The sequence below is a fragment of the Paenibacillus oceani genome (genome assembly GCF_014705615.1).
Taxonomy (GTDB): Bacteria; Bacillota; Bacilli; order Paenibacillales; family NBRC-103111; genus Paenibacillus_AB; species Paenibacillus_AB oceani.
The window spans coordinates 1-50,550 of record NZ_JACXJA010000018.1 but is presented as its reverse complement, the minus strand read 5'-3'; the positions used below and the strand labels follow the sequence as shown (position 1 = coordinate 50,550).

The following is a 50,550-nucleotide window of genomic DNA, read 5'->3' as shown; positions in this document are numbered from 1 at the left end:
TGTGGCGGTAGCGTGTGGCGGTAGCGTGTGGCGGTAGCGTGTGGCGGTAGCGTGTGGCGGTAGCGTGTGGCGGTAGCGTGTGGCGGTAGCCAATAAGAGCGGTTTGCCGCTCTTATTTGGCTACCTTTGACCCATTGCTGCAACATAAGAGTGGTTTGCGGCTCTTATTTCAGCCATTTTGCTAGAAATTTAGGGATCCGGGGAAAATAAGAGCTGCAAACAGCTCTTATTTCCGATTCAAACCGGTTTTTCGTCAAAATAAGAGCTTCAGATCGCTCTTATGTGTTAGAGCTTGGCTGCGGTTGCACGCTAGTAACCGAGAAGACAGCCGGCCGACCGAATCTAGGGGCCGCAATCAAAAAAGAAGGAGGCCTCAGGCCCCCCTCTTACTCGCTATTTCACTTTATGAAGGTTTTGCTCCGCTTATTGCGACAAACGAAGCGCCAGCTCGTACAGCTCTCGGTTGATTTCTTTTTTGGAATGAACGACTTTGTCGATATCGGTCGTGACGAGCTCGCCTTTGATGACGCCGCACGCCTTGCCGGAATCGCCGGAGATCAGCTGACGCACCGCAAAGTCGCCGAGACGGCTAGCCAGGATGCGGTCATTGTGTGTCGGCGTACCGCCGCGCTGAATATGGCCAAGCACTGTTACGCGTGCGTCGATCCCGTTCGATTCCTTGATGCGGTCGGCCACGCTTTGTGCGTTGCCCGCTCCTTCGGCAATCACGATAATGCTGTGGCGTTTGCCGACCTGGAAGTTGGCTTCCATCCGCTTCGCCACCTCGTCCAGATCGAACGGCACTTCCGGTACGAGAATCGTTTCGGCGCCGCTGGCAAGTCCTGCATACAGGGCAATGTCTCCGCAGTGACGGCCCATCACCTCTACGACGGAGGAACGCTCATGCGAGCTCATCGTATCGCGCAGCTTGTTGATCGCATCGACGACGATGCTGACAGCCGTATCGAAGCCGATCGTCACGTCCGTGAACGGAATATCGTTGTCGATCGTGCCCGGCAGCCCCATCGTACGGATTCCCAGCTTGCTCAGTTTATTTGCGCCTTGATACGAACCTTCGCCACCGATAACGACGAGGCCGTCGATCCCATGCTTGCGCAAATTGTCCGCTCCGAGCTGCTGGCCTTCCGGGGTCAAAAACTCCTTGCAGCGGGCCGTCTGCAAAATCGTTCCGCCACGCTGTATAATATCGCCGACGCTCCGCAAATCCATCGGACGAATATCTTCGTTAATAAGCCCGTAGTACCCGCGCTGAACACCGTACACTTCCAGACCGTGGTAGATCGCGCTCCGCACCACCGCGCGAACGGCTGCGTTCATCCCTTGCGAGTCGCCGCCGCTTGTCAATACGGCAATTTTCTTAACTGTCATACATCATGTTCCCCTTTCGATTAGTCCCATGTAGTCGGTCATAGGTCCGGCTGCGTCAGACGGACGCCTTGCGGATCCATACGCTGTTGGCCCAGAAGAAGACGCGCATAAGCGGACTGCCTTTCATAAGCTGGCGCGATATGGCCCGCACTTGCTTTTGCTCCCTTACTTTCGGATCGGATAAATAGAGGGCCAGCAGCCCTTCGATAATCATCCGGTGAAACTGCGGATGGTCCAGACCGACGATGTCCTTCCGGGCCCGTTCCGCGATGACTGCGATTTGCCGGGCGGTCGTTTCTCCGTTCTCGTAATAAAAACAGAAATTCAAATCCCCGCCCGCCAAATCTTCATCCTGGTCGATCAAATAATCGAGTAAAATGTGCAGCCCGCATACATGCGGAAAGTAAGCTTTGTGAATCGCCTCCGCACGTTCGGCGGTGAGCCTCTCGCCGGAAGCGGCCAAAAACAAATAAAACACCCCAAGCGTCGAACCGGTTGCAGCCGCGAACTCGTTCCATCGCAAATGCGAAAAACGGGGCCGGTGCTTCTCCCACCAGTTCATCAGCTCCTGCTCGCGCAAATCGTGCCGGATATGCTTGTACACCTGCAGATCGCCGTACAGCCCGACCAGCTCCTTGATGCCGTCGCGAACGTGCGGATACGACGGCAGGCGGGAGATGCAGGCTTGGCAAGTACGGACGAGTTCGTGCAGGTACCCGCCGTCCTCCCGCTCCTCCCGGAGTGCGTAATAGTCGGCGAGCGGAGCGTCCGGATCGACCGCATCCAGCATGGAACGGTGAAGCAGCCGGAAATCTTCCGGGTCCATCGAGGTGCTGCGGTCGCATAAATTATCCAAATAATCGCTGATCGTCTGGAAAGCGACGATAAGCGGAATCAGCACGTGGCGCATCGGCAAATTGGCGGCCGCGTATACTGCCCCGCCCTTGCAATGAAACTCTTTATGGGTAATGCTGTCGATCGCCTGCTTGCGCAGCTCGGGGTCGGGCATGCGCTCGGCCGTCTCGCGCCAACGCTGCAGTTCGCTTCTTACGCTCGGAAACACATGCCGGTATAATCGGTGCATCAGAGTTAGAGGGTTTCGGGGTACTTTTTGACTGTTACGCCTTGTCGTCATCAATTGCGGCGATCCTCCACGCTAGTCTTGATGACAATTTACCGGCATAGCGGTAAATTGCATCATAGATGCATTTTCCACACTTTCGGCAAATTGCATCTATGATGCAATTCATCATATTTACTGATGAATTGCATCGTACCCCATATATTATAGTACAAAATCACCCAACTTCCTAATAATGCCCCTTAACCGATACGTCCTGATCCGCACGGAACCACAAATGAAGATCGGTAATGCAGCTCGCCAGCTCGGCGATCTCGGTATTCAGCCGGCAGGAGGTCGGAAAATCGTCCTCCGTATTGAGCCGGTTCTGCTTCTCCACAATCGTCTTCTCGAGCTGCATGATCCGGTCCGGAATCCGGCCCCGGACCCGCTCCCATTCATGGAGCAGCTCGGCTCTCTCCGCTTCCGTCAACGCTTCCCAAGCATCGTGCAGCACCGGCAGCCCGATGCCGAGTCGCTCGTCGTACACGAATTCGTATTTCATCCTTACCTACGCCTCCAGGCAACACGACTCTTGAACATTAATTTAACATGCGGCAAGCTTCCCCGCCAAGCGTAAAGTTCACAGCAAAGCAGGAAAATAGCGCGTGTCAACATTTTCTGCTAGGCGTTCGGGGCAATCCGTCTTATACTAGTACATAAGTGAAAGGAACATTTTGCAAGACGCCTTACGAGCGCGTACTTAATAGCAGGCAGCTTCGCGCGTAGCCTGAGTCTGGAGAGAACGCATATCATGACCCAACCCGAATCTGGACGGCGGCTGACCATGAGGCAGCTTTTTGCTTTTTTTATACCACTGGGCCTTTCCGCCAGCTTAGTTACGATCTCGCACGTCATCATCAACAGCACGCTCGCCCGCTCCGCCAGTCCCGAAACCATTATAGCCAGTTATGCGATCGGACTGAGCATGCTGGGCATTATCGAACGACCCGCCATCTTGCTTCGCCAGACGTGTTCCGCGCTCGTGCGCGACCGGACCTCGTTCAAGGCGATGACCAATGTGGCGGTTTGTCTGTTGATCGGCATGTTCGCCGCAGGGCTGCTGATCTCTTATTCGCCGGCCGGCGAGCTGTTGTTTCTGCGCTTGTTCGGCGTGGACGATTCGATGCTGCAGTCGATTATCGACGTCTATCGGGTTCTCATGTTCGTCAGCATCTTTTCGGGAATCCGGTGTTTGTACCACGGCATCATCATCAGCAACATGCGCACGAAATGGCTGACGATCGGGATGATCGTGAGGCTCGCCGCGATGTATGTCGTGTCGCTGTACTACATCCAAACGGGCAATGTGACGAGCGGCCAGGTCGGAGCGGTCATCTTCCTCGTCGGGATGGCGATCGAGGCGGCCGTAAGCTATATCGAGGGGAGCCGACTGGCCCGCAGCCTGCCGCTCAAAAAGGAAGGGCACGAGATCGAAAAGACGGGGCAAATCTTCCAGTTTTACCGCCCGCTGCTGCTCTCCTCCCTGATCGCCGTCATCGTCGGCCCCGCCATTAATGCGATGCTCGGCAAAACGTCGGACATCGAGCTGGCGATCGCCTCGTTTGCGATTGCCGCGAGCTTAACGCAGCTGGTAACCAGCTTTTTCTCGTACATGCATCAAATCGTATTGAACTTCTACCGGAAAGATTCGGCGCTGGCGGTCCGGTTCGTTATGCTGTGCGGCTTCATTCCGACGATCCTGATCGGTATCTTGGCTTATACCGGCGTCGGCCCGTGGTTTATGGAACATGTTATGGGCGTAAACGAACGTCTGATGGAAGCCAGCTTGCATACGCTGCGCGTCTTTATGTTTCTGGCGCTGATCTTCCCGTGGCTTGATTTCTGCAACGGCATCGTCATGCTTCGCGGGCAGACGAAAATTATGCTATTCTCGCAATCCGCCAACGTCGCCGTCACCTTGACGGCGCTGATTCTGTGCGTTTTGAACGCGCCTGCCTGGAACGGCATGATCGGCGCCTTGGCCCAATCGCTCGGGCTTGCCGCCGAGCTGGCGGTCGTGGCATTCGCGATCCGCGCCCAGTCTCCGGGAATAAGCCGGGGAACCGGTACAACGCTGTGAAAGAAGGATCTTGTCCCATGACTACGGAAGTGAAGGAACGTACCGTTACCCGTGAATCCGGTGCGGCTGCGCAAGAGAGCGCAACCGGGTCTCCCGGGCCTATGACGGCCGGAAACGATCCGTTGCCGACCGTTCGCGACGAACGGACGATGCGGACGTTTTCATTTGTCATGTATATGACGATGGCGCTGACCGTCTCTTTTTTCCCGTTATACTTCAGCGCTCAAGGCTATTCGAAGCTGCAGATCGGCACCATCTATGCGATCGGACCGTTCATCGGCATCGCCGCCAATCTCGTGTGGGGATATGCCAGCGACAAGCTGCAGACGATCCGCAAAGTATTGCTCGTCATTCTGTGCGGGCAGCTGCTGACGACCGTTATTTTATCGCAGACGGATACGATCGCCTGGCTGTATGTCGTCATGGTCGCGTACAATTTCTTTTTTACGCCCATTAACGGGTTAAACGACAGTCTCACCCTGCTTACGATCCGGCGTACCGGCAAAAGCTACGCCAGCTTCCGCGTATGGGGATCGCTCGGCTTCGCTTTCTCCTCGCTCGCTTTCGGAACGATTCTGCATGCGGTGGGCGTCGAGCATACGATCCTGTTCACGATCGGCACGATCTCGCTGTCGCTGTGTATCGCGTTTTTTCTGAAAGACCGGTCGGGCGGCTCTTCGGGCGCTATCAGCTTCTCCGGTTTCTTCGATATAATCCGGCAGCCGCGGCTGCTACTGTTTCTGGCACTGATCTTTACGATGTCGTTCGCCCACCGGACGAACGACGGCTTCCTGGCGCTGACGATGCGGGAGCTCGGAGCAAGCGATACGGTCATCGGCTGGGCATGGACGGCTTCCTCCCTGAGCGAAATTCCGATGTTTTTCTGGCTCAGCAAAAACGGCCACCGCTTCAAGGAGCTGCCGCTGCTGATGATCGCCTCGTTTTTTTACGCGGTCCGGTTTTTCCTGGTCAGCATCGTGTCCGATCCGTTGTGGATCATTCCGCTCCAGCTCATGCACAGCGTCACGTTCGGTATCTTTCTCGTGACGGCGCTGCGGTACATCCAGCAGCTCATTCCGGATCAATTCCGGGCAACCGGTCAGGCGATCTATAATATCGTCTGGTCGTGCCTCGCCGGTCTCGCCAGCGGAATCGTCGGCGGCTGGGTATTCGACGGCTGGGGAGCTCCGGTGATGTACCGGATCGCCGCTTTTTCCGCCGTGCTTGCTTGTTTCGGCTTCCTGCTGACGTCGCTGTATCAGAGGAGACACTCTTAAGTCTCCTCTGTACCGGGCGGTTCGGAGGACCGGTCCCCTCTCCGATCTCGTGTCGCCTCTACCAACTCCCCTGTTGCTTTATTTCATATTTTCATTAATGTGAGCGTTATCAATAAATCAATAATCCCTCTCCGCTCTCTATCACTCACTCCTTGGCCGATCGGTTCACTACGGTTTCCCTTCTAGTGCCTATCGTTTCTTGCCCTATGACCGCGTAAACGAAAACAGCGCCCGTCTGGCACACCAGAGGACGCCGTTACTTATAGTGCGAGTTCAAAAAGTCCGGTTTTCAGCACCGAGAAGATGGGATGAAGCTAGGAAATGAGGAGCGGAGCGTAGTGGGAGCTACGTGAGCACCGGAAGTTCCGGCTGCATTCCATATTCGATGTCGAGCAGGCTTCCTGATCTGCTCCGTGATCAAAAGCGGACTTTTTGAACTACCTTTTATAAGGTTTCATGTTCATCCGGATCGATCTTCACCCATTCGCGCGACCAATTCTCCATCTCCCGAATGACCGGCGCCAGCGCAAGCCCTTTGTCCGTCAGCGAATAGACAATTCGGACAGGCGTCTCCGGGTACACCTCGCGATGCACGATTCCTTCCTGCTCCAAATCTTTCAGCCGCTCCGACAACAGCCGGCCGCTGATGGGAATCGCCGTCTCGATCGTGCAAAACCGCTGAGGACCCGAAAGCAGCTGATGGACGATCAGCACGGTCCACCGTTTGCTTAAGACTTGGATCCCCTTTTCTACTAATGGACATAATGAAGACTGTTTCATCGCTTTCACCTCGTTTGTTTCAAGTATATCGCAAAACCCACTTAGTTACAAAGTAAAACATACTAACTTGACATTTGTATCTTATTGTTTTAAACTTTGTTACGAAAAGTAATTAACTTATTAAATGATATCAATTCGAATTATCGTTCCGAAAGAGGAGGAATATAAAATGAGTAAAAAAATCGGTGTCATCGGCGCAAGCGGCAAAGCCGGAAGCCTGATCGTCCAAGAAGCGCTCGCAAGAGGGCATGAAGTGACGGCTATCGTCAGAAATGCCGCCAACATAACGAATCCTCAAGTAGCGGTGCTGGAGAAAAACGTCTTTGATCTAACTTCCGGCGATTTGAAACGTTTTGATGTCGTCGTTAACGCTTTCGCAGCGCCAATCGGTCAGGAGCATCTCCACGTGGATGCCGGCAACGTGCTGATCAAGGTTCTTCAGGAAGCCCCGGATACGAGACTGCTCGTAGTCGGGGGAGCGGGCAGCTTGTTCGTCGACGAGGCCAAGACGACCCGTCTGGTGGATACGCCCCAATTCCCTAAGGAGTACCACGCTACCGCGACCAATCAAGGCAAAAATCTGGAGCTTCTCCAGCTAACGGATTCCATCAACTGGACGTTTCTTAGTCCGGCCGCCTTTTTCTCGCCGGAGGGCCGAAGAACCGGCTCGTACCAACTGGGCAAAGACCATCTTCTGCTTAATTCCAAAGGCGACAGCTATGTAAGCTACGCTGACTATGCAATTGCCGTATTGGACGAGATCGAGCGGCCGCAACATTCGAACACCCGCTTCACCGTTGTATCCGAATCTTAAGATTAACCGCCAAAAAACATCAGGAGGGAAATGAAAATGGGATTTTTAGACGCAATTTTTGGTAAAACGACCGACGGCGAGCAGGCTCAGGGAGCTGCCAACGATTTTTATACGGCCGTGGAAGCAAGACGTTCGATCTACGCGATCAGCAGCGAACAGGTTGTATCGGACGAGCGAATCGAGCAGGTGATCAACCATGCGGTGAAACATACGCCCTCCTCCTTTAACTCGCAATCGGCGAGAGTCGTCGTTTTGCTTGGCGACAAGCATAAGAAGCTGTGGGACATCACGACGGAAACGTTGCGGAAAATCGTACCGGTAGACCAGTTTGGCCCTACCGCCGATAAAATGAACGCTTTTGCATCCGGCTACGGAACCGTCTTGTTTTTTGAGGATCATGCCGTCATCGAATCGCTGCAGCAGCAGTTTGCTTCCTACAGCGACAACTTCCCGATCTGGTCGATGCAGTCGAGCGGCATGCTGCAATATGTGATCTGGACATCGCTTGAGCTGGAAGGCTTCGGCGCCTCGCTGCAGCATTACAACCCGCTGATCGACGAAGCGGTCAAGCAAGAGTGGAACATCCCGGCCAGTTGGAAGCTGATGGCGCAGATGCCTTTCGGCAAACCTACCGCTCCTGCGGGCGAGAAGCAGTTTAAACCGCTAGAGGAACGGGTCCGTTACTTGAAATAATCGCCGCATCCATACCGTTGGCCGTCTGTCCGTTTCAGATCCGAAATTAAACAATATGGGAGAGGTTTCATTCAATGAATCGCAATATTGAGATCGGGCTGCTAATAACGCGGCTCGTGCTGGGCATCATATTTTTGGTACATGGTATCGTCAAATTCCGCGACGGGATCGGGAATATATCCGGCTGGTTCGACAGCATCGGCATTCCGGGATTCGCCGCCTATATCGTCGCTATTATCGAGCTGGTTGGCGGCCTCGCATTGATCGTTGGTTTCGGCACACGGATCGTGTCCATTTTGCTGGCGATTGTGATGGCCGGAGCGATTTTCAAAGTCAAGCTGGCCGCCGGTTTTCTCGGGAACGGGCAAGTGGCGGGATACGAGCTGGACTTGGCTCTGCTGGCGATCGCCTTGCTGCTCGCTTTAAGCGGCAGCCGCCTGCTTGCCTTGGACCGGGCTCTGCCGGGCTCCCGTTCCGCGACGCTGAACAGCTGACCTGGTTTCACCAAGCGAATAAGCATGACACGGGAATGACCCCGTTTCCAAATGAAAGGACCTCAAATCCCACTGCAACGTGGAGGTTGAGGTCCTTTTCTGCTCGGCATATCCATATTTGTGTTCGAACATCACATACAAGAATGATGGGAAAACCTAATCTACTCTTAGTGAATGTTATCGACCGGAATGACCTCCACGAGTTCACCGTCCCGTTTTCCCCGTCCGCCCGGAGGGATCAGAATGAGACAATCCGAATCCTTGATCGACACGGAGACGCCGGACCGATCTTTCCCTACAGGCTCCACGAACGCCAGGCCCTCCCGGATATAACGTTTTCCGCGGACGAAGCGGGTATAGGCGTTTCCTTTTGTAATATCCCCTTTCAGATAAGCGCTGAATGTTCGGGGATACGGCTCCTTTTGTCCTAACATGCCATACAACGCGGGAAGAACAAACAGCTTGAATCCTACAAAGCACGCCCCCGGGTTGCCCGATAAGCCGAACAGCAGCGTACTTTGTATCACTCCCGCAGTGGTTACGCTTCCAGGACGCATCGCGATTTTATTAAATAACAGCGTGCCCTTCAGGTTGTTGAAAATCTCCGCCATCATGTCGTAGTCGCCTACCGATACCCCTCCCGTAGTCAAAATCAGATCGGCTGTATCTGCTGCCCGGTAGATCGTTTCTTCGGATTGTTCTTTATGGTCGGGGAGCATCGCGAAGGCGGCAACTTCCCCGCCGGCTTCCTGTACAAGGGACGAGAGCATGTAGAAGTTGCTGTCTCGAATTTTCCCGGGCTGAAGCGGTGAACGTATATCGAGCAGTTCCGATCCGGTAGAGAAGATCGCAACCCTGGGTTTTTTAAAAACACGGACCTTGTCATAACCGAAAGCGGCGAGAAGCGAAGCTTGCCCGGCGTTGATCCGCTGCCCTGTGCCGAACAGAAACTCGTTTTCTTGTATTTCCTCTCCGACAAAGGACACATTTCTCCCTTCCTCCACTTCCTTCTTGACGGCTACGAACGGCTTGCCGCCGATCTCGCAGTCTTCCGTCATCTCGAACATAACCACCGTATCTGCACCGTCAGGCAAGGGAGCACCCGTCATAATACGGGAAGCCTGTCCGCTATGAACGGGCAGCGACGGGACCGTTCCGCAAGGAATCGTCTGGATCACCTCCAACATGGCAGGGTTCTCGAAGCTGGCGCCGCGAAGATCCCCGGCCTTGACCGCAAACCCGTCCATTCCGGATTTTACAAAGTGCGGCATACTACTGGTGGCGGCAATGTCTTCGGCTAATCTTCTACCGTAGGCGTATTGAAGTTCCAGACATTCGGACGGCTGTAGACGAATATGAGGCTCCAAACGCCGCTGGGCTTCCGCGACACTGATCGCCTGTCGGTTCTCCTTCATCGCAAGACCCCTTCCCCAATCGAATGATGTAACCCCAATCGTTTCGATTGCATAACTTGCGTTTACGCTTCTAGCCTCTATGGACTCTTTGTTATTTTTAAGGAACGTATTATAATAAAACAAGCGAGGAAATACCACGGCATATTTTATGTTTCGCATGAAGTGTTTCTGGAGCACGGGAACGCTTTATACTCTTCCCAACGTTTGATTGATTTCCCTAACGATCGTGTAGGGAGGTTAACCAGCAAGAACAGACTCCCCCGAACGATGAGTTTGTTTGATGCTGGTTTTTTCATACATAGAACCCGACAGACGGCTGCAGCAATCCCCTCTCAACTCTTCTTGAGCTGTACAATCCGGAGGCGTTGTGTTCGTCGGACCGCAACCAAATACGGCAGTAAGGGATGTGACAGATGTGAATCCGGTCGAGAAAAAGCGTGAGATTATCCGCTATCATCGCGGAGCCATCGAGCATGTGCAGGACCCGATCGTGACCGAATACCCTGTTACCATCAGCATCGATGGCGAAGAGTTTGCAACCATGGTCTGTTCGCCGGAATACATCGAGGATATGGCCGTCGGTTTTCTGGCTTCGGAAGGCGTCATTCAACACTATGATGACATTGACGAGATCTCGTTTGATGAGAGCGCGGGTTTCGTTCATATCCGTACCCGAAGAAGGAATGAGTTGTATCAACTATTCCACTCGAAACGATACATTACCTCCTGCTGCGGAAAAAGCCGGCAAAGCTTTTATTTTATCAACGATGCCAAAACGGCAAAAGTGATCACAGAAACCCGGGTGACTTTATCGTTCGATGATTGCTTTCGTTTCATGGAATTGCTGCAAAGCTCGGCAGAGGTGTTCCGGAATACGGGAGGCGTCCATAATGCCGCGCTGTGCGATAAACAGGGGATTGTTTTATCGAGGATGGATATTGGCCGGCATAATGCGCTGGACAAGATTTACGGACATTGTTTAAAGCATCGTATTCCGTTGCAAGGGAACATGATTGTATTCAGCGGGCGCCTCTCATCCGAAATCTTATTAAAAGTCGCAAAAATCGGGTGCGAGGTCGTGTTATCCAAATCCGCCCCGACGGAACTTGCTCTGCAATTGGCGGATGAGCTGGGGATCACGACGATCGGGTTTATCCGCAATCATTCCTTAAATGTCTATACCCATCCTTATCGAATTGAGGAGCTGCATTCGAAGGGACGATACTCAACATAGATTGGGGTGAACACCATGGAGCATCAACTCCTGGACCTGCGGCATCGTCCGTTAAGGGACTTGCGAATATCCGTTACGGACCGGTGCAATTTTCGCTGCCGGTATTGCATGCCGGAGGAAATTTTCGGGCCGGAGTATGAATTTTTGCCTAAAGACCGCATATTGAGCTACGAGGAGACGACCCGCCTGGTCCGGATTTTCGTTTCCTTGGGCGTCAAAAAATTGCGTATTACAGGCGGAGAGCCTCTGCTGCGCAAAGATCTCCCTGCTTTTCTCCATCGGTTGAACCAGCTTGAGGGGGTCGAAGATATGGCGCTGACCACCAATGGCGTCCTGCTCCCCAAATATGCCAAAGCGCTTCGGGATGCGGGGCTAAATCGGGTCACCGTAAGCCTCGATTCGCTCGACGATCAGCGATTCCGTTTGATGAACGGCGGGAAAAGCGGGGTTCAGCCTGTATTGGACGGCATTGAAGCGGCGGTGCAGGCAGGAATGAAAGTGAAAATCAATATGGTTGTGCAAAAGGGGATCAACGATCAGGATGTGCTGCCGATGGCCGCTTTCTTTCGGGAAAAGGGGCATATTCTGCGGTTTATCGAATTTATGGATGTCGGCAATTCGAATGGATGGAAATGGGATAACGTCGTGACCAAAAAGCAAATCCTCGATATCCTTCAGGAACGGATGCCGCTAGAGCCTGTAGATGCCCTGTATAACGGCGAGGTCGCTTCACGTTATCGCTACAAAGGGAGCGAGGACGAGATCGGAATCATTTCGTCTGTCAGCGACGCTTTTTGTTCGACATGCACACGCGCCAGAATTTCCGCCGAAGGAAAGCTGTATACTTGCCTATTTGCTTCCCGGGGCCACGATCTGCGTACGCTGCTTCGATCGGACCAGACGGATAGCGAAATCGGTGCATATATCCAAGATATATGGAAGGCAAGGTCAGACCGCTATTCGGAAGACCGAATGACGAATTCGCACGTTTCGCCGAAAATTGAGATGTCGCATATCGGGGGGTAATCCATACTCAACGGCAAATTCCGGCGATAGGCCGCTTCTATGCAAGATCGTATCGATCGATTATGATAATCTAATCGAACGATTCGTCTAGGAACGGAAGTGAACGGATTGACCGACAATGCTGCAAACGCAAACCAAAAACCGATTACGATCGTCTCCATCGTCACCGCCTTCTGCCTGCTCGGCGACTCGATGCTGTACGTCGTATTGCCGATATACTGGCAGGAGGCGGGGCTGACCTCGCTATGGCAAGTCGGGATTCTGCTCTCGATCAACCGGTTCGTCCGGCTGCCGCTGAATCCGCTGATCGGCTGGCTGTACCATTCGATGCCGCTGCGAACCGGTCTGATCGCCGCCGTCTTGCTCGGGGCGCTGACGACGGTCGGCTACGGGATGTTTCAGGGCTTCGCCGCCTGGCTCGTGCTGCGGGCCGTCTGGGGGATCGCCTGGTCGCTGCTGCGGATGGGCGGTTATTTGACCGTGATCGCCTATTCCGATCATACGAACCGCGGTCACCGGATGGGCCGGTACAACGGAATCTCCCGGATCGGCAGCCTGTTCGGGATGCTGCTCGGCGGCGTGCTGGCGCCTATCGTCGGGCTTCAAACGGTTTCCGTCGCCTTCGGCGCCCTGGCGCTTGCCGGCTTGCCCGCCATCCTGATCCCGATGCCCAAAAGCGGTTACGCCGCTCCGGCGTCACGCTCCAAGACCGGCTCTCCCGCCCCCGAAGCCGGTGCGGAGCCCGTATGGTACAAATCCCGCGCCGTGCGCAAAGCGGTCGCAACCGGCCTGATCCTGGCGGTGCTGCAATCGGTCTTAACCGCCACGCTCAGCCTCGTCATCGACACCAACTATCCGGGCACGCATACGCTGCTCGGCATTGTGCTGGGCGGCACGGCACTTGCCGGCGTCCTGCAGGCGATTCGCTGGACGAGCGAGCCGCTGCTCGCTTCCTGGTTCGGGCGGCTGTCGGACGGCCCGCGCGGACGGCTGCCGCTGTTCGCCGCCGCACTCGCCGCTTCGGCCGCCGGCTTCGCGCTTATGCCGTGGCCGCTGCCGATCGCGCTCTGGCTCGCTGCCGTGCTGCTCGTCATGATCGCCGGGACCGCCGTCTCGACGCTGATGGACGCGCTCGCCTCCGATGCCGCCCGATCGGCTTCCGTCGTCGCCGTCATGACGGCCTACTCGGTCGCGACCGACCTCGGATCGGCCATCGGGCCGGCGCTGTCGTACGCCTTGGCGGGCTGGGCCGGCGGCTTGACGCCCGCATATCTCGGCTGCGCCGTCGTCTTCGCGGTCATCGCTGCCTGGCATATGCCGCGCCGGAGCCGCGCCGCTGCGGATGTGGCGGGATCGGCTTAGCCGTCTCCCGCAATGCCGGATCGGTGGCGCCCCCTGCACGACAATCGGGGGTGTCCCGAAAGTTCTCATGACAGGGAACGTCTCCATTTCCAATCGAAAGGACCTCAAATTCCGCGGTAATGCGGAAGCAGAGGTCCTTTTTCTCGATGAAATCCCGTTCCAGGGCGGAGCTCACAAAATCGCAATATGACTATGGAGCACCCCCATCTGCTCAAGTACTATCGTTACATCTTCAGACCTTCTGCATGAACGCCAGCCGTCTTCTTGTTCAGCCTATCCGCCACGATGCAATATCCCATCCCCACATAGGCCAGTCCCCAAACCGCGGCAAACCACTGATTGTCTTCCAGAGGAAGGAACATCGACAGAACGATCGCCAGCTGCAGCCCGGCGACCCAGCGCGGAAAAACGCGGGCCCGGAACGTCAAATAGGCGAAAACAAGCGTACCGCCCAGAAACCCTGCCATCGACACCACACGGGATATCGTGACAACCGGACCGTCCGGCATCTCCACATGGCCGCCGAATACGAAAACCGTCCAGACCATCGCCGTCGTTACGATATTGCCGATAATGATGCCGAGTGTCGCAAGCAGTCCGATCCCCCCCGTCTCCTCCGATTGGACCATATAAGTAACGATGGTGCCTATCGACATTAAAATACAGGCGATCAATCCGAAAGTCAGCTCCTGTACGCTGTCCGTCCCCCAAATGATAGCCGTCGGGGTCATGCCGATCCGCGCGATTCCCGCCAGCACACAAATCCAGCCCAGCGTTTTTACCAGTTGTCCCAAATTCATTCGCTTCATCCTCCACTCATCTGATCGTGTCGCTTCGGTACCTATCATAATGTGCGGGAATTCCTCCGGGGCAGAGCAGCGGTTCCCGACGAGCGCAGGAAAAACGGTGTACGGTTTCGGGAAAATGCTTGACCCGAACGGGAAAATGATCCGCCCCCATATTCAGGAAGCGGGGGAGGCGGCTATAATGAAAACAGAAGCTCCAATCACCGCAGACCATCCTAATCGTCCATATACGAAATCCACATAATCGGGAAAGAGGTATCTTTCATGAAACCGGACGTTCACCCGCCCGCCGGGACCGCTTATGCGAGCCATCGCCATAACCGGTTATCGCTCGGCCTGCAGCTCCTTGTCCTGACCTTCGCTCTGATTACGATCGGCCTCTACTTGAGCAGTATCCCCGGTTACTACACAGCACTCGTAACAAGCTGCATCCCGGAAGGCTGCGGCAAATCCGTACCGGCGATGCCGATCGACGGAAACGGCTTGTCTTTGGAAACCTATGCGGCGCTGTTCGTCCTCATCGATGTGGGCTTTACGTCCGTCTTTTATATAACCTCCGCCGTCTTGTTCTGGAAATGCCGGCGGGAACCGCTCGGCCTGCTCGCCGTCATTGCGATGGTTTCCTTCGGCACCTCGTTTCCCTCCTTGTTCGTCGTCGCTTCCGAGGATTCGGCGGCCGCGCATTTGTGGTTTATGATCGTCTCGATGGTCGGCTGGATTTCGCTTGCGTTATTTATTTTCTTATTTCCGAACGGGCGCTTCGTGCCCCGGTGGACCCGGTTCTTTTTTGTAGTGATCGTCCTGATGGATGCGGTCATCCTGATGTTCGACGGAAACATGTGGGAGAAGCTGAACGTCCCGGTATTCATCCAGTTTTTGTGGTTCGTATCATTTACGGCGGCTATGATCTATTCGCAAATATACCGGTTTCGCCGAGTATCCACCCCTGCCGAGCGTCAGCAGACCAAATGGGTCGTCTACGGGGTCTCCGTCGGCTTCGTCGGCTTTATTGCGATGAGCCTTTTGTTCGATCCCAGTCTGCACGACGGTTCCGCGATGACCTATGTGGTGCTGAACGGCGTGCTGCATCTGGTTCTGCTCGCGATTCCGGTTACGCTGATGACCGCCGTGCTGCGCAAAAAGCTGTGGGATATCGATCCTTTGGTGAACCGGACGTTAGTCTATGCAGCCCTTACGGTTTGCGTTGTGCTGCTGTACACGGCCGCCGTATTTTATCTGAGCCGGGTTTTTCAGACGAAAGACCATTTTCTCGTCTCCCTGCTTGCCACCGCCGTCGTCGCTGTCGCCTTCGCGCCGCTGAAGGAGTGGCTGCAGCGCCAAATCAACCGGCTTATGAAAGGCAGGCACGACGATCCGTACGCCGTCTTGATCGAGCTAGGCAATCGGCTGATGCATCCGGTCGAGCCGGATGCGATGCTGAAGGCCGTCGTCGGGACGGTCAAAGACGCGCTGCGCCTGCCGTATACCGGCATCTCCATCGGCGTGGACGGGCAAGAGACGATGATCGCCTCGGAAGGCGAGCCGGTATACGAGCTGCACGCGTTTCCGGTTATTCACCGGGGCGAGGAACTCGGGACGCTCCATATCGCCAGCCGCTCTCCCGGGGAAACGTTCGGCGCCGAAGATATGAAATTTTTGGAGGTGCTGCAACGTCAGGCCGGGCCGATTCTGGAAAATGTAAAAATGACGCTCGGGATGAAGCTGCTGGTCGCAGATTTGCGGGATTCCCGGGAAAAGCTCGTATTGGCCCGGGAAGAGGAGCGGCGGCAGCTGCGCAACAACCTTCACGACGATCTCGCTCCGCGGCTCGCGGCGCTCGCTCTGAATGCGGCGGCGGCCCAAAGCTATGTCGAGAAGGAACCGGCGGCCGCGATCCGGATGATGGCCGAGCTGCGCCTGGTCATTCGCTCCACGGTGGAGGAGATCCGCACGCTCGTGCACGAGCTTCGTCCGCCCACGCTGGATGAGCTGGGGCTGGCCGGTGCCATCCGGGAACGAATCGCCGAGCTGTCCAAGCCGGCGATGCCGATGGTCGGCCGTTCGGAGGAAGAGCCTCTCCGCATCCGGCTTTATACGCCGCCGGCGCTGCCCGTACTGCCTGCAGCTGTCGAGGTGGCGGCTTACCGGATTGTCAGCGAGTCGCTTGCCAATGTGTTGAAGCATGCGCAGGCGACGTCATGTGCGGTGAGACTCGACCTTTCCCCGTCCAGGGAGCTGATGATCGAGATCGCCGATAACGGTAAAGGGATGTATGCCCGGTCCCCGCTGGCGGAGCCTGGAACGGTTTCGGCAGCGGGTGCGGGTTCCGGTATCGGTCTCGGGTCGATCCGCGAGCGGGCGGCCGAGCTGGGCGGGCGCTGTACGATCGAGCAGCCGGATTCGGGAGGGACGCGGATTGTGGCCGTTTTGCCATTGCAGGGAGAGGAGAAAACTTAATGAATATTATAATAGCGGACGATCATCCTCTGTTTCGCAGCGGGGTGCGCAACCTGCTCCGCACGACGGAGGATCTGGTTGTGGCGGGAGAAGCTTCGACCGGAGACGAAGCGCTGGAGCTTACGGCCAAGCTGGACCCGGATCTGATTCTTATGGATATCCGGATGCCGGGGATAAACGGAATCGAGGCGACCCGACTGATCAAGGAAAAGCACCCGCGTACGGAGGTGCTGATTCTGACGATGTTCCGCGACGACCAGTCGGTCTTTACCGCTATGCGTGCCGGGGCCAAAGGATATGTGCTGAAAGATGCGGACGAGATCGAACTGCTCCAGTCGATCCGGATCGTCGGCAGCGGCGGAGCGGTGTTCGGCTCGGATATCGCCGGGCGGATGATTCATTACTTTTCCGCCTCGCAATCGAAGGAACCGTCCGTACATCCCGCTCTGTCCGAGCTGACTAGACGGGAAATGGACATATTGGAGCATATCGCCGAGGGGTACACGAACGCCCAAATCAGCGGCAAGCTTGCGATCAGCGCCAAAACGGTCGCGAACAACGTCTCCACGCTGCTGAACAAATTGCAGGTGATGGACCGCCATGAAGCCCGCCGTCTGCTGCTGCAGGTCAGGGAGGGAGCCGAGCTGCCGGACATGTAGCGGGTCGTCAACCGAGGCGTGCAAACCCGTCGGCAAGCCGGGCACCGGGCACTTCCCGCGCGGAGGGCACCTCTATTCATTTGCCGTTCGATCTGGTCAAGCCTCATGCTCTCTGTTATGATGATTAGTAAAAATACGTATAATAACTGTGAATATTCACTAATTTATCTCACAGAATCGATATATCTTGTCCTCCAGTTTTCAGCACCGAGAGATGGGATGAAGCTAGGAAATAAGGAGCGGAGCGAAGTGGCAGCTTTTGTGAGGACCGGAAGCAGGGAGGCGGAGCGATGAGCGAGACGTACGGAGAACGGCTGAATCTGGTTCCCAAGCCGTTTTATATTCACAAAGTGCACCGGACCACCCCGTTTAATATGCCGGCGAATCACTATCACGATGCTTACGAAATCTATTATATGCTTTCCGGGGAACGTTATTATTTCATCAAAGACCGCACATACCGGATCTTGCCCGGCGATCTGGTGCTGATCGACAAGTTCGTGCTGCACAAAACGCAAACGATTACGAAAGAGCATGAGCGCGTGCTGATCCAATATCACGACGGCCTGATCGACCCGATCGCGGGCAGCTCCGGCTGGGACCCGAAGCCGATCTTCGAGACGCCAGTGCTGCGGCTGAACATCAAGCAGCAGGCCGTAGTCGAGGGGCTGATCGACAAGCTGCTGGAGGAAAGCAAGTCGCCAACGCCGGAAAGTCCGCTTTACGTCAAAATTGCGCTGACCGAGCTGCTGCTGTTCGCCGGCCGGTGCATCCGTGAGCAGACCGGCTCTCCCCTTCGCGCCGAGCCGGACAACCCGATGTTCGAGCGGGTGTCGGGCGTCGCCGCCTACATTAACGAGCATTACGCCGAGCCGCTGTCGCTTACACTGCTGTCGGAGCTGTTCCATATTAATCCGCATTATTTGAGCCGTATCTTCAACAAAGTGACCGGCTTTTCGTTCGTCGAATATGTCAACCTTGTCCGTCTGAAGGAAGCCCAGAAGCTGCTCGTCGCAGGGGACAAAAACGTAACGCAAATCGCGGACTGCGTCGGCTTCGAAAGCTTGTCGCATTTCGGGCGGGTATTCAAGGCGGCCATGGGGATGAGCCCGAAAGATTTCCGCAAAAAGTTCGGGAGCTGATGGGGCAGACAGAGGATACTCGGGAATTTCAGCGGCGGGAACAGCCGGGCAACAGCGAACTTAACTTCCTGATATGAACGAATTCTGTCAAGAGCGCTTCTTGGACTCCTTCGTCTTTGCTCAAACTGTACGTTTCTGAGGTGCTTTATACTGACATGCAGCCTGTGAAGCTCCTTCCGGAAGTTTTACTTCCGTTATCTGTTGATCGCAGCGGGAAATCGAATCATAGCGGAACAATGGGTTCCGTTATTTTCATAATAATCAGCTATATCCCCATTTTAATTCGAAATAACGGAAACCATCCTTCCGCTATAACGTGAAAGTTACGCACCTTGCGCGAATAACGGAAGCCGCTCTTCCGCTACACCTGAGGATAACCATCGATTCCGAGGCTGTCGATTCATTGTGTAGAAGTGTCAGCAGGCCGTTCCAAGTGAAAAATTACCTTCTTCTGCTCAAACAGGTTGTCCGGAATCCCTTGATTGAATAAGGATTGTAAGGTAGGGGATTCCAGACAAAACTCGCCAGAAGGTAATCTTTCCCCTTTCCACTTGGTTGTCCACAATGAATCGACAGCCTCGATTCCGGCCCCTATCGCGATGGAGAAACGTCATCCGAGTTCGTCTCCGCTCAGAACCGATTTTCCTCGTGAAAAAGGACCTCAGCCTCCACTGTACCGTGGAACTTGAGGTCCTTTCATTTGGAGATGGGGATACTCCCCTATCGAACGCACACTTTTGCAGATGGCCCCTTCTCCTTAAAAGGTTATGGCCGTCCGCCGCCAATTCAGCGAGCGCTATTATTTAGGCTGCTGTTGCTGCTGCTGGGCGAACGCTTCGATCCGCTGCATAAATTCCTCGGCCGCGCTGTAGCCTTGCAAGCGGAGCGACCAGTTGTTGGCGGCGGCTTCGACGAGTCCTGCGACGTCGCGGCCCGGCTGGAGCGATATTTGGATGTACGGGATGTCGACCTCCATATAGGAAGACGTCTTCGGCGTCATATCGAGGTCGTTGTACAGCTCGTTTTCCTTCCACGGCGTCAGCTCGATATCGAGCACGATCCGGGTCTCGTCCTGGAACGCCCCCCGGCCATAGATCCGGGCGACGTTAATCAGGCCGACGCTTCGCAAGGCGAGAAACTCCTTCGTCTTGCCGTCATGCGTACCGATAATCGTCTCCGGACCGATTCTCCGCAGGACGACGGCGTCGTCGGCGACGAGCCGGTGGCCGCGGCGGATCAGCGACAGCGCCGTTTCGCTTTTGCCGATTCCCGATTTGCCGCGAAGCAGAATTCCGATGCCGGCGACATTCACGCAGACGCCGTGCACTTGAATTTCTTGAGCGAGCATCTTCGTCAGGAAAACGTCCGCCATGCCGATCCATTTGGTCGTCTGCTCCGCCGTGCGCAGCAGCGGGATGCCTTCCCGCTCGCAATGCGCGATCAGATAACGCAATCCTTCCATCTCCTGGTTCCAGGTTACGACGAAACACGGCGGGTGGTATTGTACGACCGAGCCGATGCGGGAATCCCGCTCATCTTCGGTCTGTTTGTGTAAGTATGTGATTTCTTTGCGGCCAAGCACCTGCACCCGCTGCTGCGGGAAAAAATCGAAATACCCGACGAATTCGAGCCCCGGACGGTGAACCCGGGATTTGCTGATCGTTCGGTGCAATTGCGAATGCCCGGCAAGTATTTCCAAGTGAAATCGGTTGACTAGATCTTGGACGGTGATGGATTTCATAGAGCCGCTGCACCTCTTTCTATCGTTATATTCACAGCTTGATCGGAGCGGAAGCTGTATTCATTATGCCCGCTTCCCCGATTTGTTGCAAGCGTTTTCCCAGGGGTTGTTCCGCTGTTTTTTCAGCCGTTATATATACGCTGCGCCCCTATGGCAGTTTCGCTTTAAAGTTGAATCTTTTGTGTCCAAAATCAAGGGAGCGGCCGGTCGCCGCTGCGAAACTCGGTATCGACCGGCTGACGGACGTGTGGAACTTCATAATCGCACAAGATGCTCATCACCATTTTATAGGAAAACCGGCGGCCGTTCCAGGCAATCCGGCATTGACACTGGATGGCGGATGCAGTACAATATTTCAAAATTAAACAAACGCATTAGGCCGATGACGAGAATCCAACTCGGAGGCGTTTGCGACCAGGACTTCATCCGGGTCTGTTTCGTTCGAAGCAGCTCCCGTTCTTGCGTATCGGACCCGATTCCGATACGGCCGCATGTCCTCTAAGCATACCGGGAACCGCCCCGTTACCGCGGAACCAAGCGGACCGGGCGACTGGTCAAATTGGGTGGCACCGCGGGTGTAAAGCGCTCCTCGTCCCAAATGACGGGGGCGCTTTTTGCATTTTTTCGGATAACGAAAGGACGTGGACCACCATGCTGGACATCCGGTTTATTAGGGAGAATCAACTGCAACTGCAGCAAACGGCCGAGCGGAAACGAATCGAAGTGTCGATCGAAGAGCTGCTTCGAACGGATGAGGAACGCAGAAAAATGCTGGCCGAAGTCGAACGGCTTCGCCAGGAACGCAACCGGCTGTCGGAGGATATCCCCCGGCAGATGCGTGCGGGCAACAAGACCGAGGCCGAGCGGCTGAAAGAGCAGGCGAAGGCCGTAGGGCTCGAGCTGACGGAGAACGAGCCGGCGCTTGCCGGGCTGGAGCAGCAGTTTCGCAAGCTTATGCAGCTCGTGCCGAATATCGTATCGCCGGATACGCCGGTCGGAGCGACGGATGCGGATAATGTCGAGGTCAAACGAGTCGGTACGCCCGCAACATTCGCATTTGAGCCGAAAGATCATGTGACGCTCGGGGAGACGCTGGGGCTGATCGATATGCCCCGCGGTGTCAAGACGGCCGGCAGCCGCAACTATTATTTGAAAGACGCGGGACTGCACCTGCACCGCGCCGTTCAGCAGCTGGCGCTCGATCTGCTCGTACGCAAAGGCTTTACCGTCATGGACGTACCGCTGCTCGTCCGCGAAGAAACGTTAAACGTCGCCGGATTTTTCCCGGGAGGTCAAGAGCAGACGTTCCGGCTGCCGGAAGACAATAAATGGCTGGTCGGCACATCGGAGGCGTCGCTGATCGGTTATTACGCCGATGAAATCGTGGACGTCGCCGAGCCGATCCGGCTGGCCGCCGTCTCGAACTGCTTCCGCCGCGAGATCGGCTCGGCCGGGCGGGATGTGCGCGGGCTGTACCGCGTCCACCAATTCGCCAAGGTGGAGCAGGTGATTTTGTGCCGGGGAGAGGACGACGTCTCGGAACGTATGCTCCAGGAAATTACCGGCAACGCCGAGGAACTGCTGGCGATGCTGGAGCTGCCCTACCGCATCGTAGCCGTATGTACCGGAGACATGGGACAAAAAAACTACAAGCAATACGACATCGAGACCTGGATGCCGAGCCGGGACGGCTACGGCGAGACGCATTCGTCGTCGAACGTGCGCGACTTCCAGGCGCGCCGCGCCAATATCCGGTACCGGGACGAAGAGGGCAAGCTGCAAGTTTGCCACACGCTGAACAATACGGCCGTCGCGTCGCCCCGCATACTGATTCCGCTGCTTGAGAATCATCAGCGCGAGGACGGTTCGATCTATATTCCGCCGGCGCTGCGGCCGTATATGTACGGGATGGAAGCGATTGAGCCCAAGCCGCACCTGTAAAACGATAACTATGCGCAGCGAGATACTTCGGGGAAGGCCGATCGGCCGCCCCGGACCCTTATAGGAGAACAGGAGAAGAGAAGCGCTCATGTCTTATCAAATTGTATTTTTCGATATCGACGGTACCTTGGTCGATGAACAGAAACAGATTCCGCAAGACACGGTCGACGCCATTCGGGAGCTGCAAAGCCGAGGAATCGAAACCGTCATCGCGACCGGAAGAGCCCCTTACTTTTTCGCCCCCTTGGCCGAGAAGCTTGGCATCGACTCTTACATCAGCTTGAACGGCGCCTATGTAGTTTATAAGGGGAAGCCGATTTTCAGCAGGGAAATTCCGCGAGAGAGTGTCGAACGCTTCGTCGGCGTTGCCGCCCGGCACCGGCACAGCCTCGTTTTCGAAGGCCATGACGCGTTCTATACGAACAACGAAGCCGATCCGTTTATGATTGAATCCGTCACCTCGCTGCGGGTCGATCTCCCCGGGCATGACCCGGATTTCTGGAAGAAGCAGTCGATCTACCAGCTGTTTCTCCACTGCGAGACGGCCGAGGAACCGTTGTACGACCAGGCCGTTCCGGGACTGAAGCTGATTCGCTGGCACGAGAAGGCAATGGATGTTATCCCGGACGACCGCTCCAAGGCGCAAGGGATTGAAGCGTTTCTGGCCCATCTGGGGATAGGCTCCGAAGCAGCGGTAGCTTTCGGTGACGGCCTGAACGACAAAGAAATGCTCTCCCTGGTCGGTCTCGGGATCGCGATGGGCAACTCCCACGAGGAATTGAAGCCGTACGCGGACTACGTCACAACTCATGTGGACGAAGGCGGTATCCGCAACGGATTGAAGTATGCCGGACTAATCGGGTAACTCCTCTTTCGAACGACCGGTGGCCGCCTCGCGAATGCTCTCTGTCCAATCATCCAAGCAACAGAAAGAGCCTCGCCGAAATCCGTTTCGGGGGCTCTTTCCCATTTGGTCCGCAGGACGTCAATCAAGCTTTGACCAGCTCCAGCACGATGGCGTTGATCCCGTTCAGCAAGGCGTTCGCGCTTGCTTTGATAATATCGGTATCCATCGCGCGGCCCGAATACGTTTTGCCTTCGTATTCGATCCGGATATTGACCCGGCCGATCGCTTCCTTGCCCCGGGACAAGCTGTTGATTTTATAATCTTTAAGCTGCACGTCCAGGCCGACGAGCGATTTAATGACACTGTACAAAGCGTCGATCGGACCGTCCCCGACACAGCTGCCGACGATTGACTCCCCGCCCTTTTTCAATTTGACCGTTGCCGTAGGCGTCTGATCGCTGCTGATGACCTGGAACGATTCCAGCATGTACAGCTGGCTTTCGCTTTGCTCGATCGTGCGGTGATTAGTCACCAAATAAAACACGTCATGGTCGTACACTTCTTTTTTGGCGTCAGCAAGCGTCAGGAACTTCTGGAACAACTGCTCGAAATCCGCTGCGTCGGACGTGTCGAAGCCCATCTTCTCCACCGCATTTTTGAAGGCGTGGCGTCCGGAGCGGGCCGTCAGGATCAGCTCCATGCTTTCGGCCCCGACGTCCTCGGGCGACATAATCTCGTATACCTGCTTATCTTTGAGCAGGCCGTCCTGATGGATGCCGGACGAATGCGCGAAGGCGTTCTCGCCGGTAATCGCTTTGTTCACCTGCACGTCGAGTCCGGTCAGATGGCTGACCAGCCGGGACGTCCGGAGCAGCTCCGTCGTCTTCACATCGGTGCGGCATTGGTAGAACGGCTCCCTTACCTTCAGGCCCATGACCACTTCTTCCAGGGACGTGTTGCCCGCTCTCTCGCCCAGCCCGTTGATCGTGCACTCGACCTTCTCCGCGCCGTTTTTGATCGCGCTCAGCGTATTGGCCGTCGCCATCCCAAGGTCGTTGTGGCAGTGGACGCTGAGGACGACTTTGTCGTTCAGGTTTTTCAGCCTGTCGTTAATTTTGCGGATCAGCTCGCCGAATTCTTCGGGTACCGCAAAACCGACCGTGTCCGGCACGTTGATCATCGTAGCTCCCGCTTTGACGACAGCCTCGATCGTGCTCCACAAATATTCGAATTCCGAGCGCGAAGCGTCTTCCGTCGAATACTGCACGTGAGGAAGCAGCGTTCTGGCGTATTTGACCGCATCGACGCCCATTTGCATCACGGCATCCTTGGAACGATTAAATTTTTTCTCCACGTGAATGTTGGAGGTGCCGAGCACGATATGGATCAGCGGATTTTGCGCCAGCTTGATGCTCTCGTAGACGGCGTCGATATCGCTCTTCACCGCCCGGCCGAGTGCCGTAATCGAGACGCTGTCACCTACGCTGCGGGCAATTTCCTGGACCGCCTGAAAATCGCCGGCGGACGATGCCGGGAATCCGGCCTCGATAATATCCACGTTCAGTCTCTTCAACTGCTGAGCGATTTCCAATTTCTGCTGCATATTTAATTTCGCTCCGGGTACTTGTTCTCCATCGCGCAGCGTAGTATCCAGTACGATAATTTTACGGTTCATTTGATGTTCCTCCTAGGCATGTTTGGTTAGTAAGTAGGTGCAGCGAGGTTGATTAAACCCGGAATTTAATCAACAAAAAAACCCCGTCTCTACGTATAGAGACGAGGTTGAACTCGCGGTACCACTCTAATTCATTTCATGGGAAATGATCTTCTTCGATGGCCATCACCATCTATCCCTGTAACGGGGGAAATCCGTCTAGCCCTACTTGATTCGGGCAGCCGTTCATAGACGAGTTCGAAATGAATGTCACTACCGTTTCGCACCGGCCAACGGCTCTCTGAAAGCTCTTTTCACTTCTACTATTTCTAATCGCAACATTTGGCGTATTTATTTATTGGTTATTATATGCCACGTTAAATGAGGATGTCAACATCGCATTTCCTTCGTTTTTCAACTTTTTTGCTTATGCAGTTCATCCCTGCCGCAATCGTCATTCCATCGTCCAGATCGCCCGCAAATACGCAAGCTTCAATCCGGCCCGCTCCATATTGCGGAAACTGGCGGAGCCGAAAGATGCCTGGGCGGCGACGAACCGGGCTCCGCAGGAAGCGGCCGTCTCGATCCGTTTGCGCAGCAGCCCGGCGTGCAGTCCCCGGCCGCGGTAGTCGGGCAGCGTGGCGGCCAGCGTGAAGGACGCGATATCCCCTTGCACCCGCATGACTCCTACAGCCGCATGGACTCCCCCTGCGAAGCCCAGGAAAAACCGCCATCCTTCCCGTCCGAACAATACCCGGTTGTTCGCCGCGATCGGCGCCGCCCCGTTAGCCGGCAGCCCGAAGCCGAGGCAATGGATGCGGCCGTAGATATCGATTTCATCGCTGTTCATCTCCCGGAACGTCACGTCGCCGTCGTCCTGTTCCGAATCGGTAAGGGCCGAGTTGGTATGGGCTTCCGCCGTCTCCGCATACAACGCCGAATGAAACCCGGTTTGCCTCAGGCCATGTGAGGCCAGCTCCTTGGCCAGCTCCGCATTCAGCTTCCCGGGAATGATCCGTACCTCGAACTTCCGGTTGCGCTCGCGGTAATAGTCGACGATCGAGCGAACGGCTCCCGTATCCTCCGGACCGATTCCGCACACGGCATTAAACGACGTCCAGCCCATCGTCCGGCTGTATACGGCGGTGCAGCCTCCGAACCGCTCGATCTCAATCCCTTCCGGGTTGCCTTCCCGGCTCCGGATCGCTTCCATCCGGTCCACCAGCACCCCCGTCTCCGCCGCTTCCAGTGCTTCCGCCAACTGGCCGCTCATCGTTACGCTCACCTTCTTCTCCTCCTGTCCGCCCGCCGTCATCCCTTACAGATGCCGATCCGTCGCTATAGGCATCGACAAAGGCTTGCATCCATTCGCCTGCGCGTTCCCTTTGCCCGTTCATCCGCTCCAGATCGTCCGGGTCCATGTCAAAATACGTACCGTTCATAAATCCCAATAATGCGTTATAAGGTACCGGTTTGCTTAAACCCAGCTTCCGGGAGAAGGAAGCGAGCTCATAGGCCAGCTGTGTTGGAGTGATTCGCACATGCAAAAGAATAAAAACAGGATCGGCTTCATCGCTTCCGTCCGCTGCGGGTGCCGTGTCCGGCAAACAATCGAAGTATGCGGCCGCCCTCTCCTCAGTCCGGCCTATATGCGCTCCGATCCGGACTGACGCCTCCAGATCGCGGTACAACTCGATCTCGTCATATCCGACCAGAAACGAACGTTGCTCCGCACGCCACTCAGCGAACAGGTCCGATTGCAGCACCCGTTCCATCACCTGCTCAGGCGTACAGCCCTCCTGAAAAAGCTGCTTCGTATAATCTTGAAGCCGATTATGAACCGCCCAATCGGCCTCGAACTTTGCCGTCTCCTCCGGCGTCGGCTCCGGCGGAAGGTCCTTGACCCATTTCCCGTACATGACGGTTGAAACGCCGCCGTTTGACTGGCGGTCGAACACTTCATATTCGCTGCCTGCAAACAGCTCCTGAGCCGCAGAAGGACGGCCCGACGTTTCCGCGCAGACGATCCGGTATCCGAGCTCCCGTCCGCGCTCCTCCAGCTTGCCCAGCATTCGCCCGCCGTACCCCCGCCGCTGCAGCTCCGGCTGTACGCCCAGCCGCTTGATCTCACCTACCGCCGGGTTTTTGATGCAGATGGCGCCCGTCGCTGCGACGACGCCGTTCTCCTCGCCTACCCAGAACTCCGCGCCTTCGGCCAAACAGGTTAGCTCGATATCGGGCCAATTATCGCCATCCGAGCCGAGATCCACTCCTGCATCCGCCTGTCTGGCGAGAGCTTCGTGCAGCCGGATCACTTGCTCCCGGTCCGAATCGAGATACAAACGAAGTTCCAAGGCCGCCCTCCTCTTTCGAACTTCCGGGAACCCACTCCGTCCCCAGACTTTCTCTTTTTCTTTCACTTTTTTCTTTCACTTTTTTCTTTCACTTTTTCTTTCTCTTGCTCTTCCTCTACATTCGCCGGACTTACAATGTTTCCTGCCGGAAAGCTCGACTCCGAATGAAGCCCGTCCCCCAGTTTCTTGGGAACCGTTCGCACTGAGCTTCGCTCAGACGACATATACATACAGCTAAATGACCGTATAAGAGTCTTTGGCATGTTCTATTTCCGGCATATGAGGATGATTGTGACAAATAGAAGCGGTTTGTCCCCCTTATTCCCACCACCTGAAGGGACTTGCGCCTTTTTCGCGGATATTAGCAGGTTCAAACCGCTCTTATTCCGCGCCCAAGCCGGTTTTCGGACCAAATAAAGGCTGCAAAGCGCTTCTATTGCGACTGCTTCCTCAAAAAAGTAGCAGGACAGAGAACCGAACGGCCGCGATAAACCACGATAAGTAGCTTGCGATGCCAGCTGACCTGACGAGTAAGAGGTTCCTTTACCCGCCTTCTCACGGTGAAGCACTTAAACATTCTGGCGCCGGGCGCACAGAAAAGGACAGGAAGCTTCGCCTTGTGCGGCAAAGCCCCTGTCCCTGTCCCTGTCCCTGTCCCCGTTTCCTTACACATGCAGCCACCAGATGCCGGCACATTCCGGCACCACTGTCCAGCCGTTGCGCAAAACCTGCGCCGCCAGTTCGCTCCCGAAAAAGAACCGGGTCAGCCGCTCCGCCTCCGCCAAACTGCCGAACGTGTAATCGGTCCGAATCCAGCGGTGCGAGAAACCGAGCTCTTGCTCCAGCGTCTCGTAATAATCGAGTAAAAAGCGCGGCGGAGCAGGCGTTGCCGTACCCGTTCCCATCGTCTCGAACAGCACGATCGTGCCGCCCGGACGAAGCGTCCGCTTCATCTCCCCGATAATCTCATGTACATGGCTCCGGTAACCGGGCACATCCGAGTTGCACAGATAAGAGACGCTCCAGCCGGATACGATCAAGTCCACCGACTTGTCCGCCAAAGGCAGCTTCCGGTGATCCGCCTGCTCCGTCCTCCAGTTTGTCAGTCCCCGGCTGCGAAGCTTGCCGGCCAGCACATCCAGCATGGCGGTTGAGGCGTCGAACGCGGCCAACGAGCGGACGCGCGGGCCGAGCACGACGGACAGTCTGCCCGTCCCCGCTCCTACGTCGGCGGCGTCCAGTCCGTCAAACGGCCGAATCTCCTCCAGCACCCCGCTCAAATCCGGCTGCTTGGCTATCATCTCCTCGTATACATCCGCCTGCCCGGCATATATGCTCGCATGGTCAACCATCCCGTCCATCTCCTCCCCGCCTGGGGCGGGATCTCGGGAGTCGTTCTCTCCCGGCAACCTTACTATAAACGTTGCCGCAACGTTAAGGTCAATCCCTTTGACGGGCTGCCGGTTCAGATTTTGTTCAGTCGCGTCTTGTATAATAATCAGGCCAGTTTATATAAAAGAAGGGACTATTGCCATGCTGCTCCGCATCATGTTTCACGACAGGCCGATTCCCGTTAACGTTCCGGATCACGGTTATTCCGAAGATTTGCTGGAAGAGCTGACAGACACATTGGTTCTCCGTTTAGAAGCTGCACAGAAACAGGCCCCCGCCGGATGGGACGAGCTGCAGACGATCGAACTGGAGGCTGCTTCGGGAGGCTGGAAGGCGGTCTTGTACTTCTCCGGCGACAAAAGGCCCGCAGAGAGCTTGCCTCTCCGCTAAACGTTCCGGCGCAGGGAAGAGTCCGGTTGGCGCTCCTTCCCTTTGCTTATACCCCGGCAAGACGCGCACGCCCCCGCTGTTCTTTCCAGCTATCGTACCACTTCGTGATAGCCGGGGACACGGCCGAATCCAGTTCCCGCTCCAATCTGGAAGTCAGAAGCCAGTACTGGTCTTCCACCCCCGCTGTATCTCCTAAAGAGTCGTACAGCTTCATCAGCGTGAAATAGCTTTCTTCATCATAAGGCAGATAATGCTGAATCCGCTGATTCACCTGCAAGGCGGCGACTATCATGCCCCGCTCCAGATAATAATCGCTCAGCCCTTCGGCATGATGCATCCAGAGCCTCCGAAGCCGTTCCCGCTCGTGCTCGGACCACAAATATTCTACCTCGCCCAAGTAGTGGCCTATATACATCCCCAACACTTGCTCGTGCTCTTCCATATGTCCGGCCTCAAGCGCCGGCAGCCGCTTCAGCCTTGCTTCCCATTCCGCCACATCCAGCCTCGCCTCGCCAATCGTAAGCTTGTACCCGACCTCCAGCTCCCCGCTGTGGATCGTAACCGCTTGAAGCCCGGCGCTTTTTAACGTTTGCCTGATATGGTAGATGGTCGTATACAGCTGCTTGGCCGCACGAATGCTGTCAAAATCCGGCCACAGCAGCTCGAACAGCGTCTCCCTGTCGACCGTCCGGTCCCGGTGATGGAGCAAGTAGGCGAACAGCTCCTGAGCTTTGCTCGTACGCCACTTGACCGATAACGGCTGACCGCCGGGCAGTTGGAATTTGATTTGATGAAAACAGCTGATTACCGGCGGTTCTTCAGCCGTCCCGTTATCACAGCTCGATAAGATTCGGTCCTTCAGCCTGTCGATCGTTTTCTGCAGCCGGTCCAATTGAACCGGCTTCATCACATAATCCAGGGCATGCAGCTCGAACGCCTGTACCGCATACTGATCATAGGCGGTTACAAATACGATCTCCGCTTCCGGAACGGCGGACTGCAGCCGCTCTGCAAGCTCCAGGCCGTCAATGCCGGGCATCTGGATGTCGAGAAATACGGCGTCCGGCCGAAGCTTCCGGGCCTGATCGCATACTTGAAGCGGATCGGTGTACATGCCTATGACTTCGATGTCGCCTATATCGCGCTCCAGCAGCTTCTTCAGTTGCGCCAGAGCTAATCGCTCATCGTCTACCAGAATGGTTCTCATCCGGATAACACCGCCTTGCTGGTGCAATTTAACATTTCAATCAATTCCTTTATTATATCACCACCTTTTTGGTTCTGACAGGGACAAGCGGGCTATTTACGCAAGCTACATAAGGGAAACCGTCTGTATGAGTTCCACGCGAAAAAGAAACCACCAAATCCGACTGATGGATTTGATGGTTTCTTCCCGTTCGCCCCAGGTTGCGTCCGCCTTAGTCGATCAGGTTTGTCATTTGCAACAGCCTTCTCATCAGAGCAGCCGCTTCCGCACGCGACATGTAGTCTTGCGGGTTCAGCAGTTGTCCGTCTTCGCCTTCGACGATGCCGGCTGCAACCATCTTCGCTACAACTTCCTTAGCCCAGCCCGATACGTTATCTGCATCGCCGAACTTCAGAAGCGTCGCATCGATCTCCGCCGGACTCATAAATCTTTGCGGCTCAACCAGGTTGAACGCGCGGGCGATCATCGCAATGCCTTGCTCTCTCGTAATGTTCCGGCCTCCGTGGAACAAGCCGTCGTCATAACCGAGCACGATTTCAAATTCGCTGGCAATGCTCACCCCATCGTGATACCAGTCGGATTTGTTGACATCTTCGAATTGATTTTCGAGCACATTTTGACGCATCAGGCCCATACCGGTCGCTACAATAGTCGCGAATTCCGAACGGATAATATTCCGGTCAGGCGAGAACCTATTATTCCCGGTTCCTGCAAGATCGAGCCTTGCCGCGATATTGTTTACATCCGTTCTAGCCCAGTGGTTCTTCACGTCGTCAAAATCTTTCGGATTCCAGATGACGGAATACGTTCCGTTGCTGCGCAAATCGTTAATGAGTGCAAAGTAGCGGTTGTTAAGTTTCGTAACGACTGTAGGCAAGTGGAACATCGTACCGTCCGGATTGATGACCACGCCTGTCGTGATCCGGTTTGGATCGATTCCTTCCGGAAGCGCGATATATCTGGCGGCATATCCGTTCAGACGATCCGTATCTGTTGTTTTCCCGTCGGTTGTAAAGGTGAGCCTCAGATCGACCGGATCGACCAGCAGCTCGTATCCTTCAGCCGTCGCCTTGCTGTGCGCGCTGTCGATCAAGGATTCCGGAGAACGCTTGATGTCGACGTGGACGGCAATATCGCCCAGCTTCGCGCCGTTCAAGTTGTTCGAGATGGCGTTAAAGTCCAGCTGTCCGCCCGGTACCGGGTAGATGGCCAGCAGGTTTCCGATCTCCAGACTGGAGCCGGAATCGGCAATCCGCTTCACTTGTTCAGCCGTCAAGCCTTGAATCTCGACATCGCCTTCGTTCGGAACGCGTATTGCCAGTTTTTGAGCGTTCCCTTGCGCCAAAATATCGTTAAGCTTGCCTGCATCGATTTGAACCGTAGTTACGGTCCGCCCGCCTTCTGTCGTCGCCTTGCCTGTTGCAAATTCACGTGTGTTGTCGTTTACGCTGCTGATGATGTCTCCGTTTTTCGGAGGAGTGCCTCCGCCAATGCCGGTACCGATCGGTGCAGTCCCGGTGTTATCGGATTCCTCATCTTCACGGATAATTGTAATCTCATACTGACCAAGAAGGATGTTCGGATTATTCTTGTCGTAAATTCCAACTGTGATCTTATTGACTCCATACCACAGCGGCAGTTTATCTGATGCCTTGTCAACTTCTTTGCCGTTTACACTTACTATAACTACCGTGCCGGTCGCGGACGCCGGTATCGGATCAAGATTGACGCTATCAACGTAATGCGGAACCGTGGCCTTGTAGCCGTTAGGAATTTGTTGATCGAACGCCGGAGAAAGTTTAGTCACTCCATCGCTGCTAACTACCCCAAGTCCGTTATCGGTCAGTTTTCCTCTTGGATCGATATAGATTTGTCCAACCCCAAGATCAATGCCAGGAAGAAGCTGTCCAAGCTTATTGTTAGGATTATCTTTATGCTGAATGTTGCCTGGTACATAAGTCAGTACATTTCCAGCAACATCTTCAGGAAGGGCTACGACGACTTCATTACCTTTCACGCTAAATGGCGCCTTTACAGGTTTTCCGCCAAACTCCAGTCCTGTCAAATCGAGGCCGGCTTCATCGACGGGTTTGTTAAAAATCAGTTTCAACTTCCCGTCTTCAACGTAAGACGTCACGATTTGCAGAGGAACGATGTTGTTTGTTGCCTTAATACCGGTTTGATCACCTGCAGAGATAGGAGATAATTCATTATCGGCATCCTCTGCTGAAACGATATTTCCTTCGTTTTGGTCATATTCGACCACCAACGGATTCTTAGGTGCGGGCGATAGTGGCTCATCGAAAGTAACAACCGCTTTATCTCCATCGATAGTAGCTGCAATTACTTTACGGCCATCAATTGTAAAGCTTTTAAAATCTTCCGCGCTTAATGCGCCTGCAATATCCTGATTGAATGTTAATTTTGCTTGATTAGGGGTGGCGTCATCGACTGTTACATCAATCAGTTCCAGCCGTTCCGGAGCTTTTTTAACAACAACGTTAAATACTTCGGATACTGTCGTACCGCCTCTTGTGAACGTAGCAGTCAGAGTGACGGGCTCATCTTTCCCTGCAGGTCTCGTTACCGTACCGTTCGTATCAATAACAGCAGGGTTGGAAGATGTCCAGGTAACCGGCCCCCCTATCACTTCTGCAAGTAATTTCAGATCAGTTCTCACTGCTTCTTGAACACTATTAAACTTCTTAATCATATCCCAAGTCACTGTATCCGCCTTCGCCGGATTGAAGGCGAAAGTCTCGGATGTTAGCGGACCGGTCGCGCCAACTACGACGCTTGGATGGATCTGAACCGATGCAAATGCAGACGCGGGTTCTAACTTAGCCGATTCGCTAACCTTAAACGAAATCTCAAGTTCTGTAGTACTGCCGCTCTTCAGTGTTACAGTGTCGATTTCTATGCCTTCCGGCAAGTTGTTTATCTTCACATGGCTAGCAGCAACACCTGGATCGAACGTTCCGTTTTGAAGTTTAACGGTCAACTTTTCGGTTATCGTATCATCCGGATTTACATGAATGGCTTTCTCTCCAAGGCTGATCGAGGGATAATCATCCGTGAACAGGAACGAGATAGTATTCGAAAACACTTTATCCCCTGTCACATGCCATTCAGGCATACCAGGAATAACTTTGGATTTATCGACTCCAAAATAAACGTTATCTGTAACCGAAGCCGGAGTCGTACTGCCAGTCAGTATAATAGTTAACTGTGTATCGTTATTTCTGATAACATCTCCGATCGATAAACCCGCCGGCAAATTAATGCTGTAAACAGCGGCTGCAACCGTAGGATCCTCAAATTTGCCATTCACAAGCTTAAGAATAATCGGCTCGTCAAATGTCCCGTCGTTTCTAGTTGATTCCTTTAAAACGGGATTTTCTACAAACAGGTACGGTTTTTTATAGAAGTCGATATTAAACGTGTTGGTCTTTAAGTTTATACCATTACTTCCTGCCACTTTACCGCTTGCAATGGTTACGGATGCATCGGACACACTTACAGGATCTGCGGCTGTTCCTGTGAAAGTCAGCCTAAACTCCTTGTCGGATAATCTTTCGACCGTATAATCCAGTCCGGCAGGAAGCTTGTCCACAGTAATATCTGTTTTAGTAATATCTTTCTCCAGTACTCCATCCGTGATAGTAACCGTCACGGAACCATTGATTGCTCCAGAACCGTACGTAGCTTCGGTTACGTTTGACTCACTGATATACGCCCGCGCCTGATCGATAAACGTGATCGGGAATGTTTCCGTCGTATAATCTTTAATTCCGACAACAAGGTTTTCCTTGCCTATCGTTAGCGAAGCGTTCGTAATCGAATATTCGCTGCCATGGTTGATTGCCTTGTCCGTCTCGGAGAGGGTGAATTCAAGAATTGTGTCGCTTACACGAGTCACGCTTCCGATTTTTAGTCGAGTCGGCAAATTATTTATTGTCAGTTTTGCGGGATCAATAACAGGAGACAGAGTACCACCTTTAATCACGACTCTTTGGGTGCCCGCAACTGTACCGTCATTAGCTTTAGTTTCTTTGAATCCGGCGTCCTTCTCAAGCTCGGTCAATACCGAATCTGGGCCGCGTTCGTCCAAACTGGTATAATACGTGTAAGTTTGGCTTTCATTAGGCGCAAGCTTATTCGATTCCCAGGTCATTGTGATTGCTTGGTCCGCTTTCACATTGTAACCCTTTGCTTTCGCATTATCATACGCATCTGGCGCATATGGATTCGTATTCGTAAAGCCAAATATCGAACCTTTCGCAGCCGGGTCTTTTGAATAAAAGAAGATTGGAGCTCTTGAATTGAAAGCCTTATACAGAGGATCGTTAATATTGTAAGTCTCCGCTTTTACGACAGCGATTCCATCATCCGCGACGGTGTGCGTAATTGTGTTAGAGGTTGGAAATTCCCCGCCAACATCCTTCGTATTATCCGGATCCAGAGTGCGCATATATCGAGCGCTGTCCCAAGTATCGCTGCTAATATTTTTAATAGTAACATCATTACGGAAAATCTTGTCATCGACCTTAAAACTGATCACCTGAGTAATTTCCATTGTATCTTTCCATGTCGAAACTACTTTAGCTTGCAGCAAACCTGCGGCCAGATCAGACTCGTTTTCGACCGTAGTTGGCATGCTTTTGGTTTTCATTAAAGCAGAGTTCGAGTTCGCAAATGTTTTTGTTCCAATTTTATAGCCAACCGCGAATCGTTCCTCCATCGTTCCAGGCAAATAATAATCGATAGGCAAATCTTTTCCCGTGCCAAATCCGTCGTGGTCGGCGCTCATACCAATGGTTTTTCTGACCTTTGTTCCAGTAAAATTAGCGGGTTTCGCACCCTCCGTGCCGAAATCGCCCCACTGGCTTATACCAAGCTCCATATATTTGCCGCCGAGAAACAGTTCTTTTGCGTATATACCGGTACCAAATACTGCTCGGGCATTGGCATCGGCAGCATACACCGTGCCGATAGAGAACTGGTGAATGAGGGAAAACAGCAATGCCGCAATAAGTACCAGCGATATTTTTCGCTTTAACACCAAAGTAATCAACCTTTCTTTTGTTTTACATTTCATACATCACGCAAATCATCAGCATCTGCAACGACTGGTGATCGTCTGTACTTCCAGATCATTCATCTGTTCCGGCTGGAAGCCTGATTCACAGCTTCTTCGCCCCCCATCTCCAAACCTCCTTGTCCCTCCCATAATCAAGGCATGTAAGGACGGCTGATTCCTTACAATTCCTTTCGAAATTATAGCAATACCCCCTATACAGAACATATACAACCCGACTACCGGCACCGCGCGTCGAAAACCTTCCTCCCGCGCAACGCTTCAAGAAGGAGCGATGCTTATTCCTCTCGTTATCCGGATTTTTTTTATGAAATCGGGAGTTCATATGGGATGTAAGTTTTTGTATAGGCATACCGTTTATAATGGAAACTATTCCAATTTCGAGGAGGCATTCCATGTATTCATCCGTCCAAAAGTACACGGCTGAACTGATCGGGACTTTTGTGCTGGTGCTGGTAGGCTGCGGAAGTGCGGCTACTGCGGGGGAACAGCTTGGATTTCTGGGAATCGCGATGGCGTTTGGCTTATCGATCGTCGCGATGGCCTACGTGATCGGCCCGATCTCCGGCTGCCACATCAATCCGGCTGTTTCGCTTGCCATGCTGCTCGGCAAGAAGCTGTCCGGCAAAGATTTCGCCGGTTATGTCGTCGCACAGATTTTAGGAGCTGTCGCGGGCTCGGCACTGCTGTATGCGATCATCGATTCAACCGGTCAGACGGTAGCCGGTCTGGGGCAAAACGGGTTCGGCGAGGGGTACGGCATCGGTATATCGGCGCTGATGGCGGTAATCGTAGAAATCGTTCTCACCTTCGTGTTTATTTATGCGATCCTCGGCGTAACCGCTTCGTCGGACAACAGAAGCACCGCCGGGATCGTCATCGGCCTATCGCTCGTTCTCGTACATATTCTCGGCATCGGTCTGACCGGCACCTCGGTCAACCCGGCGAGGAGCTTCGGCCCCGCCCTCCTGCTGGGCGGCGATGCGCTGTCGCAGCTATGGGTGTTCGTCACTGCTCCGTTCATCGGGGCTGCGCTGGCTGCGTTCGCTTATCGGGTGCTAAATAGCCGCACATAAGCTATTCATCAAACGAAAAGACCTCATCTTCCACTGCAACGTGGATGAAGAGGTCTTTTTTCTTAAGCATATTGGTTCCAAGCCAATCTCAAAAAAACGCAAATGACGGTTTGGGTTTGTTGGATAGCCTCTACGGCGTGCAAAACTGAATGCCTTGTGTAAGCGGCCCTGGTCTAAGCCCCGGATATTCTCGGCATCGGCATCGGTTCCTTTCCGAGCTCCGCCCAGATGTATTTCAGCAGCAGGTCCGCCTTCAACTCCCGGAATCGTTCGTCATCCCACAAATTCCGCGTCTCCCCCGGGTCCTTCGCCAAGTCGAACAGTTCCCCGTACGTTTGGTTGTAGTACACGGTAATCTTGTACCTATCGTTCACATACGTCTTCTGGTGAATGGTCGTCGGCTCGTGGTGGAACTCGCAAATAATATGATCGCGTGCGCTCAATTCGGGATTTTGCCATACGGCGGATTGGTCGACGCCCGTCATCGCTCCGGGAATCGGCGCTCCCGCAAACGACAGGAAAGTCGGCGCCAGATCGACCAGCGACTGCATCGAATCCGATACGCGGCCGGCCGGCACGTGCCCCGGGTATTTGACGATAAACGGAACCCGAATCAAATCCTCGTAATGAAAGCCTCCCTTGGCCTGCAGGCCGTGCTGTCCGAAGAAATGGCCGTGATCGGTCGTAAACACGACAATCGTATTGTCCGCCAGTCCCAGGGCGTCGAGCTTATCGAGAATTTGTCCGATACATTTGTCCATATAGCTGACCATTCCGTAATAAACCGCCACCAGCTTCTTGCGGTCCTCGTCCGTCATATTGACGTGGGAATGATAGCCATGAATGCCGAACCCGCTCTCCTTGTAGTCCGAGAAGTCGGGATTGCTTTCTTGCGTTTTTCGGAAATGCGGCGGATTGGCGTCATGCTCGCCGGGCGTAACGGCAGGTACGGTAAGCGAATCCGGATCGTACATCGTGTCCCACGGCTCCGGCACGAGGTAAGGCGGATGCGGGTCCGGGAAGCTTGCCCACAGGAAGAAGCTGTCTCCGCTCTCTTTGTATTGCTCCATTAGCTCGCCGCTTCTTTCCGCAATCCATGTATTGTAATGGTATTTCTCGGGAATCGGCCAGCAGTACAGCTCATTCGGGTCCATCGTGCCGATCGGCGGCGTGAAGTAGTCCCGCCAGTTCAGGCATCCTTTCTCCTCCATCCACAACGCATAGTGCTGTCCCACCAGCCATTCGTTCGTATGGTTGCGGACCATCTCCGCCCGTTCGAATCCGTAATACGGGCCGGTAAACGTTTTCCAAAATTCGAAATCGTGCAGCTTCTCTTTCCCTTCGAGCGAAGGGTACTCCTCCGTCGAAAACACCGGCTGAAAATGGGCTTTGCCGATAAGCGCGGTCCGATAATCCGCCTTTTGCAGCAGCTCGCCGACCGTCACCCGGTCTTCCGCCAATTTGGTCCCGAGCGTCCAGGCGCCATGCTGGCTCGGATACATCCCGGTAATGATGGAGGAGCGGGTCGGTGTACAAGTCGGATTCGGGCAATAGGCCCGGCCGAACGTCGTCCCTTCGCGAACGAGCCGGTCCAGATGGGGTGTACGGATCTCGTCATGAAACGCTCCGATCGTATTCCAATGCTGCTGGTCGCTGGTGATAAACAGAAAATTAGGTTTCGAGCCGCTCAAAAGCGCATCCCCTCCTTGACATACTTCCATCATACAAAGGAACCCGGTCCGGCAAAATAACATTCGGTTACTTTTATTTGTCATTTTGTTGCGCAAGTTGTATCTTAAGCCTTATAGAGGATATTCAAAAAGTCCACTTTTGATCACGAAGCAGATCAGGAAGCCTGCTCGACATCGAATATGGAATTCAGCCGGAACTTCCGGTGCTCACGTAGCTCCACTACGCTCCGCTCCTCATTTCCTAGCTTCATCCCATCTTCTCGGTGCTGAAAACCGGACTTTTTGAACTCGTACTTATTAGGAAACGATAGGGGGATCGCAGCCGTGCGGGAATATTCGAGCGAATTCATGGAAGCATGGTATCATACGCCGGACGACTTCGACCGGATGGGCGGCATATGGCCGCTGCGTATCGGCCGAAACGCCGCCAAACCCGACTACCGGTCCGGACCGCGGCAAATCGATTATTATAGTATACATTTTGTGAGAGAAGGGCGCGTAGAGCTCCTCTATGGCAACCAGACAGCGGTGCTTGGCAAGGGCGACTTGTTCTGCCTGTTCCCGCATGTCACGTACGTGTACCGGATCGTCTCTTCGCCCCGTACGCTGGAGATGGTGTGGCTCGCTTTTGACGGCGATCAGGCCGGTCCCATGCTCGCTATGGCCGGATTAAGCGAACAGAAGCCGTATTTGCATCGAGCGGTCGACAAAGATCTGGACATCCTGCTACAGCAAATGCTTCAGGTGATGTCGGTCCGGGGCACGAAATACGTGCTTGCGCTGAACGGACTGATGTACCGGATGTTTGCAGGGCTCATTCCCGAGCAGGAAGCGGAGACGGTGCGGACCGAGACCGCAGGGTGGGTCCGTCAAAGCATCACATTTATGAACGCCCATTTCGCCGAACAGATCACGGTAGCGGACGTGGCCGGCCAGATCGGGATCGACCGCTCTCATTTCTCCAGAGTGTTCTCGCAGACGGTCGGCATGCCTCCCGTGAAATATTTGCAAAAGCTGCGCATGGACCGGGGCTCCGACCTGCTCCGCAGCACCTCCCTATCCATCACCGAGATTGCGCTTACGATCGGATACCCGGATCTGTATTCGTTTACGAGGGCGTTTCGCAATCACTTCGGAATGTCCCCGAGGAAGTTCCGCGAATAGGGAAGGGAATGGACGGAATGAATATGGACGGCTATCGGGCCGGGTGGTTTCGGTACGCTGCCGGAAACCTGGAACATTAAGAAAATCTTCATTATTTCTTGAGTATCTGTTAAGTACGTTCGTGTATGATGAAACTTGTACAAGGCCAGAGCTGAACCAAGCGGCCGTATATACATAAACGGAGGGGTATCGTGCTAGTCGTCCAACAGCTTTCCCATACGTTCCTTAGCGGAACGGAACCGACTCAAGTGCTCTCCGGAATCGACTTCCGCGTCGAGAAAGGCGAGATGGTCGCGCTGCTCGGCAGCTCCGGCTCAGGCAAATCGACGCTGCTGAACCTGATGGCCGGACTGATGAAGCCGACCGAAGGCAGTATCCTGATCGCCGGACGGAATATCGAAAAGATGAACGAAAACGATCTGGCTGTATTCCGGCGTTCGCATATCGGCTTCATCTTCCAATCGTACGAGCTGATTCCGCATTTGACGGTGCGTGAAAATGTCGAGCTGCCGCTCGTCTTCCAGGGCGTGAAAGGAAAAGTGCGCCGCGAGCGGGCGATCTCCCTGCTAAGCCGGGTCGGACTGGCCGGCAAGACGGAACTGTTCCCCTCCCAGCTGTCCGGGGGCCAGCAGCAGCGGGTCAGTATCGCGAGGTCGCTCATTACAGAGCCGGCTGTCGTCTTCGCAGACGAACCGACCGGCAACCTCGACACGAAAACCGAGGAAGAAATTATCGATCTGCTAATCGAGCTGAATATGGGCCACGGCATCACCTTTGTCATCGTTACCCATGAGCACGAAGTAGCCCGGCGTACGAAGCGCATTATCCAGCTGAGAGACGGACGTCTCGTCGATCCGGATATACAGGCGGGTGAAGGCGCATGAGAATTCGCGATTATATCGCTTTAGGCTGGGACCAGTTGCGCAGGCGCAAGGTGGTTACGCTGCTGTGCGTCATGGGGATCGCCATCGGCTCGGCTTCGATCGTCGTCGCTCTTGCGTTCGGGGAGTCGATCTCGCATTACAGCACGAAGCAGATGAGCTATTATTTGAAAACGGACGAAATCACGGTGATGAACCAATCCGGCGGCAGCCGCTCGGGGTCTTCGGGCACGGTGAACGAATACGCCATCACGAATCAGAAGCTGAATCTGATCAAATCGCTGCCCCATGTCAAAACGTTGGCCGGTTACCAGAACGTCGGCAGTATGTCGTTTATCGTGGACGACACGCGCACCGGGCGGCTTGACGTGACCGCGACCGATCTGACCACGCTTGCGGACTTCGGCATGGAGTTTCAGCAGGGGATGCCGATTGAGCAGGACAATACGATCGTGCTCAGCTACCCGGCCACTGTCGGGCTCAGGGATAATCAGGCCGCGCGTATCGACGCCGCCCGTCAGCAGACGCAGGAGCAGATGATGGAAGATTTTAACGACCGCAGCCCGATCGTCTCTTATCCGCTCTACCGCAAGCAGATCCGGCTCATCCAGACGGCCAGCCTGCCTGACGGAACGATCAAAACGTTCGAGTTCCCGGTACGTGTCGTCGCGATCGAGAAACGAGCCGAGTCGATGTCCGACGATATGGTCCGCTGGTCGCAGAAGCAAGCCTACATATCGCCCGGTCTCGCCAAGCAAATCCGCGATGCCGTGGAGTCCGTTTCTACGCAAAAAAGCGTAACCGGCAGCGACCAGTCCAGCTATGACCGGGTTGTCGTCAAAATCGATCAGGTCGACCATGTCGCGGAAACCGACAAGCTGATCCAGTCGCTCAAGCTGCGAACGAGCAGCAACTTGGGCCGTCAGGAAAGCATGAGCAAGGAATTCGTCATCATTCGGATTATATTCGGGGGAGCGGGACTGTTCATCCTGTTCGTCGCTTCGATCTCGATCGTCGTCGCGATGACGATGTCGACCCACCAGCGGCGGCGCCAAATCGGAATCATGAAGGTGCTGGGTGCCAACTTGAGCCAGATCCGCAACATGTTTATCGTTGAATCGGCGCTGCTCGGCTTGTTCGGCGGCATGGTCGGCATTTTATTCGCTTATTGGGTTATTTGGGGGATCAATATTATTCTGGTTCAGACCGGCTCTGTCGGGTCGGGGGAAAATGCGGAGATTTTGTTCATCAGCGCCTGGATATTGCCGCTCGGCCTGTTCTTCGCCTTGATGACCGGCATTATGTCCGGCTTGTTCCCGGCTGTCAAAGCTTCGAGAACCGACGCGCTGACCGCGATTAAACGAGAGTAGCAAAGGAGAAGCACGATGCGTAAAAAGAAGACGTGGCTATATATCATTCTCGCGGTGTTGCTGGTCGCGGTGAGCGGCTTTCTGTACACCCAGAGCAAGCCGAAGGCGCCGGCGCCGGGGGCCGGAGCTAGCTCGGGCAGTGCGCTCAAATTCCAGGCCGTCAAAGAAAATCTGGCCAATACGGTAGAGGTAAAAGGGAAATCGTCGTATGTGAAAGAGACGACCGTCTACGCCCCGTTCTCCGCCGACGTTACCGAATGGAACGTATCCGACGGCGCCCAGTTGAACAAAGGCGATGTCATGTTCAAGCTGGACGATAAGGCGCTGCGTGCCGAGATCGGGGTGCTGACCGCGAATATGCGCAAGCAGGAGCTGGAAGCGAAGCTGCGGTCCGCCGAGCAGGCGGCAGGCGCCAAGATCACGGAAACGATCGCATCCAACGAAGCCGAAGCGCTACAGCGGGTCGCCAAAAACGCCTCCAAGGACGTGCAGGAGGAGCTGGAGCGGATTAACCGCCAAATCGCCGGCGCCGATCTGGAGACGAAGCAGAGCAAGCTTACCCAAGCGGTCACTACCGCGCCGGAATCGGGCATCTTCCTCGCCGCAAGCGGCCAGAAGCCGCAGAAGCTCAGGGAAGGCGACGTGATCGGCAAGATCGTCGACGTGTCCAAGATTCAGATGACGACCTCCGTCGGCGAATACGACGTGTTCCGGATCAAGCCGGGGATGACGGTGCAAGTGAGTATCGACGCCTTGAAGGAAGAGAAGCTGGCCGGCAAAGTCGAGAAAGTATCGAAATTTCCGAAGCCCGCCGCCAGCAACTCGAACGACACCGCGCCGGCCCAATTCGAAATCGTCATCTCGCTGGACGCGCATGCCAGTCTGATCGCCGGACTCGGGTTAACCGCCAAAATCGAGACGGACAACAAGTTGGGCGTCCTGACCGTACCGACAATTGCGGTGCAGCGGGACAAGGACGGCTCTTACGTGCTGCTCGAGACGGCGCAAGGTACGGAGAAACGTCCGATCAAGGTCGGACTGGAAACCGCCGACAAAACCGAAGTGATCGAGGGCCTGCAGGAAGGCGACTCGGTCGTGCTGCAATAATTCATATCGATTATCCCTATAACCGCCGGACGGCTCATCCTCCTTCAACTGAAGAAGCGATGAGCCGTTATATTATTCGCCGGGCGGCACAAGCCCCGCGGGAAGCCGGTTCCGCTTATTTCATCGTACGATTGTGCAAGTCGGCAACTTCCCCTGCGGACAAAGCCCGGTTATACACGGCCAGTCCGCCCAGCAGACCGGTATAGAAGTTGCCGATCTCGCCGGAACGGTCCACCGCGCCGACCGTAAAGTCCGCGCCGTCCGGCCCGCCGTCGTACAACCCTTCGGGGTAGTCGTACGGGTTGTACGTTTCTCTTTCGTCCAGCACGCCGTCCACATACACTTTGGCCAGCCGGCCGTCATACGTAAAGACGACGAAGTGCCACTCCGCCTTGGAGAGCGGCGTTTGTCCGATCGCACTTGTCATGCAATACTTGTACCCGGGCGTCGGTCCGCCTACCGAGGAGACGTGACCGCACGCCTGACTGCGGCTCTCCCAGATCCGCAGATCGAGAAACAAGCAATACTGGCGCTTCCGCCTCGATTCGTCCCATATGCCGGCGACGGCTTGACAGCCCTTGCTCTCGATATCCGCCCAGTTGATCCAGGCCGCGACAGTCAGCTTCGCATCGGGGCCGTGAATGTCGAGCGCGGGACAGTCCGCCCGCGGCAGACGGAACCAATCTCCGAACTTCAGATCGGCCGAGTAAGGGCCGAATATGCCATCGTCCGTCCGTTCGACGGCTCCGCCGCCTTCGGTCAACTCATACGGATACGGCCCCTTGGCTTTGCGCCGCTCGCCAGCCTGCTCCTGAAAATCCCAAAACGAGATCAGCCCCCCAGCCGCGTTTACCGCCTCCGCCGCAGCGGCATAACGTGTTTCCTCTCTCATCCTCCAAGCCCTCCTTGTTCGATAACGGCCATTTCCGGCTTCTCTTCCATCGATACAGACAAGCCGCCAGCCTATCAAACCCATTTGGATTCATTTTACTTCCCCACCCGATCCGCCTCCAGTAACAAATCTATTTTCTTCTGTACGATTCTACGGCGGAAACGCGATTTCACCAAAAAAAGACACCTCCGGGGTGTCTTTTTTTGGTGAAATCGTGTATTGCAGGTCACGGCTTACACCGATTCGCCCTTAAGCCGGGCTTCCTCAACGTCATACGTTTTGCCCGGCCAGAAGGCGGCGCGTCCCAGTACGGTAGTAATCGCCGGCACGAGGAACGGGCGGACGATAAAAGTATCCAGCAGTACTCCGATCGCCGTAATCAATCCGAACTGAAGCAGCACCTGGATCGGCAGCGTAGCTAATACGGCGAACGTTCCCGCCAGAATCAATCCCGCGGAAGTAATGACCCCTCCCGTCTCGGTGACCCCCTCCCGGATCGCCTCCTTAAGCGGCATCTGCTTCCGTTTTTTCCATATGCTCGATATCATAAAGATGTTGTAGTCTTCGCCCAGGGCGACAAGGAAGACGAAGGCGTACAGCGGAATCGCGCCGGCGATCGCATCGGCCCCCATCACGTAATGGAGCACGAGCCAGCCGAGCCCAAGTGCGGAACCGAACGACAGGACTACGGTTGCGATCAGATAAAGCATCGCCACAAAGGAGCGCAAGTAAGCGAGCAGGAGCAGGGCGATCAGCACGATAACGACCGGTATGATAACCCGTTCGTCGCGGACGCCGGCTTGCTTCGTATCGTGCTGCGTCGCCGTCTGGCCTGCGACCCAGACCCGATCTGCGGGAGCGGCGACGCCGGCAGCTTGAAGCGCCGATTCGGCCGCTGCGCGCAGCTCGGGAATTAACTTCATAGCTTCATTATCATAAGGATTTGCGTGCAGCTCGACGTTCACGGAGACGATGTTCGGATTTATGGCACCCTTCTGCGGAGCCGAGACCGTATCTACATATTCGAGCTTTTGCATAACCGCCTGCAAGTCGACCGCCTTGCCTTCCGTATCGGCCATCAGCTTCACAGGTGCCAGACTGCCCTCGGAGAAAGACTGTCCGATCAGTGTAAACCCTTCCCGGGACTGCATATCTTTAGGAAACGATGACAGCAGGTCGTACGTATACGTAATACCCGGCACGAAAGAAGCCGATCCGGCTAAGAAAGCCACGGTGACGACAATGACCGTCCAAGGCTTGCGGACGACGAGCGAGGCGAACCGCGCTCCGATCGTCTTCCGGCTGCGGATCTGCGGTACGGGAACTCCTTTCTTCTCCGCGCGCTCCCGGATCATGTCCGGCGTCCGGGGAACGAACGGGTAAAACGAAGCGCGACCGAGTACGGCTAACAGGGCCGGCACAAGCGTCAGGCTCGCGATCGCCATGATGAATATCGAGAGGCTGAACGGAACGGCAAACCGTTTGACCGCCCCGTAATCCGCCAGCAGCAGGGCGGCCAGCGCCAGAACGACGGTGAAGCCGCTCATCGCAATCGCGCCGGAGGAGCCGGATATCGCCTGCTTCAAGGCGGTCCACTTGTTCGGTTCGACCGTCAGCAGTTGACGGAAACGCGCCACCAGGAACAAGCAATAGTCCGTACCGGCCCCGAACAGAAGAACGGTCATAATCGAGATCGCCTGACCGTCCACCTCGATCCAGCCTATCTTCGCCATATAGCCGAGTATCGGACTCGTCACTCCATAGGCGAAACCTACTCCGATCAGCGGGATAAAAGCGAGGATCGGGGACCGGTAAATGAGCAGCAGCAGAACAAGGACGAGCAGGACGGTGGCGATCAGAAGCGACACGTCGGCGCTTTTGAATAATCCGACAGCGTCGACCGATATGCCGGCCGGTCCGGACACTCTGACGATCAACCGGTCCGAAGCCAGCTTCTCGGCGAAAGGATCCGCTCCCGTCTGGCTTTTTACCTGTTCGCGAAGGGCATCGAAGTTCTCGTTAAGCACATCGGTCTCGGCACCGTTTGCAAACACAATCGGCGTAACGAGCGTCTTCTTGTTCTCGGACAGCTGACTCTTCAGAGCGGGCAGCGGCATCTGATGATACGGCGGCAGCGCGGTCTGCTCAGGCAGCGGCTTGGCGGTAAACGTCTCGGCGAACTTCTGCACCGCCTTCAAGTCGTCGTCGGTCAGTCCCGTCTCCCGGTGCCAGACAATAAGCGCCGGTAGACCTTCCGCGTTCGGAAACTCCCGCTTGGCCACTTCGTCCGCCTGAACGGAAGGATACGATGCGGGCAGATTGGCCGCGCTGTTGTTCTCTTGAGAATTGACCGTCGGCCACAGCATGCTTAGCGACGCCGTCAAGACGATCCAGACGATTAAGGTGATCCATCTCCCCCTCGGTCCGGTTACGCCGTTTCCATACTTATTCGCAAAATTGTTCATCGTGCTCCTCCTTGGACTGCTTTATGATTCTCGACATCCCGGCCGTCTTCGGCTACAGTAATGTTGTATAAGTTAATTATATATACCGCATGGTCTATTTGACAATAGTTATACAAAAAAATTGGATATACTTATACATGAGAGGAGATCCGCTGTGAAAACATCACGATCCGACAAACGCAAACCGGGGCGTCCCAAAACCGGCATCCCGTCTACCGTAAAACCTACCGTGCTGCGCACCGCGTCCGCTTTATTTATGGAATTCGGCTACGACAGCGTCTCTCTGGAGCAAATTGCCGCAGCCGCCGGGGTTACGAAAGCTTCCGTTTACTATTATTTCCATAATAAAGCGGAATTGTTCGCTGCTTCGGTAATTCATATGATGTCGTACATCGGCAGCCGGACAAGCGCGCTGCTGGACGCCCCCGGCACTTTCCGGGAGCGGCTCGCATCGGTTGCCGAGGCTTATATGCAGCACGCGCATATCGATTTCGAAAGTCTGATGCGGGAAGCCGGTCCGGCCTTAACGCGCGAACAGACGGAAGGAATCCGGGAAGCCGAACGATCGATTCACGAAGTGCTGGCCGCAGCGTTCCGCAAAGAGATGAAGCAAGGCGAAGTCCGCGAGGGCGATCCGCTTTTATACGCCTATGCCTTCTCGGCGCTTATGATGCTCGGCGCACGAGGAGACGCTTCCGGAGGCGAACGGTCCGGCGCCAGGCAGGCCGCGTTCCCGGACCTTACTGCGGAGGGGATCGTCGACTTGTTTTGGACAGGGGCGGGGCGTATGGTATGATTTGGACAAGCTTTTGTTTAGGAGGATAACTTATGTCGCAACAACCGGTTGTGCAGTTGCGCAACGTTACGAAAAAAATCGGCGGCAAAACGATCGTCGACCGGCTTTCGTTCGAAGTGCCCAGGGGAGAGGTATTCGGCTTTCTCGGCCCGAACGGAGCGGGCAAAACGACGACGATCCGCATGATGGTCGGGCTGATCTCGATGACGGAAGGCGAAGTGCTCGTCAACGGCATTAGCGTCAACAAGCAGTTCGAGCGCGCGATGCGTCACGTCGGGGCGATCGTGGAAAATCCGGAGCTGTACAAGTTTTTGAGCGGCTACCAAAATCTTGTGCATTTCGCCCGCATGATCCCGGGCATTACCCGTGAACGGATCGATGAAGTCGTCGCGCTCGTCAAGCTCGAGAACCGGATCGACGACAAGGTGAAAACGTATTCGCTCGGCATGCGGCAGCGACTCGGGGTTGCCCAGGCGATTCTGCACAAGCCGGACGTTCTCATACTGGACGAGCCGACGAACGGCCTCGATCCCGAAGGCATCCGCGAGCTTCGCGACTATTTGCGGCAGCTTGCCAAGGCCGAAGGCACCTCGGTCATCGTCTCCAGCCATCTGCTCTCCGAGATGGAGCTGATGTGCGACCGGGTCGCGGTGATCCAAAACGGCAAGCTCGTAGACGTCAGGCCGATCCGCGACATGGTGGCCGCGTCCGAAGGCCCGGTGCAAGTGACATTCACGGCCGAGCCGGCCGAGCTCGCGGCCAAGGTGGCGTCCGGGATGCTCCAGGACGGACCCGCGATCGCCACCCGGGATGGGTTTACCGCCGCGCTTCCTTACGACGACATCCCTGGACTGGTCCGCAGGCTGGTCGAGGCGGACGTCCGCGTATTCGGCGTTAAAGCGGCTTCCAAAACTCTCGAGGATCAATTCCTCGAAATGACGCGAGGTGGCCAAATTGTCTAACCTGCTGAACCTCATTCAAAATGAGAATATGAAAATATACCGCCGTCCCCGGACCTGGATTATGGCCGCTCTGCTGCTGGCGGCTGTGCTCACGTTCGGCATTATGATGCGGAACTACGGGGGGAGCGGCGTCGATGCGGTTCTCTTTATGAGCAACGCCAGTTCGATGATGTTCCTCGTGTTCATCTTTTCAGTCGTGATCGCGTCGGATATCGTAGCCGGGGAATTCACCTGGGGGACGATCAAGCTGCTGCTGATCCGCCCGGTCAGCCGGTCCAAGGTGCTGCTGTCCAAGTACATCGCGGTGCTGCTTTTCATGCTGGCGCTTGTCGCGCTGCTGTTCGTTTGCTCGTTTCTCATTGGCGTTCTGCTGTTCGGCACGGCTTCCTCCGAGAACCCGATTGTGTTCGGCGATATTTTGCGCGACTACGGGTTCCAGCTCATCGAGCTGACGGTGAACGTCACGTTCGCCTTTATGATCTCGACGGTGTTCCGCTCCAGCGCGCTGGCGATTTCGCTCGCCTTCGTAATCATGTTCGCCTCGAGCTCCGTCATGGCGATCCTGATCGGCCTGAAGTACGGGTGGGCGAAATACATTTTGTTCGCCAATACCAATCTGGGGCTGTACTTCGGGGGTCGGGAGCCTCCGATTGAAGGGATGACGCTCGGCTTTTCCGTCACGATGCTGCTCATCTATTACATCGTGTTTCTCGCGCTGTCCTGGTACATCTTCAGCAAACGGGACGTAGCGGGGTGACACGGTCGGGTTGATCCGCTATAATGAGAGAAGAATTAGCACCTGGTCTTAACGCTATGACCTTGCCGTGCTTCTCCATTCGAACTTAGGCAAAGGCGGAACGAACCTATGAATTATGAGGCTTTCAAACAAATCGTACTCGACCGGCGCAGCGTCCGGAAGTTTACCGACCGCGACGTCAGCGTCGAGGATATCAAAGAATTGATCGACTGCGCCCGTTACGCGCCAAGCGATACCAACTCGCAAACGTGGGAATTTGTGGCGATTATGAACCGGGACAAAATTAAAGAAATCGAGCAGATGACTTGGGACGAGCTGAATAACCGCGCTGCGGAGGCGGAACAAAGAGGGCTTGGCCGGGAAGCGAGACTGCTGACCCGCTCGTTCGGTCCGTATGCGACGGCCTTCTCTGACGCTCCGGTGCTGCTCGTGCTGCTGGCTACGCCATACAACTCGAAATTCCGCGAGAAAATCTTCGACCCGATCGCACTCGTTGAGGACGCCGTGTGGGCCGAGGAAGGCATCAAGAGCAGCTGCCTGGCTGCGCAAAATCTGATGCTCGCCGCGCATGCCAAAGGGCTCGCGACTTGCCCGATGACCGGTCCCGTGCTGCTCGCCCAGCACCGCCTCCGCGACTATCTTGGCATCGACGAGTCGAAGCAGATCAACATGGTGATCGCGCTCGGCCACCCGTCCGATCATCCGGGACGGCTCCCCCGCAAAGAAGTCGATGAAATTTTGACTATCGTTCAGTAAAACCGAATCATGACCAACATCCCGACTTTCCGGCCAGCCGCTCAGCCGGGATGTTTTTTTGTTTTTCAATCGCAGGCGACGGCAAGCAGGAATATTTCACCGTCTCCCGAAACTATACTTGTACAAACGGCCGAAAGGAGCCATTCGAACGATGGAATTATCGCTGTGGGTCGTCTCGGCCCTGTCCTTCGCCTCTGTCGCCCTGCTGACCCCCGTCCTGATCTGGGGCTTGCGGACACTTCGCCTCACCCAGCCGATCCGCGCTGAGCTGCCGGCCGATCATCAGGCGAAAAAAGGAACGCCGCTGATGGCGGGCCTCATCTTTTTAGTCGGGGTGCTGCTTGTCGCTGTGTTAGCCCCGAGTCCGATCAGCTTGTATCTGTGCGCTGTGTTTCTGCTGTTCGGCTTTATCGGATTTCTGGACGATTTCAAAAAAGCGGCTTATCAGGACCCGCGCGGAGCGTCCGGGAAAATGAAGCTGATTCTGCAATTTCTGTTTACGTTTGTGCTTTTTGCGGCGCTGCCCCAACTGGACCTGTTTAACAGCGACGTAACGCTGTTCCGCGATCTGAAGCTGGAGCTTGCGCCGATCGTATACCTCGCGGTCATCTCGCTGTTCGTCGTCGGTTCCGCCAATGCGATCAACTTTACGGACGGCTTGGACGGTCTGCTTATTATTGTGGCGATCCCGACTTACTTTTTCTTCTTCGTCATCTCCGAACACCCGGAAGTGAAACTGTTCGCTCTGACGATGATCGCCTGTCTGCTCGGGCTGCTTCTGTACAACCTGTATCCGGCCAAGGCGTTCATGGGCGATACCGGCTCGCTGGCCATCGGCGGTTCGCTGGCCTTTCTGGCGGTGATCGAGAAGGTCGAGCTGCTGATCCCGCTGCTGTTTCTGATCTACTTCGCCGAACAGTTGTCGGTCATCCTGCAGGTGTGGTACTATAAGCGGACGAAATTGCGCATGTTCCGAATGGCGCCGATTCATTTTCATTACAGTCTGAAATACGGCTGGTCGGAAAACCGGATCGTCACCGTGTTCGGCCTTGTGTCGTGGGGATGCTGCCTCGTCAGTCTGGCGTTATGGAAGTGGATGTACTGACCGACCGCATTTGCCGGCAATTTGTTCCAGAAATTCAGCGATTAATTACATAGAACCGCGCCTGTGCCGTCTGCTGCATCTGGTAGTTGCGTCTGGACGGTCCTTTGGCGCGTAATCCCATCGATTTGGGCGCGGGAGGGACGGAGCTTCTGG

The 50,550-nt window shown here is 55.1% G+C and carries 40 protein-coding genes and 1 other annotated feature; of the genes, 24 read left to right on the top strand and 16 right to left on the bottom strand.

The annotated features are described in order from the left end of the window. Window positions 1–423: 423 nt before the first annotated feature. From pfkA to IDH45_RS14960, 3 genes are all read right to left on the bottom strand, one after another. Window positions 424–1,389, bottom strand: a complete 966-nt coding sequence (gene pfkA / locus IDH45_RS14970; RefSeq protein WP_190928923.1) for a 6-phosphofructokinase — start codon at window positions 1,387–1,389, stop codon at window positions 424–426. Between the two features lie 55 nt (window positions 1,390–1,444). Then, window positions 1,445–2,524: a tetraprenyl-beta-curcumene synthase family protein gene (locus IDH45_RS14965; protein ID WP_223836676.1), complete on the bottom strand. Its 1,080-nt coding sequence runs from the start codon at window positions 2,522–2,524 to the stop codon at window positions 1,445–1,447. A gap of 175 nt (window positions 2,525–2,699) precedes the next feature. After that, entirely contained in the window at window positions 2,700–3,014 is a 315-nt protein-coding gene (locus IDH45_RS14960; protein ID WP_190928922.1) for a hypothetical protein, read from the bottom strand. A gap of 249 nt (window positions 3,015–3,263) precedes the next feature. Between IDH45_RS14960 and IDH45_RS14955 the strand changes: the two genes are divergently transcribed. Then, on the top strand, window positions 3,264–4,592 hold the full coding sequence (locus tag IDH45_RS14955; protein ID WP_190928921.1) for an MATE family efflux transporter: 1,329 nt from the start codon (window positions 3,264–3,266) through the stop codon (window positions 4,590–4,592). A gap of 17 nt (window positions 4,593–4,609) precedes the next feature. Beyond that, on the top strand, window positions 4,610–5,869 hold the full coding sequence (locus tag IDH45_RS14950; RefSeq protein ID WP_223836675.1) for an MFS transporter: 1,260 nt from the start codon (window positions 4,610–4,612) through the stop codon (window positions 5,867–5,869). A 444-nt stretch (window positions 5,870–6,313) separates the two neighbouring features. Here IDH45_RS14950 and IDH45_RS14945 read toward each other — a convergent pair whose 3' ends face one another. Next, window positions 6,314–6,649 (bottom strand): winged helix-turn-helix transcriptional regulator, encoded by a 336-nt coding sequence (locus IDH45_RS14945; RefSeq protein ID WP_190928920.1) that lies wholly within the window; start codon window positions 6,647–6,649, stop codon window positions 6,314–6,316. A 169-nt stretch (window positions 6,650–6,818) separates the two neighbouring features. Here IDH45_RS14945 and IDH45_RS14940 point away from each other — a divergent pair, with 169 nt between their 5' ends. The 3 genes from IDH45_RS14940 (at window position 6,819) to IDH45_RS14930 (ending at window position 8,650) form a co-directional block, all read left to right on the top strand. Then, a complete protein-coding gene (locus tag IDH45_RS14940) occupies window positions 6,819–7,463 on the top strand; it encodes an NAD(P)-dependent oxidoreductase (RefSeq protein WP_190928919.1) in 645 nt (214 codons plus the stop codon). Window positions 7,464–7,499: 36 nt separating this feature from the next. After that, entirely contained in the window at window positions 7,500–8,156 is a 657-nt protein-coding gene (locus IDH45_RS14935; RefSeq protein WP_190928918.1) for a nitroreductase family protein, read from the top strand. A 74-nt stretch (window positions 8,157–8,230) separates the two neighbouring features. Continuing rightward, a complete protein-coding gene (locus IDH45_RS14930) occupies window positions 8,231–8,650 on the top strand; it encodes a DoxX family protein (protein WP_190928917.1) in 420 nt (139 codons plus the stop codon). A gap of 167 nt (window positions 8,651–8,817) precedes the next feature. Here the strand turns inward: IDH45_RS14930 and IDH45_RS14925 are convergent, their stop codons facing one another. After that, window positions 8,818–10,065, bottom strand: a complete 1,248-nt coding sequence (locus IDH45_RS14925; RefSeq protein ID WP_190928916.1) for a molybdopterin molybdotransferase MoeA — start codon at window positions 10,063–10,065, stop codon at window positions 8,818–8,820. Between the two features lie 415 nt (window positions 10,066–10,480). Between IDH45_RS14925 and fdhD the strand changes: the two genes are divergently transcribed. From fdhD to IDH45_RS14910, 3 genes are all read left to right on the top strand, one after another. After that, complete coding sequence (gene fdhD, locus IDH45_RS14920; RefSeq protein ID WP_190928915.1) at window positions 10,481–11,299, top strand: formate dehydrogenase accessory sulfurtransferase FdhD; 819 nt, start codon at window positions 10,481–10,483, stop codon at window positions 11,297–11,299. A gap of 15 nt (window positions 11,300–11,314) precedes the next feature. Continuing rightward, the gene (gene moaA / locus IDH45_RS14915; RefSeq protein WP_190928914.1) at window positions 11,315–12,325 is read left to right on the top strand and encodes a GTP 3',8-cyclase MoaA; all 1,011 of its coding nucleotides are present in this window, start codon (window positions 11,315–11,317) and stop codon (window positions 12,323–12,325) included. Between the two features lie 108 nt (window positions 12,326–12,433). After that, window positions 12,434–13,687: an MFS transporter gene (locus IDH45_RS14910; protein WP_223836674.1), complete on the top strand. Its 1,254-nt coding sequence runs from the start codon at window positions 12,434–12,436 to the stop codon at window positions 13,685–13,687. A gap of 224 nt (window positions 13,688–13,911) precedes the next feature. Here IDH45_RS14910 and IDH45_RS14905 read toward each other — a convergent pair whose 3' ends face one another. Next, complete coding sequence (locus IDH45_RS14905) at window positions 13,912–14,487, bottom strand: hypothetical protein (RefSeq protein WP_190928913.1); 576 nt, start codon at window positions 14,485–14,487, stop codon at window positions 13,912–13,914. 270 nt (window positions 14,488–14,757) lie between these two features. Between IDH45_RS14905 and IDH45_RS14900 the strand changes: the two genes are divergently transcribed. The 3 genes from IDH45_RS14900 to IDH45_RS14890 all read left to right on the top strand — a co-directional run bounded on the left by IDH45_RS14900 (window position 14,758) and on the right by IDH45_RS14890 (window position 18,751). Continuing rightward, the gene (locus IDH45_RS14900; RefSeq protein ID WP_190928912.1) at window positions 14,758–16,950 is read left to right on the top strand and encodes a GAF domain-containing sensor histidine kinase; all 2,193 of its coding nucleotides are present in this window, start codon (window positions 14,758–14,760) and stop codon (window positions 16,948–16,950) included. After that, window positions 16,950–17,609, top strand: a complete 660-nt coding sequence (locus tag IDH45_RS14895) for a response regulator (protein ID WP_190928911.1) — start codon at window positions 16,950–16,952, stop codon at window positions 17,607–17,609. The genes IDH45_RS14900 and IDH45_RS14895 overlap by 1 nt, the downstream gene beginning before the upstream one ends. 290 nt (window positions 17,610–17,899) lie before the next feature. Beyond that, window positions 17,900–18,751 (top strand): helix-turn-helix domain-containing protein, encoded by an 852-nt coding sequence (locus tag IDH45_RS14890; protein WP_190928910.1) that lies wholly within the window; start codon window positions 17,900–17,902, stop codon window positions 18,749–18,751. A gap of 799 nt (window positions 18,752–19,550) precedes the next feature. On the opposite strand, the gene hprK is transcribed toward IDH45_RS14890, so the two are convergent. Next, window positions 19,551–20,492 (bottom strand): HPr(Ser) kinase/phosphatase, encoded by a 942-nt coding sequence (hprK, locus tag IDH45_RS14885; protein ID WP_190928909.1) that lies wholly within the window; start codon window positions 20,490–20,492, stop codon window positions 19,551–19,553. Between the two features lie 651 nt (window positions 20,493–21,143). Here hprK and serS point away from each other — a divergent pair. After that, complete coding sequence (gene serS, locus IDH45_RS14880; RefSeq protein ID WP_190928908.1) at window positions 21,144–22,433, top strand: serine--tRNA ligase; 1,290 nt, start codon at window positions 21,144–21,146, stop codon at window positions 22,431–22,433. Between the two features lie 88 nt (window positions 22,434–22,521). Further along, a complete protein-coding gene (locus IDH45_RS14875) occupies window positions 22,522–23,298 on the top strand; it encodes a Cof-type HAD-IIB family hydrolase (protein ID WP_190928907.1) in 777 nt (258 codons plus the stop codon). Window positions 23,299–23,422: 124 nt separating this feature from the next. Here the strand turns inward: IDH45_RS14875 and IDH45_RS14870 are convergent, their stop codons facing one another. The 4 genes from IDH45_RS14870 to IDH45_RS14855 form a co-directional block, all read right to left on the bottom strand. Continuing rightward, window positions 23,423–24,955, bottom strand: a complete 1,533-nt coding sequence (locus IDH45_RS14870) for a 2-isopropylmalate synthase (protein WP_190928906.1) — start codon at window positions 24,953–24,955, stop codon at window positions 23,423–23,425. Between the two features lie 94 nt (window positions 24,956–25,049). Beyond that, window positions 25,050–25,280, bottom strand: a binding site (T-box leader). A 108-nt stretch (window positions 25,281–25,388) separates the two neighbouring features. After that, window positions 25,389–26,219 carry a GNAT family N-acetyltransferase gene (locus tag IDH45_RS14865; protein WP_190928905.1) on the bottom strand — a complete coding sequence of 277 codons (831 nt, stop codon included), beginning with the start codon at window positions 26,217–26,219 and terminating at the stop codon, window positions 25,389–25,391. Further along, window positions 26,104–27,288 carry a GNAT family N-acetyltransferase gene (locus IDH45_RS14860; RefSeq protein WP_190928904.1) on the bottom strand — a complete coding sequence of 395 codons (1,185 nt, stop codon included), beginning with the start codon at window positions 27,286–27,288 and terminating at the stop codon, window positions 26,104–26,106. The genes IDH45_RS14865 and IDH45_RS14860 overlap by 116 nt, the downstream gene beginning before the upstream one ends. Window positions 27,289–27,953: 665 nt before the next feature. Continuing rightward, on the bottom strand, window positions 27,954–28,640 hold the full coding sequence (locus IDH45_RS14855; protein ID WP_190928903.1) for a class I SAM-dependent methyltransferase: 687 nt from the start codon (window positions 28,638–28,640) through the stop codon (window positions 27,954–27,956). Window positions 28,641–28,821: 181 nt separating this feature from the next. On the opposite strand from IDH45_RS14855, the gene IDH45_RS14850 reads away from it, so the two are divergent. Continuing rightward, a complete protein-coding gene (locus tag IDH45_RS14850; RefSeq protein WP_190928902.1) occupies window positions 28,822–29,070 on the top strand; it encodes a hypothetical protein in 249 nt (82 codons plus the stop codon). 46 nt (window positions 29,071–29,116) lie between these two features. Here the strand turns inward: IDH45_RS14850 and IDH45_RS14845 are convergent, their stop codons facing one another. Both IDH45_RS14845 and IDH45_RS34975 read right to left on the bottom strand, forming a co-directional pair. Continuing rightward, complete coding sequence (locus tag IDH45_RS14845; protein ID WP_190928901.1) at window positions 29,117–30,277, bottom strand: response regulator; 1,161 nt, start codon at window positions 30,275–30,277, stop codon at window positions 29,117–29,119. A gap of 211 nt (window positions 30,278–30,488) precedes the next feature. Further along, window positions 30,489–35,339 (bottom strand): S-layer homology domain-containing protein, encoded by a 4,851-nt coding sequence (locus IDH45_RS34975; RefSeq protein ID WP_190928900.1) that lies wholly within the window; start codon window positions 35,337–35,339, stop codon window positions 30,489–30,491. A gap of 431 nt (window positions 35,340–35,770) precedes the next feature. Between IDH45_RS34975 and IDH45_RS14835 the strand changes: the two genes are divergently transcribed. After that, a complete protein-coding gene (locus tag IDH45_RS14835; protein WP_190928899.1) occupies window positions 35,771–36,451 on the top strand; it encodes an MIP/aquaporin family protein in 681 nt (226 codons plus the stop codon). 173 nt (window positions 36,452–36,624) lie between these two features. On the opposite strand, the gene IDH45_RS14830 is transcribed toward IDH45_RS14835, so the two are convergent. After that, the gene (locus IDH45_RS14830) at window positions 36,625–38,172 is read right to left on the bottom strand and encodes a sulfatase family protein (RefSeq protein WP_190928925.1); all 1,548 of its coding nucleotides are present in this window, start codon (window positions 38,170–38,172) and stop codon (window positions 36,625–36,627) included. A 294-nt stretch (window positions 38,173–38,466) separates the two neighbouring features. Between IDH45_RS14830 and IDH45_RS14825 the strand changes: the two genes are divergently transcribed. The 4 genes from IDH45_RS14825 (at window position 38,467) to IDH45_RS14810 (ending at window position 42,664) form a co-directional block, all read left to right on the top strand. After that, window positions 38,467–39,306 (top strand): AraC family transcriptional regulator, encoded by an 840-nt coding sequence (locus IDH45_RS14825; protein WP_190928898.1) that lies wholly within the window; start codon window positions 38,467–38,469, stop codon window positions 39,304–39,306. Window positions 39,307–39,497: 191 nt separating this feature from the next. Then, on the top strand, window positions 39,498–40,190 hold the full coding sequence (locus IDH45_RS14820) for an ABC transporter ATP-binding protein (RefSeq protein WP_190928897.1): 693 nt from the start codon (window positions 39,498–39,500) through the stop codon (window positions 40,188–40,190). Further along, the gene (locus IDH45_RS14815; RefSeq protein WP_190928896.1) at window positions 40,187–41,557 is read left to right on the top strand and encodes an ABC transporter permease; all 1,371 of its coding nucleotides are present in this window, start codon (window positions 40,187–40,189) and stop codon (window positions 41,555–41,557) included. Before IDH45_RS14820 ends, IDH45_RS14815 begins: the two co-directional genes overlap by 4 nt. 15 nt (window positions 41,558–41,572) lie before the next feature. Further along, complete coding sequence (locus IDH45_RS14810) at window positions 41,573–42,664, top strand: efflux RND transporter periplasmic adaptor subunit (protein WP_190928895.1); 1,092 nt, start codon at window positions 41,573–41,575, stop codon at window positions 42,662–42,664. Between the two features lie 115 nt (window positions 42,665–42,779). Here the strand turns inward: IDH45_RS14810 and IDH45_RS14805 are convergent, their stop codons facing one another. Together IDH45_RS14805 and IDH45_RS14800 are read right to left on the bottom strand one after the other, a co-directional pair. Further along, entirely contained in the window at window positions 42,780–43,556 is a 777-nt protein-coding gene (locus IDH45_RS14805) for a LamG domain-containing protein (protein ID WP_190928894.1), read from the bottom strand. A 233-nt stretch (window positions 43,557–43,789) separates the two neighbouring features. Then, window positions 43,790–46,021, bottom strand: a complete 2,232-nt coding sequence (locus IDH45_RS14800) for an MMPL family transporter (protein WP_190928893.1) — start codon at window positions 46,019–46,021, stop codon at window positions 43,790–43,792. Between the two features lie 154 nt (window positions 46,022–46,175). Here IDH45_RS14800 and IDH45_RS34680 point away from each other — a divergent pair, with 154 nt between their 5' ends. From IDH45_RS34680 to mraY, 5 genes are all read left to right on the top strand, one after another. Further along, the gene (locus tag IDH45_RS34680; protein ID WP_317891212.1) at window positions 46,176–46,817 is read left to right on the top strand and encodes a TetR/AcrR family transcriptional regulator; all 642 of its coding nucleotides are present in this window, start codon (window positions 46,176–46,178) and stop codon (window positions 46,815–46,817) included. A 32-nt stretch (window positions 46,818–46,849) separates the two neighbouring features. After that, the gene (locus IDH45_RS14790) at window positions 46,850–47,779 is read left to right on the top strand and encodes an ABC transporter ATP-binding protein (RefSeq protein ID WP_190928892.1); all 930 of its coding nucleotides are present in this window, start codon (window positions 46,850–46,852) and stop codon (window positions 47,777–47,779) included. Next, entirely contained in the window at window positions 47,763–48,536 is a 774-nt protein-coding gene (locus tag IDH45_RS14785) for an ABC transporter permease (protein ID WP_317891211.1), read from the top strand. The genes IDH45_RS14790 and IDH45_RS14785 overlap by 17 nt, the downstream gene beginning before the upstream one ends. 108 nt (window positions 48,537–48,644) lie before the next feature. After that, complete coding sequence (locus IDH45_RS14780; protein WP_190928890.1) at window positions 48,645–49,292, top strand: nitroreductase family protein; 648 nt, start codon at window positions 48,645–48,647, stop codon at window positions 49,290–49,292. Window positions 49,293–49,443: 151 nt separating this feature from the next. Continuing rightward, window positions 49,444–50,397: a phospho-N-acetylmuramoyl-pentapeptide-transferase gene (gene mraY, locus IDH45_RS14775; RefSeq protein WP_190928889.1), complete on the top strand. Its 954-nt coding sequence runs from the start codon at window positions 49,444–49,446 to the stop codon at window positions 50,395–50,397. Window positions 50,398–50,550: the final 153 nt, after the last annotated feature.

What these genes read in the sequence shown, in the direction of transcription:
- IDH45_RS14805 (WP_190928894.1), bottom strand. Translation starts at nt 43,556, where the DNA reads ATGAGAGAGGAAACACGTTATGCCGCTGCGGCGGAGGCGGTAAACGCG.
- IDH45_RS14850 (WP_190928902.1), top strand. Translation starts at nt 28,822, where the DNA reads ATGCTGCTCCGCATCATGTTTCACGACAGGCCGATTCCCGTTAACGTT.
- IDH45_RS14845 (WP_190928901.1), bottom strand. Translation starts at nt 30,277, where the DNA reads ATGAGAACCATTCTGGTAGACGATGAGCGATTAGCTCTGGCGCAACTG.
- IDH45_RS14810 (WP_190928895.1), top strand. Translation starts at nt 41,573, where the DNA reads ATGCGTAAAAAGAAGACGTGGCTATATATCATTCTCGCGGTGTTGCTG.
- IDH45_RS14780 (WP_190928890.1), top strand. Translation starts at nt 48,645, where the DNA reads ATGAATTATGAGGCTTTCAAACAAATCGTACTCGACCGGCGCAGCGTC.
- IDH45_RS14870 (WP_190928906.1), bottom strand. Translation starts at nt 24,955, where the DNA reads ATGAACCGTAAAATTATCGTACTGGATACTACGCTGCGCGATGGAGAA.
- IDH45_RS14965 (WP_223836676.1), bottom strand. Translation starts at nt 2,524, where the DNA reads ATGACGACAAGGCGTAACAGTCAAAAAGTACCCCGAAACCCTCTAACT.
- moaA (WP_190928914.1), top strand. Translation starts at nt 11,315, where the DNA reads ATGGAGCATCAACTCCTGGACCTGCGGCATCGTCCGTTAAGGGACTTG.
- serS (WP_190928908.1), top strand. Translation starts at nt 21,144, where the DNA reads ATGCTGGACATCCGGTTTATTAGGGAGAATCAACTGCAACTGCAGCAA.
- IDH45_RS14790 (WP_190928892.1), top strand. Translation starts at nt 46,850, where the DNA reads ATGTCGCAACAACCGGTTGTGCAGTTGCGCAACGTTACGAAAAAAATC.
- mraY (WP_190928889.1), top strand. Translation starts at nt 49,444, where the DNA reads ATGGAATTATCGCTGTGGGTCGTCTCGGCCCTGTCCTTCGCCTCTGTC.
- IDH45_RS14855 (WP_190928903.1), bottom strand. Translation starts at nt 28,640, where the DNA reads ATGGTTGACCATGCGAGCATATATGCCGGGCAGGCGGATGTATACGAG.
- IDH45_RS14875 (WP_190928907.1), top strand. Translation starts at nt 22,522, where the DNA reads ATGTCTTATCAAATTGTATTTTTCGATATCGACGGTACCTTGGTCGAT.
- IDH45_RS14800 (WP_190928893.1), bottom strand. Translation starts at nt 46,021, where the DNA reads ATGAACAATTTTGCGAATAAGTATGGAAACGGCGTAACCGGACCGAGG.
- IDH45_RS14895 (WP_190928911.1), top strand. Translation starts at nt 16,950, where the DNA reads ATGAATATTATAATAGCGGACGATCATCCTCTGTTTCGCAGCGGGGTG.
- IDH45_RS14930 (WP_190928917.1), top strand. Translation starts at nt 8,231, where the DNA reads ATGAATCGCAATATTGAGATCGGGCTGCTAATAACGCGGCTCGTGCTG.
- IDH45_RS14945 (WP_190928920.1), bottom strand. Translation starts at nt 6,649, where the DNA reads ATGAAACAGTCTTCATTATGTCCATTAGTAGAAAAGGGGATCCAAGTC.
- IDH45_RS14900 (WP_190928912.1), top strand. Translation starts at nt 14,758, where the DNA reads ATGAAACCGGACGTTCACCCGCCCGCCGGGACCGCTTATGCGAGCCAT.
- IDH45_RS14925 (WP_190928916.1), bottom strand. Translation starts at nt 10,065, where the DNA reads ATGAAGGAGAACCGACAGGCGATCAGTGTCGCGGAAGCCCAGCGGCGT.
- IDH45_RS14830 (WP_190928925.1), bottom strand. Translation starts at nt 38,172, where the DNA reads ATGGAAGTATGTCAAGGAGGGGATGCGCTTTTGAGCGGCTCGAAACCT.
- IDH45_RS14960 (WP_190928922.1), bottom strand. Translation starts at nt 3,014, where the DNA reads ATGAAATACGAATTCGTGTACGACGAGCGACTCGGCATCGGGCTGCCG.
- IDH45_RS14955 (WP_190928921.1), top strand. Translation starts at nt 3,264, where the DNA reads ATGACCCAACCCGAATCTGGACGGCGGCTGACCATGAGGCAGCTTTTT.
- IDH45_RS14835 (WP_190928899.1), top strand. Translation starts at nt 35,771, where the DNA reads ATGTATTCATCCGTCCAAAAGTACACGGCTGAACTGATCGGGACTTTT.
- IDH45_RS14950 (WP_223836675.1), top strand. Translation starts at nt 4,610, where the DNA reads ATGACTACGGAAGTGAAGGAACGTACCGTTACCCGTGAATCCGGTGCG.
- pfkA (WP_190928923.1), bottom strand. Translation starts at nt 1,389, where the DNA reads ATGACAGTTAAGAAAATTGCCGTATTGACAAGCGGCGGCGACTCGCAA.
- IDH45_RS14935 (WP_190928918.1), top strand. Translation starts at nt 7,500, where the DNA reads ATGGGATTTTTAGACGCAATTTTTGGTAAAACGACCGACGGCGAGCAG.
- IDH45_RS14815 (WP_190928896.1), top strand. Translation starts at nt 40,187, where the DNA reads ATGAGAATTCGCGATTATATCGCTTTAGGCTGGGACCAGTTGCGCAGG.
- IDH45_RS14890 (WP_190928910.1), top strand. Translation starts at nt 17,900, where the DNA reads ATGAGCGAGACGTACGGAGAACGGCTGAATCTGGTTCCCAAGCCGTTT.
- IDH45_RS14940 (WP_190928919.1), top strand. Translation starts at nt 6,819, where the DNA reads ATGAGTAAAAAAATCGGTGTCATCGGCGCAAGCGGCAAAGCCGGAAGC.
- hprK (WP_190928909.1), bottom strand. Translation starts at nt 20,492, where the DNA reads ATGAAATCCATCACCGTCCAAGATCTAGTCAACCGATTTCACTTGGAA.
- IDH45_RS14905 (WP_190928913.1), bottom strand. Translation starts at nt 14,487, where the DNA reads ATGAATTTGGGACAACTGGTAAAAACGCTGGGCTGGATTTGTGTGCTG.